We start from the raw sequence: 55,424 nt of genomic DNA, 5'->3' as shown, positions 1-55,424 counted from the left end.
TCGCCAAGGCGAGCGAAGCCGATCTGCAGGCGCTCTATGCCTTCCTCATGTCGCAGCCGGCGGTACGGCAGGAGAACGAGCCGAGCAAGCTCACCTTCCCGTTCAATCTGCGCCCGCTGCTGGCCGGCTGGAACCTGCTGTTCAACCGTGGCGGTGAGCTGAAGCCCGATACCGCCCGCTCGGCCGAGTGGAATCGCGGACGCTATCTCGTCGACGGGCTCGGCCATTGCGGCGCCTGCCACACGCCGCGCAACGCACTCGGCGCCGAGAAGGGCGGCAGCGCCTATCTCGCCGGCGGCGAGGCGGAAGGCTGGGAGGCGCCGGCGTTGACCAAGCTCTCGGCCGGACCGATCCCGTGGAGCGAGGCCGAGCTTTATGCCTATCTCAAGACCGGTACCTCCCGGCATCACGGGGCAGCTGCGGGACCGATGGCGCCAGTGATCGCCGAGCTCAGGGAGCTGCCCGACACCGATATCCGGGCGATGGCGACCTATCTGGCTTCCCTCAGCGAGCCTCTTCCCGCAGCCGAGGCCGAAGCGGTGGCGGCGCGTATCGAACAGCAGACGGCGCGGGCCACCAATCCCGCGACCTCGCCGGTCGCGCGGCTCTATGAGGGCGCCTGCGCCGCCTGCCACGAGACCGGCCGCGCCGCGCCGCTGCTCAATGCAGGCCCGATGCTAGGCCTCTCGTCCAAGCTCCATGCCGCGACCCCGGCCAACCTCGTCAACATGCTGCTCGAAGGCGGCCAGCACGGCATCGGCTCGATGCCGTCCTTCGCGACCGCGTTCGACGATCGCCAGCTCGCCGAGCTCGCCGCCTATCTGCGTGGCCGCTTCGCACCGGATAAACCGGCCTGGGGCGGCATCGAGAATGCGATCGCGCGGGCACGCAAGGCGGGCCACTGAGCGCCGAACCGTCATGAAAAACCCCTCTCCTGCGAGGAGAGGGGTCGGGATTGTCGGCGCAATTCGGCCCAGGCTCGCCGCTCACTTGGCCGCGAGCAGTTCCTTGACCGAGAGCAGCACCAGCTCGTTGTCATCCGCCTTCTTCGGATCGCGCGACGATGAGAACGGCAGGTTGTTGTCGTTGCCGACGACGATGATGCCGCCCGCGAGATCGACCACATCGACGTTCTCGATGGTGAAGAACGGGAAGGGCAGCACGCCGTCGATCGCGCCCTGCTTGGCCTTCTTGTCGGGATCGGCAATCTTCATCAGGTCGATATAGCCGACCTTGTGCACGCTCTTGCCGACATTGGCGTCGGTCATCTCGATCTTGACGATGCGCTTGAACTTGGCGAGGTCGTGGAAGCAGTCTGGGCCCTTCTGGCCGGCGGCGCAGGCCTTGTCGGCGGTGCCTTCGCCGTTGTCCCGCTCGATGATCAGCGCGGTCGTGGCGTCGATCATGTTGAAGTCGCCGATGGCGAGGCCCTTCTGCTCCAGCGGGAAGAACCAGGAGCGGCCGGTCCACTTTTCGGCCTGGACGTCGAATTCGAGGATACGCAGCACTTCCTTGCCGTCGACCTCTTCATTGCCCTTGGTCTCGGCGTTCCAGAGCGGGCCTTCCAGCAGCGGGTAGAGGAAGCGGCCGTCCGGCGACTGCGCCATGCCCTCATAGCCCTTGGAGCGGCGGACATTGAACTCGACCGGCAGGTTCGGCGCGCCCGGCGTGGTCACGGCGTAATGGTCGGGCGAGCGGGCCGGCTTGCCGTCGACGGTGGTCTCGAACACGGCCTCGACCTTGCCGGTGGCGTCGACGCGGATCAGATAGGGGCCGAACTCGTCGCCGATCCAGAACTTGCCGCCGATCGGCTGGATCGATTCCGGGTCGAAGTCGGCGCCGGTCAGGTAGCGCTTCTCGGTGCCCTCGTTGGCGATGCGGAACGGCACCTTCTTGTCGGGATCGTGCAGGAAGGTGGTCGCGGTGCGCTCGATCTTGCCGCCCTCGAAATCAGCCTTGAGGCGGTGGAAGAACAGCATCGCGTCCGGCGAGTTCGCCTTGGCGCCGAAGCCATTGTCGGTCAGCACCAGGAACTCGCCATTGCCGAGCGAACGGATGCCGGAGAAGCCCTGCACCGGCTGGCCGGCGAAGGGGGTGGACAGCCCGGTCGGGCGGCCGCCCGAGGTGCCCATCACCGAGCCGGCCTGCTCGACGCGCTTGCCCGGCGTGGTGAACTTGCCGGAGACCTTGAGGTCGGCCGGCGCATCGGCCGGGGCCGGGATGATGGTGTTGGCCGGCAGCAGGGCATGGCCGAGCAGCTTGGCCGGGAACTCTTTCGGAGCTCCTTGCGGCGCATCCTGCGCGCCGGCGAGCATGGTGGACGACAGAAGCAGGGCGGCGGCGAGGCGCAGACGCATGGGACACTCCGGTTGGGAAGAGCGGGACGGCCCCGCTTCGCGTCCGCAGTTTGCAGTCGCGCGACAGCGCCGTGACGCTTGCGTGACGGCGCTATTTGCCTTCCGCCCTGCGGATCGCCTCGTCGAGATCCTGCCACTCGTGGCAACGGCCGCAGAGCTTGGCGAGTTTTTCCAGATTGGCCTTGGCCGAGGCCATGTCGCCGGTCTCGATGAACCATTCGCCCTATTCCAGCGCCGGCAGATAGGTCGGGTCGCGCAGCAGCGCTGCGTCGTAGAACTGCTTGGAGGCCGGATAGTTCTTCAGCTTGCGCTGCGAGAAGGCGATCCAGTTGAGCAGCACCGGCGAATCCGGCTGGCTCTTCAGCAGGGCCATCAGCTTCTCGATCGCCGGTTCGTAGTTCTTCTCCTCGATCCAGCGCCGTGCCTGGCGATAATCGGGATCCTCGTCGAGATAGGTCCAGTCGGGGCCGACGGCCTGCGCCGCACCGAGCGAGAGAAGCAGCGCGAGCGCGCCGCCGACAAAACCGCTCCGTCGCATCTTGACCTCCCTGCTTCTGGTCGAAACCAAATCATGGCCGCGGCGTTTTCACCAACGGAGCACGGAGCGACGACGTGACGACGACATTGAAGCCCGGCACGAATGTGAGTTGGCGCTGGGGCGCCCATACCGCCAAAGGCCGCGTCGAGCAGGTCTTCACCGAACCGGTCACCCGCACGATCAAGGGCACGGAAGTCCGGCGCAACGCCTCGCCGGACAACCCGGCCTATCTGGTGACGCAGCCGCGCGGCGGCTACGCGCTGAAATCGCACAGCGAGCTCGAGAAGGACGACTGAGCATCTGCCGGCACGGTGGTCGCATCGCTTCGTGGCCTCCACGATGCGAGCGAGAGCGTCAGCCTGTCGCGAGGAAGCGTCGTACGAAGCTTCCACCGCCATCTCTCGTCGAGGCTTCCCCGACGCGGGCGAGCGATATCAGGATCGCACGCACCGCCGACCGCACCTTGAGACCCTGACGGAAGCGCAACGCGACCGCATCGGCGTCGAGCGGCGCATGCGAAGCCGCCAGGATCGCGAGGACGGCTGCCACCCGCTCGACAGGCTGGGCCGGGAAGGCAGGCCTCGTCCTGCCCGCAGCCGGCAGCGACACCAGCTCGGCCGCCTCGATCTGCTCGCCGACCGCAGCGCCCCGCCCGAAGCGTGGGCGCTGATAGTCCGGCCGCAGCCAGCGCATTGTCCCGCGCTCTTCCTCTCGGGCCCGCTCCCGGTTGAGCGCAACCAGCGTCGCCAGGATCGTCTCGTCCTCCGCATCGGCCGGCAGCCCGTAGGCGGCCGCGACGGCCGCGTCGATCGCCTCATGATGCTCGCTCAGGATCAGCACCAGTCCGCGATCGCGGATGTCGGCCTCGGCACCGGACAGCGGCCTGCCGGCGAGGATCGCCTCGCGGACATTGTAGAGCTTGGTCAGCGTCAGGTCCGGATGTCGCTCAAGCACGTCCTTGCGCAGCGCATCGAGCGCTTCGGCCGCTGCGCGGATCGCCTGCTTCTGCGCTTCCTCGATCTCAGGGAAGGGGAAGGGATCGAAGCAGCGCGACTTGGAATAGCGTGGATCGTTTCCGATGCCGAGCCAGCCGCCGGCCTGCAACGCCCAGACGCAATGGACGCGGGAAGACAGTACCCCGAGATGGAAGGCGTCCGACAAGGCGACGGCGACCAGCGTGTTGTCCGGCAGGATGCCGGCGTCGAGAAACTGGAAGACGCGGTGCTTGGCCGTTTCGACGGTCGCGATGTAGCGCTGCAGGCCTGCGAGGGCAGGGCGCAGTTCCTGTCGCGGCTTTCCGAACAGCCACCAATTGGCGAGATAGGAGCGGGCATCGCTTGTCGGTGAGCGTTCGAACTGGGCTTGGCGATCTTTTTCGACGGTCAGGCGCAGGTGCTGGTATACCTCCGGGAAGCGCTCGCGCACTTCGGCGGCGGAGAACCCGAACAGGTCGATCGCCATGACGTCGCGCGAATGCGCCGTCAGGTCGCGGCCATTGCGATAGCGGCGGATATGCTCGTCGAGCCCCGGCCGCTTGCCGAGTCCGAGCGCTTCGGCCTCGGGGGGCGTGACGACGAAGCCGGCGCCGTGCAGCGAGACACCACGAGAGCTCAAGCCTCCGTTCGCACGTAAAGCGATCGTTCGCGTCATGTCAGGGCCGATCGAGAGATCGGGAGCTATCATCCCCTGCCGTTCGCCCACCTCCACACGCGGCTGGTCGGTATCGAGCCCGGATTCCGCGATCACCTCAAGCAGGCGTCCCTGCTGCCGGCCGGCCTCTGCGACCGTCATCGCGATCCGCACGGCTGCCGTATCCTTGCCCGCCTTGGTCCAGGGATGATCGGCGATCGCGAGCAGCAGCGAGATAGGCTTCTTCGCGTTCAGATGCCGCTCGACCACGCGGCGCTGGAACAGTTGCGTGATCGAGTTGGTGGTGACGAAACCGAAGCGCCGGAGCTTCGATCCCGGGCGTGTCAGCAGGCCCGCCGCCCGGTCCCACCAATACATCACATAGTCGGCGCTCTCGTTCATGTGGGGATGCGCGACCCATAGCGACCCGGCATAAAGACCGCCGAGCCGGGCGCGGATGTCCTTGCCGCCGATGAAGGGCGGGTTGCCGACGATGAACTCGGCCTCGGGCCAGGCCGGGCGGCGCGGATTGGGCAGTATCTCTTTGCTGTCACGCCACTGAGGCACCGGCCAGCCATCCCATTCGAGCACGGCGTCGCGTCGATAGATGTGGTCGAGCCGCTGCAGGATCGGCTCGCGTGGGGCATAACCACGTGTACGGAAATGCCATTGCAGATGGCCGATCCAGAGCACGAGATCGGCAATCGCGACGGCGCGCCGGTTCATATCCATGCCGAGGAACTGATGCGGGCCGACATGGCGATCGGCGATACCGCCGAGACGTTCGTGGCTGCCGAGCTCACTGGCCGCATCGAGCACCTCGCCTTCGAGCTTCTTCATCAGCTCCTGCGCGACATGCAGGAAATTGCCGGTGCCGCAGCCCGGGTCGAGCACGCGGGTCTCGCATAGCGTGCGGTGGAAGTCCTCGATCAGCGCCAGCGCCTTGCGCGGACCGCTGGTGTCGCGTGCCTGCTGGGCGGCGGCGAGCACATGGCGCCAGTCCTCGCGCAGGGGCGCGATCACGGTCTCGACCACCAGTCGCTCGACATAGGCGCGCGGCGTGTAGTGCGCACCCAGCCTGGCCCGCTCCACGGGGTCGAGCGCCTGCTCCAGCATGGTGCCGAAGATCGAGGGCTCGACTCCCTTCCAGTCATGCTCGGCGGCGGCCAGCAATTCGCCGATCTCGGCCTTCTCCAGTGCGAAGACGCGGGCATCCTCGAAAAGCTTGCCGTTGAAGCGCCGCATCGTGGTGCGCAGCGTGATCGAGTAGCCGCCCTTGTCCATCACGCGCCACAATTCCTCGACCAGCGGCCGGAAGGCGGGCGGGTTGTCGCGACAATCGCGCAGCAGTGCTTTGAACGAATCTTTCGGGATCAGCTCGGCATCTTCGGCGAACATGGTGAAAACGCAGCGCATCAGGAACAGCGCGACTTCCTCCGGGTCGTGCTCGCGTTCCAGCGCCTTGGAGACGGCTGCGAGACGCTCTGCGATCTCGCGCGTCACCCTGGCCGCATGGCGGGTCGGGTCGAGCGCGAGCGGCTGTTGCCAGATCGCCGCCATGCGCCGGCGCACCTCCGGCTCGCGCAGGTCGTCGAGATAGACCCGGTAGCGCTGTCGGTCCGGGAACTGGACGTAGTTCTTCCCCTGGCCGGTGAAGTCGGCATAGAGCTCGAAGCAGTGCCCGACATCGCAAATGATCAGGAAGGGTGGCCAGCCATGCGCCGCGGGCAGCGCCTTGGCGTAGTCCTCCGCCTGGCGGCGGGCGTTCAGCATCAGCACGTCCCAGCTGCGGTCGGCGCCGCGCCGCCCGCGCGGGCCGGCGGGCTCGATCAGGGCGAGAGAGCCCTGCGCCGGCAGGATCTCCTTGGTCTGGCCCTTCAGCCGGCTCTGCTTGGCCTCGAGCACGAAGCAGGATTTCTTGTAGAGGTCGATCCGGCCAGTGCTGGTCGCTCCTGACGGGTCTCGGAACTTCACCGGATATTCGAAGCGGTAGGTCACCGCCTCGGCGTCGCTGGTCGGCGGCAGCGGCGTCTCGACACCGATCAGCCGGCAGAATTCGGTCAGGAACTGCGCATAAGCGGCGCGTTCCGCCCCTTCCGAAGCGCGCCAGCGCGCAATGAATCCCTCGACCTCGCCGTCCCCCGGCTCGGCCCCGCCCCCCGACATGGCCGCCCCTTCTATGGTTGATTGTTGTTTATGAATGCAACTAGGGCGAGTAGTTTGGTTCCTGTCAACTCCTGTCACCAACGCGGTGCCACCTGCGCCGCGCCCTCTCGCATCCCAGGCAAATCGCGCCCATATTGCGGCCATGCCAAAGAGCACCGATACGACCGCCGCCAAGCCCAAAGCTGCGAAGAAGTCCGCCGCGACCCGCACGCCGAACTCGAAGGCGAGCAAGCCCGAGCTCAAGCCGCTCGACGGCTATCTCGCCGACCTGCTCAACCCGGCGATCAATCGCGGCAAGGCGGTGCCGGGCGGCGCGGCCGGCTTCAGCGATGCGCCGCAGGCCGGCTATGAGCCGCGGCCGGGCGATACCCGCGAGGCGAAGCCGCGCAAGCTTTCGAAGAAGGCCGACTCCGCCTTCGACCCCGACAGCGACAGCGCTGCATCGCTGACGGCGAAGTCGCTGCAGGCGCTGCTGGAGACCGGCAGCCCGTTCATCTCGCCCGGCAAGCCCTGGACGCCGCACCGGCCGGAGCGCCCCGAGAAGTCGGAAGGCGGCATCCGCTTCAAGATGAAGAGCGATTTCTCCCCATCGGGCGACCAGCCGACCGCGATCGCCGATCTCGTCGACGGCGTCCGGCGGCAGGAGCGCGACCAGGTGCTGCTCGGCGTCACCGGCTCCGGAAAAACCTTCACCATGGCCAAGGTGATCGAGGAAACGCAGCGCCCGGCGCTGATCCTCGCGCCGAACAAGACGCTGGCGGCCCAGCTCTACGGCGAGTTCAAGAGCTTCTTCCCCGACAACGCGGTCGAGTACTTCGTCTCCTATTACGACTATTACCAGCCGGAGGCCTACGTCCCGCGCTCGGACACCTATATCGAGAAGGAATCCTCGATCAACGAGCAGATCGACCGCATGCGCCATTCGGCGACGCGCTCGCTGCTGGAGCGCGACGACGTCATCATCGTCGCCTCCGTCTCCTGCATTTACGGTATCGGCTCGGTCGAGACCTATACGGCGATGACCTTCTCGCTGAAGCTCGGCGAGCGCATCGAGCAGCGCCAGCTCATCGCCGATCTCGTCGCGCTGCAATACAAGCGCACCCAGCACGATTTTTCGCGCGGTTCGTTCCGGGTCCGCGGCGACACGGTCGAGCTTTTCCCGGCGCACTATGAGGACCGCGCCTGGCGCATAGGGCTGTTCGGCGACGAAGTTGAAAGTATCAGCGAGTTCGATCCGCTCACCGGCCAGAAGACCGGCGAGCTCGAATTCATCAAGGTCTACGGCAATTCGCACTACACCACGCCGCGGCCGACGCTGAACCAAGCGGTCAAGTCGATCAAGGAAGAGCTGAAAGCCCGCCTCGACGAGCTCAACCGCATGGGCCGCTATTTGGAAGCGCAGCGGCTCGACCAGCGCTGCACCTTCGACATCGAGATGATCGAGGCGACCGGTTCCTGCAACGGCATCGAGAACTATTCGCGCTATCTCACCGGCCGCAAGCCGGGCGAGCCGCCGCCGACCCTGTTCGAGTACCTGCCGGACAACGCCCTCGTCTTCACCGATGAGAGCCATGTCACCGTGCCGCAGATCGGCGCCATGTACAAAGGCGACTTCCGCCGCAAGGCGACCTTGGCCGAATACGGCTTCCGCCTGCCCTCCTGCATGGACAACCGGCCGCTGCGCTTCGAGGAATGGGACGCGATGCGCCCGTCCTCGATCCATGTCTCGGCCACGCCCGGCGGCTGGGAGATGGAGCAGACCGGCGGCGTCTTCACCGAGCAGGTCATCCGCCCGACCGGGCTGATCGACCCGCCGGTCGAGATCCGGCCGGCCAAGCACCAGGTCGCTGACCTCCTGGACGAGGTCAAGGAGGTCACGGAGAAGGGCTACCGCACCCTCGTCACCGTGCTGACCAAGCGCATGGCCGAAGACCTGACCGAATACCTGCACGAGAACGGCGTGCGCGTGCGCTACATGCACTCCGACATCGACACGATCGAGCGCATCGAGATTCTGCGCGATCTCAGGCTGGGCGCCTTCGACGTGCTGGTCGGCATCAACCTGCTGCGCGAGGGCCTCGACATCCCCGAATGCGGCTTCGTCGCGATCCTCGACGCCGACAAGGAGGGCTTCCTGCGCTCCGAGACCTCGCTGATCCAGACCATCGGCCGCGCCGCCCGCAATGTCGACGGCAAGGTCGTGCTCTATGCCGACCACGTCACCGGCTCGATGGAGCGGGCGATGGCCGAGACCAATCGCCGCCGCGAGAAGCAGCTCGCCTATAACGAGGAACACGGCATCACGCCGCAGACGATCAAGCGCGCCATCGGCGACATTTTGGGCTCGGTCTATGAGCGCGACCATGTCACCGTCGACAAGGGCCTGGTCGAGGGGCCGGTCGCCGGCCACAACCTCAAGGCCGCGATCGCCGATCTCGAGAAGCGCATGCGCGAGGCCGCCGCCGACCTCGAATTCGAGACCGCCGCCCGCCTGCGCGACGAGATCAAGCGCCTGCAGGCGACCGAGCTCGCCATCGCCGACGACCCGCTTGCCCGCCAGAGTGATGTCGAGTCCTCCGCCGGCAAATACCGGGGCGAGCGTTCTTATGGAGCCAGCGCCAACCTGCCGACCCGCGCCCGCAAACCGACCGACGCCGACATGGGCCCGCACAACTGGGGCGGCGGCGAGGGGCGGCCGAAGGCGAGCGTGGCGCGGCCACGGAAGCCGACGCTGGACGAGATGGGCCCGGTGCCGGAAGCGCGGCCGAAGGGGGCGCGGGAGAGACGGGGGCGGCGGAGGTAGAATCTTTTGACGACGGATTTGGCTGGCTTCATATTCGCCCAACGTCAATTTTTTGGGCAGCGGCAGCGTATCTGGAGCTTGAGGGTTGATCATCTCGAAAGCAAAAATTGATAAATCGGGCAAGGCTTTAGCGTATTCTTCCGAGTTAACGGAAGAGATTTTGGAACTAGAAGAAATATTTGATTTATATAGAGCAGACCACCTTGAGCCGCTATCCAATACAACTCTCGAATTACAGCAGTGGCTTCATGGCTATGGAAGTACGTATTACATTGCTCAGCGCCTGAAAAGGAAACCGCAGATAATACGAAAGCTCAAAAGATTGAGCGTTCGTCTAACGCAGTTGCAGGATATTGGTGGGTGTAGAATTATAGTTAATTCGAATAGGGATGTTAATGATTTAATCGGCTTTATAAAACAGAAAGTTTCTACCGGCTCTTCCTTTAAATTGCTAAAAATTACGGACTACAGAGAGAGGGGTAGGGACATTACTGGATACCGCTCTGTCCATATGATACTGAGCATGGCGGGCAAGAGCCTTGAGTTGCAGATTCGTAGCCGAATTCAACATTACTGGGCAGAATCGATTGAGAGAACGTCTGTTATTTATGGCCACCATCTTAAAGAGCAAGAAGGAGATAAAGCTGTAATTGAGTATTTTAAAGAACTTTCTGACGTTTTCTACGAAATCGAAAGCGGCAGAGAGCCAAGCATTCAATCTAAGATATCGTTAGATAAACTTCGCATTCAAGCACAAAAACTTATAGAAACGTCTGATAAGAATCGCGTGTTTGATAGCTTTGTTAACGACGACATCGTGAAAACGTTGACTTCTACTCAAGGCGTTTCGGAATCCCTAAATAATTGGATTATTGTATTCAACTGGAATACTGGAATATTTACAACTTGGGAAGAAGTCGGTCGAGAGCCGTCGGAAGCTGTTAGAAAGTATATTTATTATGAAAACCAATTTACTTCGGCAGAAAACTACGAAGTTGTAATGATCGGGTCGTCAGACATCGCGACGGTGAGGCAAACGCACAGTCATTATTTCGGAATTGAAAAATTTGACAATATACTGGAAAATCTTGATAGTACAATAGTTGGATTTCAGACGAGAATGGACATAGATGTTGGAGCTAGACAGATATTAGGAGTATTACAGAGAAGAAAATATTGGGGAAAGAAAGGTATATCTATTGATACGCTTCGAAATCACTTTCTCAAGGATTTGATTACAATCGAATCATCACTGCGATCACTGCGTGACAAAGGCCTTATTAACATGGCCGATTCCCAATCCCCTGTGTCGTTAAACATCAAGAAAAAATCGGAAATCGAATCCTATTTGTGACTCCTGACCCCGCGAAAAGTCCCCATCATGCTCCGCCTTGTGCAAAGCATCCACGTCTGGCGGCACTGACGGCATGCTGCCCGGCGCGGTGCCGGTCGCTCGGGTGCAAAGGCGTGGATGGTCGGGACAAGCCCGACCAAGACGGGGAGGTGAACGCGGGGACAGACCGCCAACTTATCCCCGCTCTCCGAACCTCCCGTATAATGCGGCGCATCCCATCCCCGAGGGGCGGCCGACCGGAGGCATGTCGATTGGCGGGATGGGTGCGGCGCCTGCGGGCGAGGGTTGCGCCTCGCTCCCGGGAGGCTTCGGGAACCGACCTGGGGACACTACGATCCCTGCGCGAGGAGCTCGCTAGACCGCGCCGGCTCAGGCCGGCGCGACAGAAGCGCGGCCCGGAGCTTTCAAATCGCCGCTGGCGGAGCGCCACGGGGCGTGCGGATGGTGGCTCAACCCATCCGCGCCGCTTCCTGGCTCAATGGAAGCGGATCACAATCCAGCGCCTCGCGGCGCTCCGCTGCCCCTCACATCCGACAACGCCCGCAGGATCAGCCTGCGGGCGGGGAAAAGCTTGGCTTTCTGCCTTCTCCCCTCGGGGGAGAAGGTGGCAGCGCGAAGCGCTGACGGATGAGGGAAGTCCAGCACGACGCTGGGCGTCTCACCCAGTCGTCCCGCCCTCATCCCCTGCCGGACCTTCTCCCCCGAGGGGAGAAGGGGGCTGGCTGGAAAGGACAGCAACCCGACGGATGTCGACCGCCTCAGCCCTTCCCGAGCCGGACACCGCTTTCCGCGTCGAAGACATGGACCTTGTCGGGGTCGACGCTGATCCACAGCCTGCCCGCCTGGGCCGCGACCTCGCCGGTCGCCGCCTGCATGACGAAGGGTTTTCCGGCGAGCTGGCCGTGGAAAAGCTGGGTCGCCCCGAGTTCCTCGATGAACTCGACGTCGAAGGGCAGCGATCCCGCCGCGCCTTCCGAGGCGACCTCGATGTCCTCGGGCCGCAGGCCGACCTCGACGGCGGTGCCGGCGGGCAGGTCATCGCGCAAATCGCGCGCCTGCAGCAGGGCGTCGCCGAGCGCGATGATGCCGTGGCCGTCGAGCTTGGCCGGCAGGAGGTTCATCGGCGGCGAGCCGATGAAGGTGGCGACGAAACGGCTCGCCGGCTTGCGATAGACCTCGGCCGGCACGCCGATCTGCTCGACCTGGCCGCCATTCATCACCACCAGCTTGTCGGAGAGCGTCATCGCCTCGACCTGGTCGTGGGTGACGTAGATCGCGGTGACGCCGAGAGCGCGCTGCAATTTCTTGATCTCGACGCGCATCTGCACGCGCAGCTTGGCATCGAGATTGGAGAGCGGCTCGTCGAACAGGAAGACCTGCGGCTTGCGCACGATGGCGCGACCCATGGCGACGCGCTGGCGCTGGCCGCCGGAGAGCTGGCGCGGGCGGCGCTGCAGGAAGGGCTCGATGGCGAGGATGCGCGCGGCCTCGGCGACGCGCTTCTCGATCTCGTCCTTGGGCGTGCCGCGATTGCGCAGGCCATAGGCCATGTTGTCGTAGACGCTCATATGCGGATAGAGCGCGTAGTTCTGGAAGACCATGGCGATGTCGCGGTCGGCCGGCTCGACCTGGTTGACGACGCGGCTGCCGATCGCGACCTCGCCGGCCGAGATCGTCTCGAGCCCGGCGACCATGCGCAGGAGGGTCGACTTGCCGCAGCCGGAGGGGCCGACGAGGACGCAGAAGCCGCCATCGGGGATGTCGAAGGAGACGCCCTTCACCGCCTCGACGCCGCCGGCATAGATCTTCTTGACGTTGTTGAGCGTGACCTGAGCCATTGGCGGGCTACTTCTCTGTCTCGACAAGGCCCTTCACGAAGAGCCTCTGCATGGCGATGACGACGAAGACCGGGGGCAGCATGGCGAGCATGGCGGTGGCCATGGCGAGCTGCCATTCGGTCAGGGCGTCGGAGGTGGTGATCATCTTGCGGATGCCGATCACGATGGTCTGCATCGAGTCCTTGGTCGTGATCAGGAGCGGCCAGAGATACTGGTTCCAGCCATAGATGAACTGGATGACGAACAGCGCCGCGATCGTCGTCAGCGAGAGCGGCAGCACCGTGTCCTTGAAGAACTTGAACGGGCCGGCGCCGTCGATCTTCGAGGCTTCCAGCAGCTCGTCCGGAATGGTCATGAAGAACTGCCGAAACAGCAAAGTGCCGGTGGCCGAGGCGATCAAGGGCACGGCGAGGCCCTGATAGCTGTCGAGCATGCCGAGATCGGAAACGATCTTGAAGGTCGGGAAGATGCGGACCTCGACCGGCAGCATCAGCGTGACGAAGATGATCCAGAACGCCGCCATCCGGAACGGGAAGCGGTAGTAGACGATGGCATAGGCCGAGAGCACCGAGATGAAGATCTTGCCGATCGCGATGGTCATCGCCATCACGAAGGAGTTCAGCATCATGCTCGCCACCGGCTCGCGGGTGGAGCCCGACGTGCCGACGAAGAGGATGCGGTAGTAATTGTCCAGGAAGTGCGGCCCGGGATAGAGCGGCAATTGCCCGTTGATGATGGTGGCATTGTCCCAGGTCGAGGCGACGAAGGTCAGCCAGACCGGAAAGGCGCAGATGAGCACCCCGATCGTCAGGATGATATAGGCGATCGCATCGCCCAGGCGGCGGTCCTCGACCATCAGCCCTGCCCTCCGCGGTCACTCAGGAGCTTCGCCAGCGCATCCGCCGCCGCATCGAGGAAGGCCTGGCCCTTCTCCGCCGTCGCATTGCGAGCGTCGCCGATCACGCCGGTCTGCGTCATCTCGCGGAAGGGCTTGTACTGGCCGACGGTCGGGCGGGTCAGCGCGGTGAGGTCCGCACCCAGCATGCCGAACGCTTCCGGCAAGCGGTCCTGCCTGATTGTCTCCGGCGCCAGCACCATCATCATAGAGGTCTCGACCTCGCAGGCATGCAGCACACTGACCTGGTCGTCCATGAAGGGCGCCATCGCCTCCTGCGCCAGCAGGAAATAGGTGGTGGCGCGGACCTGGAGCGAGGTCTCCCTGGCGAAATCCGGCAGGAAGGCGGCGAGCGCGGCGATGTTGCCGCCATGGCCGTTGACGATGACGACGCGATGGAAGCCGTGGCGCTCCAGGCTCTTCAGCAGCGCCAGCAGCACGGCGCGATAGGTCGGGATGTCGAAGGTGAAGGTGCCGCCGAAGGCCATGTGATGCTCGGCCATGCCGCACCACAGCGTCGGTGCGACGACGACTTCGACACCTTCGGCACGCTCGGCCGCGAGCTTGCAGACGCCGCCGCACAAGATGGTGTCGACCCCGACGGGCAGATGCGGGCCATGTTGCTCCATCGAGGCGACCGGCAGCACGACGACGGCATCGCGGGCCGCCTTCTCGCGCAACTCCTCGGCGGTGAGGTCCTGCCAGAGCACCGAGGTCATTGCCGCGCCTTCAGCATCGGGAGAAAGAAGAGTTCGGCAAGCGTCTGCGCCACCCAAGGCGCCCGCGCGGCGGCCTCGCCTTCGTTGATCGAGATCATCGGCGTATAGCTCAGCACCTTGTAGGGCCCGTCCTTGCGCATCTCGAACAGCGAGCCGGCGTTCAGGGAGCGCAGAACGAGGGTCAGGTCGCGGTTCTTCAGGCTGCCCGTCGGCTGCGAGATGCCGAAGCGGACATGGATGATGCTGAAGATGTCGAGCCCCTCCTCGGAGGCCCGGCGGTCGAGCGTCACATCGTCGGCTGGGGTCGGCACAGCGACGAAGGCGATCTTCGCGGCCTCGGCCTGCTTGCGCATCTCGCCGATCAACAGCTTGCAGATGCGGTCGGCCCAGGCCAGCTCCGTACCCGGGCCGCAATTCAGCAACACGCCCTTCCATGCATCGATCACCCGGCCCTGCGCCGACGCCAGGGTTGGCACGAGGCAGAAGCCCGCGAGCGCCGCGAAGCCAAGGCGACGGCCCCACCGCATCAGTAGTTCACCTTCCGCTCGATGAAGCGGAACTGGAAAGCGGTCATGGCGATGACCATGGCGAGCAGGATCACCGACTGCGCCGCCGAGCCGCCGAGATTGGTGCCGCCCTTGCCGTCCGAATAGACCTTGTAGACCAGCGTCTCGGTCGCGCCCGAGGGGCCGCCGCCGCTGACCGTGTCGATGATGCCGAAGGTGTCGAAGAAGACGTAGACGAGGTTGACGACGAGCAGGAAGAAGGTGGTCGGCGAGAGCAGCGGGAAGACGATGGTCCAGAAGCGCCGCATCGGCCGGGCGCCGTCGATCACCGCCGCCTCGATCACGCTCCTGGGGATCGACTGCAGGCCGGCGAGGAAGAACAGGAAGTTGTAGGAGATCTGCTTCCATGTCGCCGCCAGGATGACGAGGGTCATCGCGTCATTGCCGTTGAGGCGCGGATTCCAGGCGACGCCCAGCGATTGCAGACCGCGGGCGAGCATGCCGAGGGAAGGATCGAACATGAAGATCCAGAGCACGCCGGCAATGGCGGGCGCGACGGCATAGGGCCAGATCAGCAGGGTCTTGTAGATCTCGGCGCCGCGGATGGCCCGATCCGCCATGACCGCGAAGAGCAGCGCCAGCGAGAGCGATAGCAGCGCGACGAAGACCGAGAAGATGCCGGTGTTGATCAGCGCCTTGTAATATTCGGGCTTGGCGAACAGGTCGCGATAATTCTCGAACCAGACGAACTCGGTGGAGATGCCGAAAGCGTCCTGCAGCAGGAAGCTCTGCCAGACCGCCTGGCTCGCCGGCCAGTAGAAGAACACGACCGTGATCGTGAGCTGCGGCAGGAGCAGCAGCAGCGGGATCGTCAGCCCCTTGAAGTGAGCGTATTTCTGCATCGGCCAGCCCGGCGGCAAGGAAGGCCGGGACAAACGCCCCGGCCTTCGATCAGTCTTGTCTTACTTGGCGGTGCGCTCGAACTGGCGCAGCGCCTGGTTGCCGCGCTCATTGGCCGCGTCGAGTGCCGCCTTCGGCGTCTTCTGGCCGTTCAGGGCCGCCTCGATCTCCTCCGACCAGATGTCGCGGATCTGGACCAGGCCGCCGAAGCGGACGCCGCGGGAGTTCTCGGTCGGCTCCTTGTTGTTGAGCTCGAGCAGCGGGGTCTCGAGATAGGGGTTCTGCTTGTAGAAGCCCGACGCCTTGACCTTCTCATAGGCCGCCTTGGTGATCGGCAGATAGCCCGACTCGGTGTGCAGCTTCACCTGCCGGTCGACGTCGGAGAGGAACGTGAAGAACTTGGCGACGCCCTTGTACTCTTCGGCCTTCTTGCCGCCCATGACCCAGAGCGAGGCGCCGCCGATGATCGAGTTCTGCGGCGCGCCGGCGACGTCCGGGTAATACGGCATCGGCGCGTTCGACCAGTCGAACTTGGCATTCGCCTTGACGTTGCCGAAGAAGGCCGAGGAGGTCAGGAACAGCGGGCATTCGCCCGAGGTGAAGCGGCCCTCGCCGGTGTTGGTGCGGCCGGAATAGGAGAACACGCCTTCCTTCTGCAGGTTGGCGAGATTGGTCAGGTGCTTGACGAAGAGATCGCTGTTGATGCGGAACTCGGTGTCGAAGCCGTCGAAGCCGTTGGCCTTGGTGCCGACCGGCACGTTGTGCCAGGCGCCGAGCTGCTCGATATTGGCCCAGGTCGTCCAGGCGGTCGAGAAACCGCACTTGTCGAAGCCGGCGGCCTTCAGTTTCTTGGCGGCTTCGAACACTTCGGGCCAGGTCTTCGGCGGGGTTTCCGGCAGGCCGGCCTTCTTCAGCGCGTCCTTGTTGTACCACATCACCATCGAGGACGAGTTGAACGGGAAGGAGAGCATCTCGCCCTTCGTCGTCGAATAGTAGCCGGTGATCGCCGGCAGATAGCTCTTCGGATCGAACTTCTCGCCCGCGTCCTTCATCACGTCGGCGACCGGTTTGATCGCTCCCTTGGCCGACATCATGGTCGCGGTGCCGACCTCGAAGACCTGCATGATGTGCGGGGCGTTGCCAGCGCGGAAGGCGGCGATGCCAGCGTTCAGCGTGTCGGGATAGGACCCCTTATAGGCGACGACGACCTTGTAGTCCTTCTGCGAGGCGTTGAACTCCTCGGCCAGCTTGACAACGACGTCGTTGTTGGCGCCGGTCATGGCGTGCCACCACTGGATTTCGGTCTGCGCCAGAGCCGGCGAAGCAACGGCGAGTGCGAGCACGCCGGCCGCGGTCAGTGTCTTGAATTTGAAGGTCATGATCAGCTCCCTCTCAGCCCCCGATGCACGCGGGCGTTCTTGTCGTTGGTGCGCAAGCTAGCATGAAGCCGGGGCGACAGTTCAATGACAAAACGATGACATTTCCGCCCCGCTGTGGACGCGCATCCGCGCACTTGCGATTTCCCGCGGAAGCGGCTGTTCTTCGTGACCCTTCCTGTACACTGCACACAAGCTGGATCAGCCATGGCCTCGCTCTCGCTCACGCCCGCCAACACCCTGCCGGCCGATGCCGACCGCGCCGCGCTGGCCGGCCGCGTCTGGCGCCCGGACCTAGCCGGGCCGTCGGTGGTCAAGCTTGCCGGAAACGAGGTGATCGACGTCACCGCAACCTTCCCGACCATGCGCGACCTCTGCGAGACCGCCGATCCGGCGACGGCACTACGTGCCGCTGACGGTGAGAATCTGGACTCGCTTGCCGATCTCCTCGCCAACAGCTCGGCCGCCACGCGCAATGACGGCAAGCCCTGGCTGCTCGCCCCGGTCGACCTGCAGGCGGTCAAGGCTGCCGGCGTCACCTTCGCCGTCTCGATGCTGGAGCGCGTCATCGAGGAGAAGGCGCGGGGCAATCCGGCAGCCGCCGCCGAAATCCGCACCGAGATCGGCAAGCTCATCGGCGACGACCTCTCCAAGCTCAAGCCCGGCTCGCCCGAGGCGATGAAGCTGAAGGAGGTGCTGATCGCCCAGAACAGCTGGAGCCAGTATCTCGAGGTCGGCATCGGGCCGGACGCCGAGATCTTCACCAAGGCACCGCCGATGTCAGCGGTCGGCACCGGCGCCGATGCCGGCCTGCATCCGGGCTCGAGCTGGAACAATCCCGAGCCGGAGATCGTGATCATCGTCGCCTCGGATGGCCGGATCGTCGGCGCCAGCCTCGGCAACGACGTCAACCTGCGCGACTTCGAGGGCCGCTCGGCCCTGCTGCTCGGCAAGGCCAAGGACAACAATGCGGCGGCGGCGATCGGCCCGTTCATCCGCTTCTTCGACGGCGACTTCTCGCTCGACCATGTCCGCAAGACGACGGTGAGCCTGACCGTCGTGGGCGAGGACGGCTTCACGCTGGAAGGCTCGTCCTCGATCGCCATGATCAGCCGCGACCCGGCCGATCTCGCCGCGCAGATGCTGGGCCCGAACCATCAGTATCCGGACGGGGCGGCGCTCTATCTCGGCACCATGTTCGCGCCGATCAAGGATCGCGACGCGCCGGGCGGCGGCTTCACCCATAAATACGGCGACGTCGTCACCATCTCGGCGCCCGAGCTCGGCGCGCTGGTCAATCGCATGCGCCGCACCGACGAATGCGAGCCCTGGCGCTTCGGCGCCTCGCATCTGATGCGCAACCTGGCCAAGCGCGGCCTGTTGTGACGGGCAAGGGCGTCCTCGTCTATGGCGAGGCGTTGGTCGATTGCGTGCCCGGCGCTGCCGGGCACGAGCGCCAGGTCGTGCTCGGCGGTTCCGGCTTCAACACGGCACTGGCGCTGGCTCGCTGCGGCGCGCCGGTGACCTATAATGTCAGCCTCTCGCGAGACACACTCGGCCGGTCTTTCCTGCAGCGCCTGGCAGAGGAGGGCATCGACCAACGCTTCGTCGGAGTCGGCGATGCACCGACGCCCTCCGCCACGGCCTCGCTCGACGCAGACGGTGTCGCGACCTATCGTTTCTCATTGAACGGCACGGCGTTCGATACCACGCCACCCGCGCCGGAACATCTCGACGACTTCGCGCATCTGCACGTCACCTCCTTCGGCGCGACGCTCGGCACGTCCGGCGAAGCGGCTCTGGCGCTGATGGGACGTGCGCGCGAGGCCGGGCTCAGCGTCAGCTATGATCTCAATGTCAGGCCGGCCGTGCTGCCGGCGCTCGATGAGGCGCGTCGCGCCATCGACGAGCGGGCAACGCTGTGCGATCTGCTGAAATGCAGCACGGATGATGCGCGAACACTTCACGGCGCCGAGTACGGCTATCCCCTGGCGCGCTGGCTTGCCCATGGGGACCGGCTGCTGCTGGTTACCGATGGCGACAAGGGCGGTTATCTCCTGCCGTTCCGCCGCGAGCCCATGGTGTTCCCTGCCCTCGCGCGGGAGGTCGTCGATACGATCGGTGCAGGGGACAGCTTCATGGGCGCCTTCCTCGCTTCGCTCTGGCGAAATGGCGGCCTCGGCCCGGTGCTGAAGGACCTGCCGAACGAACTTTGTGCAGCGGCTCTCGGCTTCGCCGTCGTGGTGGCGGCCGAAACCTGCGCCCAACAGGGCTGCAATCCGCCGCGGCTCGACCCGCCTTCCGCCGATGACTAATGGACGAGGACCCATGCGCCTGAGCTATATCGACTATCACACCTGCGGCGAGCCGGTGCGCATCGTCACGTCAGGCTATCCGCAGCTCACCGGCGCCGGCATCCTCGACAAGCGCCGGCAGGCCCGCGAGAGCTACGACCATCTGCGCCGCGCGATGATGCTGGAGCCGCGCGGGCATGACGGCATGTACGGCGTCATCCCGGTCGCGGCGAGCCATCCCGAGGCCGCCTTCGGCGTGCTGTTCACGCATAACGAGGGTTATTCGACCATGTGCGGCCACGCGACGATCGCGCTCGGCCGCTATGCTGTCGAGCAGGGGCTGGTCGAGGCGACCGCGCCGGTCACGCGCTTTTCCATCGAGGCGCCCTGCGGGCTGGTGCGGCTCGCCTGCGAGGTCGAAGGCGGCCAAGGCAACTGGAAAGTCGGCGATGTCAGCTTCGCGAGCGTGCCGGCCTTCGTCGAGGCGCGCGATCTCGTGGTTTCCGTGCCCGGCCATGGCGATATCGTCACCGACATCGCCTATGGCGGCGCCTATTACTGCATCCTGCCGGCCTCGCGCTTCGGTCTCGACCTGATGCAGACGCCGGTCGAGGAGGTCGTCGCGGCGGCGGGCGCGCTGACCGACCAGGTCCGGGCGAGCCACAGCATCACCCATCCGACCGAGCCCGATCTCGGCTTCCTCTATGGCACGATCGTCACCGACGAGGCTGAAGCGAGCGAGGACAGCTTCAATCTCTGCGTCTTCGCCGAGCGCCAGATCGATCGCTCGCCGACCGGCTCGGGCGTCACCGCCCGGATGGCGCTCGACCATGCCAAGGGACTGATCCCGCTCGGCCGGAGCCGGAAGATCCGCAGCATCACCGGCGGCACCTTCACCGGAAAGGTGGTCGGCCCGGTCGATTTTCCGGCAGCGGGTGCCGTCACGGTCGAAGTCGGCGGGCGCGGGCATCTCGCCGGCGAGGGCAGCTTCGTCATCGAGGCGGACGACCCGCTCGGGCACGGCTTTGCCCTGCCGAAGCGCTTCGCCGAGATCGCCGGCTAGAGCAATTCCGCAATTCTTCGAATCGCGAAAATGTTCTAGGTCCTTGTTTTATCGCATTTTCTTCACGCGAACCGGTGTCCACTTCGCTCGAAAACGCTCTAGATCAGGCGCTCGCGGCGACCCGCTCGGACAGGGCAGTCTCGATCGCGAGCCGCAGGTCGCGCGCCGCCTCGCTTATATCGTCGCCGCCGAAGAGCGCACCGATCACCGCGACGCCATCAGCGCCGGCAGCGATCACCGAGCCGGCATTGGCGGCGGTGATACCGGCAATGGCGCCGACCGGGAGGGCACCGAGCACGCGCGCTGCCGCCTGACGCAAGCAGGCGAGCCCGTCAACGCCGAGCGCGATACCGGCATTGTCCTTGTGCGTGGTCGGGAAGACGCCGCCGATGCAGGCATAGTCGATCTTCGCGGAGGCCAGCTCGGGCAATTCGCTTTCATGCTTCAGCGTCGCCCCGATGATGGCGCGCGGGCCGAGCAGGCGGCGGGCATCGACGAGTTTCATGTCGTCGGCGCCGAGATGGACACCATCGGCGCCGGCGGCGAGCGCGACGTCGACGCGGTCATTGATCAGAAGGGGCACATTGGTGCCATGCAGGGCCGAGCGGATGGCGCGGGCCTCGCGTATCATCTCGCGCGTCGTCTCGGTCTTGGCGCGGAGCTGGATCAGCGTCGCACCGCCCTCGACCGCGGCGCGCGCCATGTCGGCCATGGAGCGGCCATTGGCGATCTGCGGATCGACGATGCCGTAAAGGGTGATGTCGACGGTCACGGGCGCGCTTCCATTCTGGCGGCGAGCGTCGCCGCATCCATCACCGCGACCGCGTCGATCAATTCGACCTCGAAGCTGCCGGGGCCGCGGCATCGCTCGGCCGCGATTTCGCCGGCAATGCCATAGGCGGTCAAGGCCGCCGCCGCCCCGACCGCCTTGTCGGCCTCGACGGCGCAGCAGGCCGCGATCAGCGCACCGGCAGCGCAGCCGATGCCGGTGACCTTCGTCATCAGCGGATGGCCATGCGCGACCGAGAAGCTCGCCGAGCCGCTCTCGATCCGGTCGACCTTGCCGGTGGTGACGCGCGTGACGCCTTGCGCGGCGGCGAGATCGAAGGAGAGCGCCGCCATCTCGGTGGCGTTGCCGCGCACCAGGATATCGGGCAGCCGCAGCACCTGCCCGGCGATGTGCCGGCGCAGGGGCGACAGTTCGACGAAAACCGGGTCGAAGACAACCGGCTTGCCGCGATCACGCGCCACCTCCAGCAGCTTGGGGATGGCGAGCTCGCTCTCGGCGTTGATCGTGCCGATATTGATCAGGATCGCGCCGGCGCCCTCCGCCATCGCCGCGACCTCGTCGACATGGATCGCCATGGACGGGATCGCGCCGAAGGCGAGGAGCATGTTGGCGGTGATGTTCTGCGCCACAGTGTTGGTCAGGCACTGCACGCGCGGGCGGACCTCCGCCACACGCGCGAGGACGGCGGCGACCTCCTGCGGCTGCAGGGTCCGCGCCAGCGTGATCTCGGTGGTGTCGCTCGTCATCTTGTCTCCATCGGACTCGCCAAGGGATATGGGGAAGATTTTAGCCCAGCGCCATCAGGGCCAGATCGCCGGCGCCCCGCGTCGCAAGCCTGCCGGCGGCGCGCGCCGCCCGGATGCCGGTTCGGCAGCAAAGCACCACACGCCGACCCTCAGCGTCATCCAGCGACAGCCGGTCGATCTCCTCGACCGCGAGCCTGATCGCGTCCGGAGCGGCCGCAACCGGTGCCTCTTCGACCCCGCGTAGCTCGACCACGATATCGCTGACCAACAGCTGTGAGGGCGCGATGAAGGGAAAAGAACCCGAAAGCGGCTCCGGCGCCCCGGCGAAGGAGAAACCGCCGAAGCCGAGGCGGCGGGCATCGAAGCTGATCACCCGGCCGAGCGGCGATGGCGCGAGGCCTAGCGCCAGCAGCAGCGCCATATGTGCCTGCAGCAGGCCGAGAGTGGCGACGGCCGGGCCGAGCACGCCGGCCGTGGCGCAATCGGCGGCGCGCGCCGGCATTTCCGGGAAGACGGCGCGACAGCTCGGCCCACCGCCGCAGAAGGCGCCGACATAGCCGGAAAGGCCGACGATCGAAGCGCTGACCAGCGGCTTGCCGGTCTCGTAGCAGGCATCACTCAGAACATAGGTCGCGGCGAAACTGTCGGCGGCATCGACGACGACGTCGGCCCGCGCCACCAGCCCCGCCACATTGTCGGGGGCGAGCCTGAACGCCAGCGCCTCGATCTCGACGCCGGGGTTATAGGCGGCGAGCGCGTCCGCCGCCGCCTCGACCTTCAACCGCCCTAGATCCCTCATCCGGTAGAGCGGCTGACGGTGCAGATTGCTCTCCTCGACCCGGTCGGGATCGACCAGCAGCAAGCGGCCGATGCCGGCGCCGACGAGATAGGAGGATACGGGGCAGCCGAGCCCGCCGGCGCCGACGACGAGGATACGCGTCCGAGCAAGCTGCGCCTGCCCTTCGGGGCCGATCTCCGGCATCACGATCTGGCGGGCGTAACGATCGGTCATGGCTGCCTCCCGCATCATCCCAGCAGGGCCCGGCCGAGCACCGGGGTCGAGGGCGCGGCCATGTCGCGCGGCTCCATCGGCCCCGCTTCGAAGGCGAGGCGCCCGGCCTCGATCGCGCGGGCGAAGGCTGCCGCCATCGCAGCGGGATCGTCGGCCTTGGCCACGGCGGTGTTGAGCAGCACCGCGTCATAGCCGAGCTCCATTGCCGCGGCCGCATGCGAGGGCAGGCCGATGCCGGCGTCCACGACGAGCGGGATGTCGGGGAAATGCGCCCGCAGCGCCCGCAGGCCGTAAGGGTTGTTCAGGCCCTTGCCGGTGCCGATCGGCGCGCCCCAGGGCATCAGCACCCGGCAGCCGGCTTCGACCAGCCGCTCGGCCACGACGAGGTCCTCGGTCATGTAGGGAAAGACCTCGAAGCCCTCGGCGCAGAGGATGCGTGCCGCCTCGACCAGCCCGAAGACATCCGGCTGCAGCGTGTCGGCTTCCCCGATCACCTCCAGCTTGATCCAGGGCGTGCCGAAGACCTCGCGCGCCATCTGCGCCGTCGTTACCGCTTCCTTGACCGAGTGGCAGCCGGCCGTGTTCGGCAGAACCCTGACGCCGAGGCCGCGGATCAGCGCCCAGAAATCCTGGCCGCCGCCGAGGCGGCCGGCCTCGCGCCGCAACGAGACCGTGACGACATCGACGCCGGCCGCCTCGACCGACTTCTGCAGCACGGCCGGCGAGGGATATTGCGCCGTGCCCAAGAAGAGGCGGGAGCGTGGGGTGAAACCATAGAAATCCATCGCTCAGCCTCCCTGCATCGGCGCGAGGACCTCGAGCCGATCGCCATCCGCGAGGACCGTCTGCGCCCGCGCGCCGGCGGGCACGAAGGCTTCGTTCACGGCGGTGGCGACGACTGCGCCGGCATAGCCCAGCTCGGCCAATGCCTCGGCCAGAATGGGGGCGGCGACCTCACGTGTGTCGCCGTTGACGATGATGCGCATCGGACAACTCCCTTGGTGCGAGGAGACGATCGGCCACCTGCCGGGCCAAGGCCGGCGAGAGCAGGAAGCCGTGGCGGAACAGGCCGTTGAAACGTAAGGTCCGGCCATCCTCGACGATATCAGGCAGGTTGTCGGGAAAGGCCGGGCGGACATCGGCGCGCAATTCGACGATCTCTGCCTCACTGAGCGCCGGATGCAGCGCATAGGCGGCGCTGAGCAGTTCGATCGCCGAGCGGGCGCTGACCTGACGGCGATCATCGCTCTCGATCATCGTCGCGCCGATCACGAGATGCCCGTCGGAGCGCGGCACGACATAGAGCGGGATGCGCGGATGCAGCAGCCGGACCGGGCGGCTCAGCCTGATCTCGTCCGTGCGCAGCACCAGCATCTCGCCGCGGACCCCACGCAATGCGCTCAGACGGTCGCGCGCCGTGAGGCCACGGCAATCGATGATGCGGTCGGCATCGAGCGCCGTCTCGTCTGCCTCGACGCCGTAGTGGATCGGCACGCCGGCCGCCTGCAGCGCCTCGACTAGAGCCGCCATGGCGCGGCGCGGATCGAGATGAGCCTCCTGCGCGAAGAACAGGCCCTGTCGGAACCGGCCGGCGAGATCGGGCTCCAGCGCGGCGACCGCATCGGCATCGAGCCGCTCGAAACCGCTCGTCCGCGCGGAAAAACGCGTCAGCTCGCCGGCATCGCGCGCCGAAGCGAGCACGAGCGTACCATGGGCCAGCGTGCCGGGATAATGGCGCGGCCACCAGTCGAGCGCCTGCCGACCCAAGGTGACGACCGCCTCCTCGGCGCTCTCGCGCTCGCACCAGGGCGCCAACATGCCGCCGGCCGCCCAGGAGCAGGCCCGCTCGCCGAGCGCGGCACTGCGTTCGAACACGTCGACCGCGATACCCCGCCCGGCCAGCTCGAGCGCCGTCACGAGGCCGGCCACGCCGGCCCCGATCACAGCGACGCGCATGGTTTCTACTCCGCCGCCGGCAGATAGAGATTGCCGCCCTGCTTCAGGAACTCCTGCGACTTTTCCGCCATGCCCTGGGAAGCCATCGCTTCGAGCGCCGCGCGCTCATTGTCGCCCATGGCCTGCACCTCGGCGCGCAGATCCTGAGTGATCTTCATCGAGCAGAATTTCGGCCCGCACATCGAGCAGAAGTGCGCGACCTTATGGGCGTCCTTCGGCAGCGTCTCGTCATGGAAGGCGCGGGCCGTGTCGGGATCGAGCGCCAGGTTGAACTGGTCCTCCCAGCGGAAGTCGAAGCGGGCGCGGGAGAGCGCGTCGTCACGCAGCTTGGCTGCCGGATGGCCCTTGGCGAGGTCGGCGGCATGGGCAGCGATCCGGTAAGTGATGACGCCGGTCTTGACGTCGTCGCGATCCGGCAGGCCGAGATGCTCCTTCGGCGTGACATAGCAGAGCATGGCGCAACCGAACCAGCCGATCATCGCCGCGCCGATGCCCGAGGTGATGTGGTCGTAGCCCGGCGCGATGTCGGTGGTCAGCGGTCCCAATGTGTAGAACGGGGCTTCGCCGCATTCGCGCAGCTGCTTGTCCATGTTCTCCTTGATCTTGTGCATCGGCACATGGCCGGGGCCCTCGATCATGACCTGGCAGCCCTTGTCCCAGGCGACCTTGGTGAGCTCGCCCAGCGTCTCCAGCTCGGCGAACTGGGCGCGGTCATTGGCATCGGCGATCGAGCCCGGACGCAGGCCGTCGCCGAGCGAGAAGGAGACGTCATAGCGCCGCATGATCTCGCAGATCTCGTCGAAGCGCTCGTAGAGGAAGCTTTCCTTGTGATGCGCCAGGCACCAGCGCGCCATGATCGAGCCACCGCGCGAGACGATGCCGGTGACGCGATTGGCGGTCAGCGGGACATAGGGCAGCCTGACGCCAGCATGGATGGTGAAATAGTCGACGCCCTGCTCGGCCTGCTCGATCAGCGTATCCTTGAACACCTCCCAATCGAGCTTGATCGGGTCGCCGCCGACCTTCTCCAGCGCCTGGTAGATCGGCACCGTGCCGATCGGCACCGGCGAGTTTCTGAGTATCCAGGAGCGGATGTTGTGGATGTTGCGGCCGGTCGAGAGGTCCATGACCGTGTCAGCACCCCAGCGGATCGCCCAGACCAGCTTCTCGACCTCCTCGGCAGCGCCGGAGGTCACGGCCGAATTGCCGATATTGGCGTTGATCTTGACCAGGAAGTTGCGGCCGATCGCCATCGGCTCGAGCTCGGGGTGGTTGATGTTGGCGGGGATGATGGCGCGCCCGCGCGCGATCTCGTCGCGGACGAATTCCGGCGTGACGAACTCGGGCACAGCCGCGCCGAAGCTCTCGCCATCGGCATGGCGCTCCCTTGCCCCCTCCAGCATTGCGGCGCGGCCGAGATTCTCGCGATGGGCAACGTAGGTCATCTCGGGCGTGACGATGCCGGCTCTGGCGAACTCGTACTGGGTCGTCATCTGGCCGGGCTTCGCCTGCAGGATCGGGCGCTCGGCAGGGCAGGCCGGCACCAGTTGCTCGGCCGAGATGTTGCCGTTGTCGGCGGCGGTGACGGCGCGGCCCGCAACCACCTCGAAGCCGCGCGCGTCGAGCCAGGCGCGGCGCGGCTGCACCAGGCCGGCATTGAGGTCGATCTTCGCGTCGGTCTCGGTATAGGGGCCGGACGGGTCATAGATGCGCACCGGCGGCTCGGCCTCGGTGGTCAGCGCGACCTCGCGGAAAGGCACGCGCATGTCGGGATGCTCGGGCGCCGCGACATAGATCTTGCGCGAGCCGATGATCGGGCCGGTCGTCACCGTCTGCGGCGCGGCCTTGACGCTGTTCTTCTGGGGCTTGGTATGGGCGTTCATGTCAGGATCTCCTCCCTCTCAGGTTCAGGAGATCCGGGGCGTCTGACGGTCCAGTCGCTGTCTGCGGATGCATGTGTGGCGCAGCCGCGTTCCAGTCCCTCCGCCGGTATGACCCGGATCAGGTTCGATGGGTTCGGCCGTCAGGCCATCTCAGCTCTTGTCGAGCACCCCTCGGAACGAGGCGGAGGTTAGAACCGTCGTGATCTCAGCGCAACCGGCAAAGGACCACGATCTGGCGCGGCGCTGGCATGCGCCGGCAGCATTTCACACGCAGAAGGTGAAATCAGGCGGTTATATCGAGATTGCCGCCCTGGCCGGCGGGGAGCGTGGCCTGCTGCTGCTCGGTCGCCTGCTGGAGCATGGCGACCAGTGCCTGGTCGGAATCGGCGTTCTGCTTGACCATCTCGAGCTGAAGCGCCTGCTGCGTCGCAGCCGACTTCATGCTGATCAGGCTTTGGGCGATCGCGACCGACATCTCACTCATGGGCGTAGCTCCTCGCCGCCACCATAGGTGGCGAGCCTTACCTGACTCTAAACTGGAAGCGGTGGCCTCTAACGAGTCGGCGCGATGATCGATGGCACCGGCTTCGGCATCGGGATCTCGCGATTGGGCTCGGGCGGTGCCGATCGGTTGCGCGCCAGTTGCTCCCGCTCACGCCAGTCCTCGACGCGATCGGAGCGCGGCTCGAGCTTCTGCACTTCACCCGCATTCGGCGCCATTGGCACGCCAGGCGCGCGTTGCTGGCGTTGCATCTGCGGTTGAGAAGACTGCGCAGCGGCAGCTTCCGCAACGATCAGCGCAGCGACAATCACTCCGAGAAGGACCCAAGGGTTCTTGCGCATGACACCCTCCAGAGGCCGGCGGAACGGATTCCGGCCTTAGTGGGCAACTGCAATGTCCGGCAATGGTTCCAATCGCCGTCAACGAAAAGTGCGGGGCAGCCCGGACGCTGCCCCGCATGGCATCACTGCTGGTTCTGGCCGGTGAGCAGCGGCGTGATCCGGCGCAGGGTCACCCGCCGGTTCTCGCGCGAATCGCCCTGCGTCTGGACCTTGGGATACTGCTCGCCATAGCCCTGCGTCGTCAGGTTCTCGGCCGGGATGCCGAAATCGCGGGTCAGTATCTCGGCGACCGATTGCGCTCGCCGGTCCGACAGCGAGAGATTGTCGACATCGGAGCCGACCGCGTCGGTATGGCCCTCGACCATGAAGACCTCGTTCGGTGCCCGCTCGACCGCCTGGCGCACCGCGTCAGCGATGACCCGCAGGCGACCGGCCTGATCTGATGTGACCGTCCAGGAGCCGGAATCGAAGTTGATCGTGTCGATGTCGACGCTGCGCATATGGGCGCGCAGGTCGGGCGAGTAGCGGACCTCGTCGAGCGTGTAGCGGCGCGGCACCGGCGCGACCGGCGGCGCGGTGATCGTCTCGTAGATCAAGCGCTCGTCGGCACGCTCGGCATCGACGATGTAGCGCTCGCGCGGAATGCGCAGCTGCGGCGGCGGCAGGACCACCACCTCCTCTGCGAAGCGCGCCTGCGGCCCGTCACGGCGGACATTGTCGATGATGACGAATTCGCCGCCGTCGCGCTCGCGCCGCGAGCGGCGGATCAGGCGACCTTCGGCGTCGGTCACCGTGACGATCTGCGTGCCGTCGGGACGGTCATAGACTGTCACCGTCTCCTCGCCACGGCGCTCGCTGCGGGTGTCGAGGCCGAGATCGCGGAAGCGCTGGGTCTCGTCCCGGCGGATGATGACGCGATCGTCGTCGCCGCGGATGATGGTGCGCCCGGGCTCGCGGATGATGGTGACGTCGCCCTCGCGGCGCTCCTCGCGCCGGCTGCGGATGTCGTCGAGCCGGCTCGCGCCCTGCGTCGCCATGATGCCACCGATCGCGGCGGCGCCGAGACCGATCGCAGCCGCGCCGCCGAGGCCGATGCCGCCGCGGCGTCCCTGGCGATCAGGCGCGGGCTGGCCGGCCGGCGGCAGGGTTTGCGGCTGCTGTGCCTGTCCGGGAGCAACGCCAGGTCGCAACGCGCCGGGCTGCTGACCGGCTCCGGGCACGGGTTGCGCGGGCGCGGCTCCCGGCTGGGCCGGAGCTCCCGGTGGTCGACCGGCATTCGGGGCCACCGGCGGCTGGCCAGGAGCCGCCTGGCCAGGCGTGGGCTGAGGCGGAGCCGCCGGCACGGGTGCGGCAGTACCGGGTTGCGCAGGCGCGATGCCAGGCTGCGCTGGAGCTGCCGGCGCGCGGCCGGCCGGCGGAACGGCCGAAGGCTGTTCCGGCTGCGGCTGTCCGGCCCTCGGAGCGGGAGCCGTCTGTCCGGGCGCGGGTGGAGTGGGCGCCGCCTGACCAGGCTGGCGGTTCAAGCCTGGGGGCGGTCTCGACGGAGCCGACTGCGACGGCGCTGTGCCGGGTTGCAACGGGGCACCCGGCGTACGGCCGGCCGGCGGGACAGCCGAGGGCTGGCCGCGACCGCTCGGGGCAACTTGGCCCGGTGCAGGTGCCGAGGGTGCAGCTGCGGGCGGCCGGGCCGGGGCCGCCTGCGGGGGGGCTGGACGGCGCGGAGCGCTGTCGCCGGACGGAGCGCCTGAGGCATTGGGCTGGGCCGGCGGCGTTACTGGCCGGGCGGGCGAAGGCTGCGGCGCAATCTGCCCCGGAGCCGCCGAGGGAGCTCGCGGCGCCCCCTGTGGAACAGGCGGAGCAATCTGGCCGGGCGCCGTGCCTGCGGGCGGGACCGGGCGGCGCGGCTGTTGAGGCTCGGCCGGGCCCCCGGGAGGCGCGACCTGCGGCGCAGGGGGACGAGCGATCGGCGCGGGAACCGGCGGCGCTGACCGGGGGCCGGGACGTTCCTGCCCGCCCTGGGTCGGACGCTCCTGTCCACCTTGAGGCCGCTGGCGGCGCGGGTCCTGCCGGTCGTCATCGCCGGGCTGCGCCTGGGCGAGCTGGAGCGATGGAGCGGCGAAACTGCCCTGCGACAACAGGATGGCGGGGATGAGGGTGCCGAGCAGGAGCAGGTTTTTCGTGCGCGTCATGACATCCGTTTCCAGTTGTTCTTCCGGAGATGAACGCCCCCGCGCCCTGAATTCCGAATGAACCGAAAACGGCCGAAATCGGGCACGGTTCCGCTGCCCCAGCGGCAACCGGCCCGAAATCACGCCCGCGTCAGAGCCCCGCCTGCGCCTTCACATAGGCCGCGATCTCGGCATGCGTCGCGAACCAGACATCGCCCTTGGCCTTGGCATGGCGCACCAGCTCCTCGAGGATCCAGAAGCGCGAGCGATAGGTGATGACATGCGGGTGCATGGTCAAAAGGAAGAGCCCGCCTTCGGCATAGGCGCCGTCGAATTCGCGCTTGAAGATGTCGAACACCGCCTCGGGCGCCGTATAGGGCCGCAGCGCCTGGAAGCGGTTCATGTTGAAATAGACCGCGTCGTCACGGATCCACTCGACCGGCAATTCGACCAGGCCGGTCGGCTCGCCCTTCTCGACCAGCTCGTAAGGATCGTCATCGGCGAAGAGCGATGAATCGTAGATCAGGCCGAGCTCGCGCTCGACGGCGAGCGTCACCTCGGAAAAATCCCAGGACGGGGTACGCATGCCGACCGGCCTGACGCCGGTGATTGTCTCCAGCGTATCGGCCGAGCGCAGGTGCAGTTCACGCTCCTGGTCGGGCGGAACCGCCGTATTGACCTCATGGATCCAGCCATGAAGGCCGACCTCATGGCCTTCCGCAACCACGCGGCGCTGCTCGTCGGGATAGAGCAGCGCGGTCACCGCCGGCACGAAGAAGCTCGCCTTGATCTCCTCGCGCGCCAGCATGGAGAGGATGCGCGGCATGCCGGCGCGGTTGCCGTACTGGCCCCAGGACAGCCGGCCGACCGATTTGCCGCCATCGCGCAGTTCGTTGGTCTCGTGGTCGACGTCGAAGGAGAGCGCCACGGCGCAGCGCGCCCCACCCGGCCAGCTCTTCGGCTTGAGATTGCGGCCGGCTCTCACCTGCTCGACCTTGCCGCGCCAGGTCTCCTCCGGCCATTGCCAGGGGTTCAGTTCGGTCATGGCGTTCCTCCTGTTCAGGCCGCCGCTTCGGGCAGCACCGGCACGGCCGCGAGCAGCCGCTTGGTGTAGTCGTGCTGCGGGTTGTCGTAGACGTCGCCCGCCGCCCCCTCCTCGACGATGCGGCCGCGATACATCACCGCGACCCGGTCGCAGAGATGCCGGACGACCGAGAGATCGTGCGAGATGAAGATCAGGGTCAGGCCGAGCTCGGCCCGCAGGCGCATCAAGAGGTTGATGATCTGCGCCTGGATCGAGACGTCGAGCGAGGCGACCGGCTCGTCGCAGACGACGAGATCGGGCTGCATGGCGAGCGCGCGGGCGATGGCGACGCGCTGGCGCTGGCCGCCGGAGAACTGGTGCGGATAGCGGTCGGCGAAACCAGGGTCGAGCCCGACCGCGGCGAGCCAGTCGCGGACATAAGCCGCGCTGTCGGCCTTGCTGACCAGCCCGTGGGCGAGCGGCCCTTCGGCGATGCCGGCGCCGATGCGCATGCGCGGATTGAGCGAGGCGAACGGGTCCTGGAAGATCGTCTGGATACGGGTCGTGAGCTTCTTCGGCTCGGCGCCCTCGCTCATCACCGGCCGGCCCTCGAGGCGAACGGTGCCCGAGGTGGGCGCATAGATGCCCGCCGCCATGCGCCCGAGCGTCGACTTGCCCGAGCCGGATTCGCCGACCAGCCCGAGCGCCTCGCCGCGCGGCACGATCAGGCTGACCTCGTCGACCGCCATCACCGCAGGCGGCGGCTGCATGAAGCCGAGCCTCTGGCCGAGTGCGCGCAGGGCACCGGGCCGCGACTCGAAGCGCTTGCTGACGCGATCGGCGACGAAATACGGAGCGCCAGATACCGGCGCGGCAGCGGCTGCCGCCGGCTTGCGAGGAGGTGGGGCAGCATCGGGCACGCCGCCGCCACGCAGCAGCAACTCGCCGGGCTTGGCGCGCGAGGGCAGCGCGTCGAGCAAGGCACGGGTGTAGGCGTGCTGCGGGCGCGTCAGCACGTCGAGCGTCGGGCCGGACTCGACGATCTTGCCGAGCCGCATCACCGCGACATGCTGGGCGATCGAGGCGACGGTGGCGAGGTCGTGGCTGATCCAGATCAGCGCGGTGCCGAGCTCGGCGACGAGCTCCTTCATCTCGGCCAGGATCTCGGCCTGGATCGACACGTCGAGCGCGGTCGTCGGCTCGTCGCAGATGATCAGCTTCGGCCGGTGCAGCAGCGCGATCGCGATGGCGACGCGCTGGCGCATGCCGCCGGAGAGCTGATGCGGGTAGAAATCGACCGTCGCCTCGGGGCGCGGAATGCGGACCTGGGCGAGACCGGCGATGGCGCGCTGGCGCGCCTCGGCTGCGGAAATGGATTGGTGCGCCTCGATCGCCAGCCTGATCTGCTCGCCGATGGTCAGCACCGGGTTCAGCGTCATCAGCGGGTCCTGGAAGACCATCGAGACGACACGGCCGCGCAGCTTGCGCAACTCGTCCGGCTGCAGGCCGACGAGTTCATGGCCTTCGAGCTTCACCGAGCCGCCGGCGACGCGGCCGGGCGGATCAATCAGGCCGATGATCGAGAAGCCGGTGACGCTCTTGCCGGAGCCGGATTCACCGACGAGCCCCATCACCTCGCCGCGGCGCAACGAGAAGGAGACGCCGTCGACCGCCTTGACCACGCCGGCGCGGGTGAAGAACTGCGTGGTTAGGTCGGTGACCGCGAGGAGAGGGACGTCGGTCATGGGCGCGCCTCCCCTGTCATGCTCGGCCTTGTGCCGAGCATCCACGTCTTGAACACGGTCCTCGATCGACGAAGACGTGGATGGTCGGGACAAGCCCGACCATGACGAAGTGGGTTCACACCCGCCCTCATCGCTTCAGCCTCGGATTGACCTGGTCGCGGATCTGGTCGCCGACCAGGTTGATCGCGACGATCAGCAGGATCAAAGCGAGCCCCGGATAGATCGAGATCCAGTAGCGGCCCGACAGCATGTACTGGAAGCCGTTGGCGATCAGCGAACCCAGCGAAGGCTCGGTCACCGGCAGGCCGACGCCCAGGAAGGAGAGCGTCGCCTCCAGCGCGATGGCGTTGGCCACCTGCACCGTCGCGACCACGATCAGCGGCGGCAGGCAGTTGGGCAGGATGTGCCGCCAGATCACCTGCCGCGCCGGAAGCGGCGTCGACAGCGCCGCCTCGACATAGTCCTTGCCGCGCTCGGCCGAGGCCGCGCCATGGGCGGTGCGGGCGAAATAGGCGTATTGCGCCGCGACCAGCGCGGCGATGAGCTGCGCCTTGCCCTGACCGAGCAGGGCGGAGATCACCAGCGCCAGCAGAATCGCGGGAAAGGCGAGCTGCAGGTCGATGACGCGCATGATGAAGGCCTCGCGCCGCCCGCCGAGATAGGCGGCGGCGATGCCGAGCGCGACGCCGATGGCGAAGGCGAAGGTGCCGGCGACCAGCCCCATCTGCAGGGAGATGCGCAGGCCGTAGAGGATGGCCGACAACAGGTCGCGCCCCTGCGCGTCGGTGCCGAGCCAGTGGGTATAGCCGCTGGACCCGACATAGCCGGGCGGGCGGCGGGCGTCGGAGAGGACGAGATTGGCGAGATCGTAGGGGTTCTGCGGCGCGATCAGCGGTGCCAGCAGGGCGACGCCGATCATTAGCACGACGACGACGAGCGCCGCGACGGCGACGCGGCTCTCCCTGAACTCGCTCCAGAAGCGGGCGATCGGCGCTTCCGTCCGCATCATGCCCGCCCCTTCCGCAAGCGCGGGTCGAGCGCGAAATAAGTGAGGTCGACCAGGAAGTTGATCATGATGAAGACGAAGGCGACCAGCATCAGATAGGCGACCATCACCGGCCGGTCGAGCGACTGGATGGAGTCGATGATCAGCTTGCCGATGCCGGGCCAGGAGAAGATCGTCTCGGTCACCACCGCAAAGGCGAGCGTCGAGGCGAATTCGAGGCCGAAGACGGTGACGAGCGGGATCGAGATCAGGCGCAGGACATGCCGGCGCAGGATGACGCTCTCCGGAATGCCGGCGGCGCGGGCGAATTTCACGGTGTCGGTCAGCATGACTTCGCGCGTGCCGGCCCGCGCCAGCCGGGTCATCAGCGCGAGCTTGAAGAAGGCGAGGTTCAGCGCCGGCAGCAAAAGATGCGACAGGCCATTCGGCGTCAGGAAGCTCCATTCGACGCCGAAGAGCGCGGCGGTCTCGCCGCGCCCGCCGGCCGGCAGCCATTGCAGCTCGACGGCGAAGGTCATGATCAGGACGAGGCCGATCCAGAAGGTCGGCACCGAGAAGCCGAGGATCGAGAGCGCCATGATCAGCTTGGACAGCGGGCTGCCCGGCCGGTAGCCGGCATAGATGCCGGCGGGGATGCCGATCAGCGCCGCCCCTAGAACGGCCGCCAGCGTCAGTTCCAGCGTCGCCGGCAGGCGCGACAGGATCAGTTCCAGCACCGGCATGCCGAAGACGAAGGAGCGGCCGAAATCGCCGTGCAGGACGCGATCGAGAAAAGTGAAATACTGTTCCCAGAGCGGCTTATCCAGGCCGTAGCGGGCGATGGTGTCGAGCCTGATGTCCTGGCTGACATCGGGGCCAATCAACACGTCGATCGGGTTGCCGATCGCGTAGACGCCGACGAAGACAAGCGCCGACATGACCAGCATGACGGCCAGCGCCTGCAGGATACGCTCGATGACATGGGTCAGCATCGGAGGGACATTCGTCGCCGTTGCTTCGCAACCTCCATGCCAAGGAGAGGGGATTCGTTGCCGCTCTCCTGGATAGAGACAGCGGCAGGATAGGTCATCACGGCCAGCTCTCGACCATCACCGCGCGGGTTTCCTCGACGCCCACGGCCCAGAGCGCCAGCATCTCCTCGTCCGGCCGCTGGTAACGGCCATGGAAATTGCCGTCGCCGAGGATCTCGCGCTTCCGCTGCGGACTGGCGGCCTGGTAGAGCGCGGCATCGAAGGGCGGCTTCACCCCATCGGGCAGGGTCACGCCTTCGAGGCGCGTCCAGGGGAAATTCTCCATCCAGGAGGCATGCGAGGCTGCAGGGTCGGTCGCCTTCACCGCCTTCTGGAAGCGCGGCCCGGCCCACCAGTTGTGCATCTTGACGCTGGCGTCGGGCCGCCGGCCCATCCATTCGGTCACCGCCGTCATCACCGGCGCATTGCCGCCATGGCCGTTGACCAGCACAATGCGGCGGAAGCCGGAGCGGTAGACGCCTTCGAGCAGATCCTCGATCAGCGCGATGTAAGTGGTCATGCGCAGCGAGATCGTGCCGGGATAGGCGGTGAAACCCGGCGTCATGCCATAGGCCAGCACCGGGAAGACCGGGATGCCAAGCGGCTCGGCCGCTTCGGCTGCGATGCGTTCGGACAGGATCGCATCGGTGGCGAGGCTCAAATAGGCATGCTGCTCGACGCAGCCGAGCGGCAGCACGCAGCGATCGTCGCGCTTCGCCTGGTCCTCGATCTGCATCCAGTTCATCCGGGCGACGAGCACGGCCTGATCCTTGCGTTTCGGCGAAACCGCGTCATCCTTGACAGTCGCATCAGCGACCGTCAAGTTCCATATGGAACTAAATGGGATGTCCGAGATGGCACGCGCCCCGACCTCCTTGTCCAAACTCGACCGCGACCGCGAGGCTGCGCTGCGCGAGCTCGATCCGCTGACCGTCACCAAGCTCTGGGACAATCCCTGCTGGCTGTCGTTCCGGCTTAACTTCATCGCCTTCCGCTTCAACGACCCGGTCTATCGCTGGATCGAGACGCGCTACGGGCTGGTGCGACCGGAATTCGTCGCGCTTTACGCCGTCGGACTCAAGGGCGGCGTCGCGGCCAAGAATATCGTCTCCTCCTCCGGCCTGCCCAAGAACACGCTCTCGCGCGCGATCCAGAAGCTGCTGCAGCGGCGCCTGCTCAAGCGCGAGACCGATCCGGACGATCTGCGCAGCTATGTGCTGGCGCTGACGCCGGCCGGGCGCGCCATCTTCGACGAAACCATGCCGATGATGGTGGGCCAGCAGACCGCGATGCTCTCGGTGCTGACCGAAGCCGAGCAGAAGCAGCTCTGCGAGCTGATGGACAAGATGGTGATCGCCTCCCCGACCTGGCCTGCCGATCTCGAACCCGAAGGGACCTCCAAATGACCAAGCCCTTGTCGCACCGGTCCCCGCTCTGGCGGACCGCCGCTCTTGCCGCCCTGATCGGATTGCCGCTCTCCGGCGCCGCCATGGCCCAGACGCTGACCATCGGCGTGCGCGCGGGACCTGAATCAATCGATCCGCATTTCACCGCGACTGGCACGCATGCCGAAGCGCTGAAGCATGTCTTCGACACCCTGACCTGGTCGGGCGACAAGCTGCAGATCGAACCGCGCCTCGCCACGAGCTGGAAGGCGATCGAGCCCTCCGTCTGGGAGTTTAAGCTGCGGCCGGGCGTCAAGTTCCATGACGGCTCGGACTTCACCGCAGAGGACGTCAAGTTCTCGATCGAGCGCATCCCGGTGGTCGCTGGCCCGAACCCGACGACGATCTATGTCCGGCGCGTCAAGGAGGTGAAGATCGTCGATCCGCTCACCGTCCACATCGTCACCGATGGTCCGGCGCCGAACCTGCCGAACGATTTCATCCGCCTGTTCATCGTCTCGCACAAGGCGGCGGCCGGGCTGACCAAGGACAATGCCAACGACGCCTTCAATACCGGCAAGGCGGCGATCGGCACCGGCCCCTACAAGTTCGTGTCCTGGACGCCGAAGGACCAGCTCGTGCTCGAGCGCTTCGACGGCTATTGGGGCGAGAAGGAGCCGTGGCAGCGGGTGCTGCGCAAGGAATTGCCGAACGATGCCGCCCGCGTCGCCCAGCTCAAGGCCGGCCAGGTCGACATCATCGTGCGCGCCCCGGCTTCCGACGTGCCGACGCTGAAACGCGATGCCAAGCTCTCGGTCGCCACCATCGACACCGTCTATGTCTTCAACATGGAGCTCGACATGCGGGACAAGGCCCCGCAGGTCAGCGCCAAGGACGGCTCGGCCCTGCCCAAGAACCCGATGCAGGACGCCAAGGTGCGCGAGGCGATCGACCTCGCCATCGACCGTCCGGCACTGGCTGAGATCGCGATGGAAGGGCTCGGCGCTCCGGTCAACCAGCTGGTGACGCCCGACATCGCCGGCTACAACAAGAGCCTGCCGCCGCTGAAGCCGGACCTCGCCAAGGCGAAGAAGCTGATGGAGGAAGCCGGCTACCCCAACGGCTTCAAGGTCTCGTTCTCCTTCACCAATGACCGCCTGCCGGGCGATCGCCAGGTCGGCACCTCGATCGCCCAGATGCTGGCACGGATCGGCATCGAGGTGAACGCCAATGCCCAGCCCGGCGCGGTCTTCTTCCCGGCCCGGACCCGCGGCGAGTTCTCGCTGTCGATGTCGGGCTGGGGCACGCTGACGGGCGAGGCGAACTACACGCTCTCCTCGGTGGTGCACTCGAACGACCCGGCCAAGAAGCTCGGCGCCTTCAACGTGCTTGGCTACAAGAACGCCGAGCTCGACAAGCTGATCGAGGACGCGGCGGTCGAGATGGACGAGGCCAAGCGCAACGACCTGCTCTCGCAGGCCAACGCCATCGTCGCCAAGGACCGGCCGCGCCTGCCGATCGTCGCGGTCGGCTCGGCCTGGGCGATGCAGAAGGCCAAGGTGACGATCCGCCCGCGCGTCGACGAGGACACGCTGGCGATGGACATCAAGCCGGTGAAGTAAGCCGAGCTAAGGCCGTCATGCTCGCCCTTGTGGCGAGCATCCACGTCTTGAACACGGCACTCGAAGAACGAAGACGTGGATGGTCGGGACAAGCCCGACCATGACGGTGCACCGCACGTTCGCGACAGCCTAGTTGAAGTCAGGATAACTCAGCATGACCATCGCCCTCGCCATCCATGGCGGCTGCGGCACCTTGCCCAAGGCCGAGATGACGGACGCCGAATGGGCCGAGGCCAAGGCCCATCTCGCCAAGTCGCTGCGCGCCGGCTGGGCGGTCCTCGCCAAGGGCGGCAGCGCGGTCGACGCGGTCGAGGCCGCCGTGCTGGTGATGGAGGATTCCGTCCATTTCAACGCCGGTTATGGTGCCGCCCTCAATGCCGATGGCGAGCATGAGCTCGACGCCTCGATCATGGACGGCGCGACCCTGGCCGCCGGGGCGCTCTGCGCGGTCAAGCGCATCCGCAATCCGATCAGCGCCGCCAAGGCGCTGATGCATCGCGGCGACCCGCTCTTGCTGACCGGTCCGGCCGGCGACGCCTTTGCCCAGACCGAAGGGCTCGACATCGTCGAGAACGAGTATTTCTCGACCGAAAGGCGGCGCAAGAACCTGGCCTCGATGAAGATCCGCGAGCTCGTCGGCACCGCCGACGAGGCGAGCGAGGCTGAGAAGCACGGCACGGTCGGCGCGGTGGCGCTCGACGCCGACGGTCATCTCGCCGCCGCGACCTCGACCGGCGGCTACACCAACAAGCCCCCGGGCCGCGTCGGCGATTCCCCGATCATCGGCGCCGGCACCTATGCCCGCGACGGGCGCTGCGCGGTGTCGGGCACCGGCAAGGGCGAGTTCTTCATCCGCCATTGCGTCGGCCATGAGATCGCGTCGCTGATTGGCTATGCCGGCCTCTCGCTGAAGGAGGCGGCCGACCGCGCCATCGCAGAACTCACCGCGCACAAGATCGGGGCCGGGCTCGTCGCCGTCGGGGCCGATGGCGCGATCGTCGCGCCCTATAACTCCGAAGGCATGTATCGGGGATGGGTGACGCCGGACGGGCTCGTTCATGTCGGAACCCATGCGGAGGTCGAGGTGATGGGGCAGGCATGAGCGGCGAGCCCATCCTGATCTGGGGCGCCGGCGCGATCGGCGGCACGCTCGGCGCCTATTGGGCGCGGGCCGGCGTGCCGGTGTTGCTGGTCGACATCGTGCCTGAGCATGTCGAGGCCTGTCGGACGTCGGGGCTCTCGATCACCGGGCCGGTCGAGGAGTTCCGGCAGGCGGTACCGGCGGTGACGCCGCAGGAGCTGACCGGCAGCTATTCGCGCATCGTGCTGGCGGTGAAGGCCGGTGCGACGGAGGCTGCGCTCGCCGCTCTGAAGCCGCATCTCGCCGCTGACGGCTTCGTGCTCTCGGCCCAGAACGGGCTCAACGAGATCACCATCGCCAAGACGGTCGGCGAACAGCGGACCATGGGCTGCTTCGTCAATTTCGGCGCCGACTGGCATGGGCCGGGCGAGGTCCTCTACGGCAATCGCGGCGCTGTCGTCGTCGGCGAGCTCGACGGGGCGATGAGCGAGCGCGTGCGCGAGATGCACCGGCTGCTCAAGTTGTTCGAGCCGGACGCGATCCTGACCGACAACATCTACGGCTATCTCTGGGGCAAGCTCGCCTATGGCGCGATGCTGTTCGGCACGGCCCTGACCAACGATTCCATGTCGGCGAACTTCGCCGATCCGGAGCGGCTGCCGGTCTGGCTTGCGCTCGGCCGCGAGGTCGGCGCGGTCGCGGCGGCGCGCGGAGTCGCTTCGCTCGGCTTCGGCGCGTTCGATCCCAGCGTGTTCGCGCCGGATACGCCGGAAGGGCCGCAAATCGAGACGATCGCCTGGCTCGCCGACTACACCTCGAAGACCGCCAAGACCCATTCCGGCATCTGGCGCGATCTCGCCGTGCGCAAGCGCAAGACGGAAGGCCAGCCGCAGATCGGCATCATCTCTGCGCTCGGCCGCGAGGTCGGCGTCGCCACGCCGGCATTGGAACTCCTGGTATCGCTAATCCAGGACATCGAGGATGGCCGCCGCCCGATGTCGTTCGAGACGCTGAAGGTGTTGATCGAGCAATGCAAATCCGCTTCGACAATCGCGTAGCCCTCGTCACCGGCGCCGCGCAAGGCATCGGCCGCGCCATCGCCGCCGCGCTTGTCGACGCCGGAGCGAAGATTCATCTCGCCGATCTCGATGCGGACGGCGTCGCCGCCAGCGCAGAAGCGCTCGGCGCCAATGCCCATGTCGCCGATCTCGGGAGCCCGGAAGCCGCCAAGGCGCTGGTCGATGCGATCCTCGCCGCCGAAGGCCGGCTCGATCTCCTGGTCAATGCCGCAGGCGGCGTGCGCGGCCAGGTCGGCCGGCCGATCGAGGAGATCTCGGAGAGCGACTGGCGCGCCGTCTTCGCCGCCAATGTCGACGCCGCCTTCTTCCTGTCGCAGGCGGCCGCGCCGACGATGAAACAGGCCGGCTACGGCCGTATCGTCAACATCTCTTCGGGCGCAGGGCTTCGCCCGAGCCTGACCGGCATCCAGGCCTATGCCAGCGCCAAGCATGCGCTGGTGGGCCTGACCAGGCAGCTCGCCTGGGAATTCGGCCCGCATGGAATCACCGTGAATTCGGTCGCGCCCGGCTTCGTCCGCTCCAACCCGGCGACCGAGCGGCAATGGGAATCCTATGGTCCGGACGGCCAGAAGCGATTGATCGAGGGCATCCATACCCGCCGGCTCGGCACACCTCAGGATATCGCCCATGCCAGCCTGTTCTTCCTCTCCGAGCAGGCGGGCTGGGTGACCGGCCAGGTGCTCTCGGTCGACGGCGGTCGTTCCTGATCATGCACCATTGCACGCATGGCGTGCGATGAGCCGGCTGCGAACCCCGCTTCGTCACAGTTCTGCATTGCAAGGGCCTTAAGCGGCCCCGATTGGCATGGGCGCGAATCGCAAGAGCGCCGGGAGGACAGTTCGTGGAGCGCAGTTTCGATCTCGCCATCGTCGGCGCCGGCATCGTCGGCCTCGCCCATGCGCTCGCAGCGGCGCGGCGCGGGCTGAAAGTGGTGCTGATCGACCGCGATGCGCAGGCGAACGGCGCCTCCATCCGCAATTTCGGCTTCATCACCGTGACCGGCCAGCAAGCCGGCGAGACCTGGCGGCGGGCACAGCGCTCGCGCGATGTCTGGGCGCAGATCGCGCCCAAGGCCGGCATCGCCATCGCCCATGCCGGGCTCTGCACAACCTCGCGCCGGCCTGAGGCGACCGCGGTACTCGAAGCCTTCCTCAGGACCGAGATGGGCGAGGGCTGCGAGCTGGTGAGCGGCAATGCGCTCGGCGAGCGCTTCCCCTTCCTCGCCGGCCAGCAGGCGGCGCTGTGGAGCCCGCATGATCTGCGCGTCGAATCGCGTGAGGCGATCCCGCTGCTCGCCGCCCATCTCGAACGCGATTGGGGGGTCACCATCCTGCGCAAGACAACAGTGCGCGGCGTGGCCTTGCCGGTGATCGAGACCTCGAACGGGGTCCTGCGAGCGGACGCCGCGATCATCTGCCCGGGCGATGATTTCACCGGTCTTTATGCCGACGCGCTCAAAGCCGCCTATCCCGCGCTGACGCGCTGCAAGCTGCAGATGCTGCGGGTGCGGACCGCTTCCTCCGGTCCCGATCTGCCTTGCGCGGTGATGTCCGACCTCTCGCTGGTGCGCTATCTCGGCTATGCCGAATTGCCGGAGGCCGCCGCCTTGCGCGCCCGGCTCGAGCGCGAGCAGCCCAAGCAGCTCGCCAATGGCATCCATCTGATCACCGTCGCCTCGGCCGACGGCACCCGCGTCGTCGGCGATTCCCATCACTATGCCGCGACGCCCGATCCGTTCGGTGACACCGATGTCGATGAGCTGATCCTCGACGAATACGAGGCGGTGTTCGGCGCCCGGCCGTCCGTCGAGGCGCGCTGGCTCGGCACCTATGCCAGCCTGCCCGACCGGCCGATGCTGCGCGAATGGGTCGCCGAGCGCACCAGCCTGGTCATCGTCACATCGGGGACGGGAGCGTCCACCTCCTTCGCCATCGGCGAAGAGACCATTGCGGAGATGTTCGGATGAGCGTGCTGTCCCTGCTTCCCTTCCAGACCGTCAAGGCGGTGGTGCTCGACTGGGCCGGCACGGTCGTCGATTTCGGCTCGCGCGCGCCGATGGGCGCCTTCGTCGAGGTCTTCGCCCGCTTCGGCGTCGCGATCACGATCGCGCAGGCGCGCGGCCCGATGGGCCTGCCCAAGCGCGCCCATATCGCGGCGCTGATGGCGGAGCCGGCGATCGCTGAGGCCTGGCGTGCCGCCCATGGCGAGATACCGGGCGAGGCGGCGATCGATGCGGTCTACGCTGAGTTCGTGCCGCTCAACGCCGCCGTCGTCACCGACTATGCCGACCTCATCCCCGGCGCAGCCGACAGCATCGCCAATCTGCGCCGGCGCGGGCTCAAGATCGGCTCGACCACCGGCTATACCCGCGAGATCATGGAGCGCTTGCTGCCGGTCGCGGCGGCGCAGGGCTACGAGCCTGACAACCTCGTCTGCGCCGGCGATCTCGTCGAGGGCCGCCCGAGCCCGCTGATGATGTATCGCTGCTTCGCCGATCTCGGCGTCTATCCGCCTTCCGCCGTGATCAAGGTCGACGATACCGAGCCCGGCATCGCCGAAGGCGTCGCCGCCGGCACCTGGACGGTCGGGCTCGCCATCTCCGGCAATTGCGTCGGCCTGTCGCTGGCCGAATGGAACGACTTGCCGCTGCTCGAACAGCAGAAGCTGCGCGGCGAGGCGGCGGCGAAGCTACGCGCGGCCGGGGCCGACTATGTCATCGACAGCATCGCCGAGCTTGTCGGCGTGGTCGAAGCGATCGAGGCGACGCTCACGGCCCGGCAGAGCGCGAAGCAGTCCGCCTGAGGTCCGCTCGGCTGGCCCTGACATGGCGCTGCCCAAGCCGGCGGCAAAGGAACCTGTATTTCGACGATTGACAAACTGCGAAACGCAGTCGAAATTTCATACGCATACAAACGAATTTCCGCCCTGGCTTGTTGCAGCGCACTGCAGTGGCCTAGGGTAGGAAATCGCGCAGCGAGGGGCTGTGGATGCGTAAGACCAGCGATCAACGGGAGAGCCACCAGATGGACCGTCGCCAATTCGTCAGCGGAGCTGCGCTCGGCGCGGTCGCGCTGACCACGCCGTCGCTGCTGCGCGCCCAGAGCGCGCCGATCAAGATCGGCGAGATCAACAGCTACACCTCGCAGCCGGCCTTCCTGAAGCCCTATCGCCAGGGCTGGGAGCTGGCGCTGGAGCAGGTCAACGCCAAGGGCGGCGTGCTCGGCCGCAAGATCGAGACCCTGTTCCGCGACGATGCCGGCAAGCCCGAGGATTCGGTGCGCCTCGCCGGCGAGCTGATCAATGCCGAGAAGGTCGATCTGCTCTCGGGCGGCTTCCTCTCCAATGTCGGCCTCGCCATCGCCGACTACGCCCTGCAGAACAAGCGGCTCTATGTCGCCTCAGAGCCGCTTTCGGACGCGATCGTCTGGGCCAAGGGCAACCGCTACACCTTCCGCCTGCGGCCCTCGACCTACATGCAGGCGGCGATGCTGGTCGAGGAAGCCGCCAAGCTCCCGGCGAAGAAATGGGCGACCGTGGCGCCGAACTACGAATACGGCCAGTCGGCGGTGAAGTGGTTCAAGGAGCTCTTGAAGAAGGCCAAGCCCGACGTCGAGTTCGTCGCCGAGCAGTTCCCGGCGCTCGGCCGCATCGATGCCGGCGCCACCGTGCAGGCGCTCGAGGCGGCCAAGCCCGATGCGATCTTCAATGTCACCTTCGCCGCCGACCTCTCGAACTTCGTGCGCCAGGGCAATACCCGCGGGCTCTTCGAAGGTCGGACGGTGGTCTCGATGCTGACCGGCGAGCCCGAATATCTCGATCCGCTCGGCGCCGAGACGCCGGTCGGCTGGATCGTCACCGGCTATCCGCATGCCGACATCCAGACTCCGGATCACGTCAAGTTCCGCGATGCCTACAAGGCCAAGTACAACGACTACCCCCGGCTCGGCTCGGTGGTCGGCTTCGACACCATGAACGCCATCGCTGCCGGCCTCGCCAAGGCGGGCACGACCGACAACGAGAAGCTTATCGACGCCATGAAGGGGCTGAAGTTCACCTCGGCCTTCGGCCCGGTGGAGTTCCGCGCTTCCGACCACCAGGCGACGCTCGGCGCCTATGTCGGCAAGACCGCGGTCAAGGACGGCAAGGGCGTTATGGTCGACTGGCGCTATGCCGACGGCGCCAAATACCTGCCTTCGGATGCAGAGGTGAAGACGCTTCGTCCGGCGGGCTGAAGCGCCAGGCTTCGACCTGATCTAGACTATGGCTGACCCGGCCGCAGCTCAGCGCTGCGGCCGCAGGAAGACTGCGCCCTTTTTCGGTTGTTTCGACGGGACCTCGCATGATCGATCTGATCTTCGCGCAGACGCTCAACGGCCTGGCCTCGGCCTCGTCGCTCTTCCTCGTCGCCTGCGGGCTGTCGATCATCTTCGGCGTGACGCGGATCGTGAACTTCGCGCATGGCTCCTTCTACATGCTGGGCGCCTATCTCGCCTTCACGCTGGTCACCCGCTTCGGGCCGGCCAATGCGCTCGGCTTCTGGGGCGGAGTGCTGCTGGCGGCTGTCATCGTCGCGGCGCTCGGCGCCCTCGTCGAGATCGTCATCCTGCGCCGGATCTACCAGGCGCCCGAGCTGTTCCAGCTGCTCGCCACCTTCGGCCTCGTGCTGATGGTGCAGGACATCGCGCTCGGCATCTGGGGGCCGGAGGACAAGCTCGGACCGCGCGCGCCCGGCTTCAAGAGCTTCGTCGTGCTGATGGGCAGCCGCTTCCCGAGCTACGAGCTCTTCCTGATCGTGGTCGGGCCGATCATGCTCGGCCTGCTCTGGTTCCTGTTCCAGAAGACGCGCTGGGGCACGCTGGTGCGCGCCGCGACGCAGGACCGCGAGATGGTCGGCGCGCTTGGCGTCAACCAGCGCCTGCTCTTCACCTCGGTTTTCGCCTTCGGCGCCGGCCTTGCGGCGCTGGGAGGAGCCTTACAGCTCCCGCGCGAGGCGGTGAACCTGCACATGGACCTCTCGATGATCTCGGAGGCCTTCGTCGTCGTGGTCGTCGGCGGGCTTGGCAGCGTTACTGGCGCCTATCTCGCCGCGGTGCTGATCGGCATCATCCACGCCTTCGGCATCCTGATCTTTCCGAAGATCACGCTGGTGCTGGTCTTCCTGGTGATGGCCGTCGTGCTCGTGATCAAGCCCTACGGCCTGATGGGCAAGCGCCCGGTCGGAACCGCCCATGCCCATGGCCCGGTCGAGCCGCTGCTGCTGCCGGCCAGCGCCAACGTCAAGCTGATCGGCCTCGCGGCACTGGCCGTGCTGCTGCTCGCCCCCTTCATCGTCGCCGATCACTGGCTGCTGACGCTGACTGAGCTCTCGATCTTCGCGCTGTTCGCGGCGTCGCTGCACTTCATGATGGGCCCCGGCGGCATGGCCTCCTTCGGCCACGCCGCCTATTTCGGGCTCGGCGCCTATGGTGCGGCGCTGGCGGTGAAGTGGCTGGGCATGCCGATGGTTCCGGCGCTCGCCTTCGCGCCTTTCCTCGCCGGCATCGCCGGCGTCGTCTTCGGCTGGTTCTGTGTGCGGCTCTCGGGCGTTTACCTCGCCATGCTGACGCTCGCCTTCGCCCAGATCGCCTGGGCGACCGCCTTCCAGTGGGTCGACGTCACCGGCGGCGACAACGGCATTCTCGGCGTCTGGCCGGCGGCCTGGGCGGCGCCCAAGCTGGTCTACTACTATCTCGCGCTGGCGGTCTGCGTCGCCGCGATCCTTGCCCTGCGCGTCGTCGTCTTCGCGCCCTTCGGCTATGCCTTGCGGGCCGGGCGCGACAACCCGCTCCGGGCCGAGGCGATCGGCCTGCCGGTGATGCGGATCCAGTGGATCGCCTTCATTATCGCTGCCTTCGCGGCCGGCATCGCCGGCGCCCTCTTCGCCTTCTTCAAGGGCTCGGTCTTCCCGACCTATATGGCGATCCCGCGCTCGGTCGATGGGCTCCTGATGGTACTGCTCGGCGGCGTCCAGACCGTGTCCGGCCCGATCGTCGGCGCCTTCGCCTTCATGGGCCTGCAGGAGCAGTTGATGAAGGCGACGATGTACTGGCGCTTCGTCATGGGCGCCTCGATCGTCCTGCTCGTCATCCTGTTCCCGCGCGGCCTCGTCGGCACGGCGCTGGCCTTCGCCGAGCGGCGCCGCGAGGTCGAGCCCGCTCCTCCCGTCGCCGCCACGCCGGAGCCCGCCCGATGAGCCCGGTCCTCGAAGTCCGTAATCTCGGAAAATCCTTCGGCGGCGTGCGCGCCGTCGACGATGTCAGCTTCTCGGTTGAGGCCGGCAAGCTCTTGGCGCTGATCGGCCCGAACGGCGCCGGCAAGACCACCTGCTTCAACATGCTGAACGGCCAGCTCCCCTCCGACCGCGGCGAGGTGATCTTCGACGGCAAGAAGATCACCGGCCTGAAGCCGCGCGAGGTCTGGCGGCTCGGGGTCGGCCGCACCTTCCAGATCACCGCGACCTTCGCTTCGATGAGCGTGCGCGAGAACGTGCAGATGGCGCTGATCTCACATGCCGGCGAAACCTGGACCCTGTTCGGCCGCGCCAAGGACCGCCATGTCGCCGAGGCCGACGCGCTGCTGAAACAGGTCGGCATGCTCGACCAGGCCGAGCGCGCCTGCGGCGTGCTCGCCTATGGCGACCTGAAGCGGGTCGAGCTCGCGGTCGCGATCGCCAACAAGCCAAAACTCCTGCTGATGGACGAGCCGACCGCCGGCATGGCCCCGCGCGAGCGCATCGCGCTGATGGCGCTGACCGCCGAGATCGCTCGGGAACGCGGCATCGCCGTGCTCTTCACCGAGCACGACATGGACGTGGTCTTCGCCCATTCCGATGCGATCCTGGTGCTCGACCGCGGCAAGCTGATCGCCAAGGGCCGGGCCGAGGAGGTCCGCAACGATCCGGCCGTGCGCGCCGTCTATCTCGGCTCCGGCGCGACCTCGGGAGGCCACTGATGCTCGAGATCGAAGGCCTCAACGCCTATTACGGCCGCGCCCATATCCTGCACGGCGTCGGCTTCTCGATGGGGCGCGGCGAGGTGCTGGCCTTGATGGGCCGCAACGGTGCCGGCAAGTCGACGACGATGAAGGCGGTGATGGGGCTGGTGCCGCCGCAGGCCGGCCGCATCACCTTCGAGGGACACACCATCGTCGGGCGCGAGCCCTTCGAGATCGCCCGCCTCGGCATCGGCTATGTGCCGGAGGAGCGCCGCGTCTTCTCCGAGCTCAGCGTGATGGAGAACCTCTCCGTGGCGCAGCGACCGAAGCGCGAGGGCGCGCCGCACTGGACGCCGGAGCGGCTGTTCCAGCTCTTCCCCAATCTCGGGCGCATGCGCGACCGGCCGGGCGGTGCGATGTCCGGCGGCGAGCAGCAGATGCTGACCATCGCCCGCACCCTGATGGGCAATCCCAAGCTCGTCCTGCTCGACGAGCCCTCGGAAGGCCTCGCCCCGGTCATCGTCGAGGAGATGGCCAAGACCATCCTGGCGCTGAAGAGCGAAGGGCTCTCGGTGCTGATCTCCGAGCAGAATCTGCACTTCGCCGGCTCGGTCGCCGACCGCGCCACCATCATCGAGAAGGGGCTGATCCGCTTCACCGGCACGATGGACGAGCTCAAGGCGGATGAGGCCGTGCGGGCGCAGTACCTGTCGGTTTAAGCAACCGCATCGTCATTCCGGGGCGCCGCGTAGCGGCGAACCCGGAACCCATGAACACGACGCTGCTCCAGTCCGTCATGCTCGCCCTTGTGGCGAGCATCCACGTCTTGAACACGGCCTTCGCCCAACGAAGACGTGGATGGTCGGGACAAGCCCGACCATGACGGAAAGCGGGTGTTCATGGGTTCCGGGCTCAGGCCTTCGGCCTGCCCCGGAAAGACGACGGGTTGAAACGAAAAACCCCGGAAGCTTGCGCTTCCGGGGCAGGTGCCCGGCCGTGACCACAGCCCGGGGGGAGGAGCCTTACCAGCCGGCGAGGACCGAGCCCTTGAAACGCTCGGCGACGAAGGCCTTGATCTCGGGGGTGTGATAGGAGGCGAGCAGCGCCTTGACCCAGGGCTTGTCCTTGTCGGCCTCGCGCACGGCGATCAGGTTGACATAGGGGCCCTTCGGGTCTTCGCGCAGGATCGCCGAGGTCGGCTCGATCTTGGCGTCGACGGCGTAGTTGGTGTTGATCGCGGCGGCAGCGACATCGGCGAGCGAGCGCGGCGTCTGGGCGGCCTCGATCTCGATGATTTTCAGCTTCTTCGGGTTGCTGACGATGTCGGCGACGCTCGGCTTGAAGCCGACGCCGTCCTTGAGCTTGATCGCGCCCTTGTCCTGCAAGAGGAGCAGCGAGCGGCCGCCATTGGTCGGGTCATTCTGGATCGCGACGGTGGCGCCATCCGGCACCTCGGCCCAGCTCTTGTACTTCGAGGAGTAGATGCCGAGCGGGAAGTTCACGGTCAGGCCGACGCTGACCAGCTTGAAGCCGCGATCCTTCACCTGGTTGTCGAGATAGGGCTGGTTCTGGAAGGAGTTCGCCTCGAGTTCGCCGGCGGCCAGCGCCTGGTTGGGCACGACATAGTCGGAGAACTCGATGATCTTGAGGTCGAGCCCGTTCTTGGCGGCGATCGGCTTCACCTTCTCCAGGATTTCGGCATGCGGACCGGGCGAGGCGCCGATGCGGACGACCTGGTTCTGCTGGGCAAGCGCCGGGGCGGCGAGGACGAACGAGGCGGCAAGGCCGAGCGCGAGGCGACGGCTGAAGAGAACAGACATGATGGCTCCTTGGTGAACTGAACGGGTTGGAAGCGGAAAGGGATCAGGCGTGGCGCAGGCGCTTGTTGAGGCGGCGCGACAGGCGGTCGCCGACGCTCTGCACCGTCTGGACGAGGACGATCAGCACGGCGACGACGATCGCCATCACATCCGGCATGAAGCGCTGATAGCCGTAGCGGATGCCGAGATCGCCCAAGCCGCCACCGCCGACGGCGCCGACCATGGCCGAGAAGCCGAGGAGGCTGACCAGAGCCAAGGTCAGGCCGAGCACGATCGCCGGCAGCGCCTCGGGCACCAGCACCTTGCGGACGATCTGCAGCGGGGTCGCGCCCATCGAGCGGGCCGCCTCGACGAGGCCCTGGTCGACCTCGCGGATGGCACCTTCGATCAGGCGGGCGATAAAGGGCGTCGCCGCCACGGTCAGCGGCACGGTCGCGGCGAAGGTGCCGATCGAGGTGCCGGCGATCAGCCGGGTGAAGGGGATGATCGCAACGACCAGAATGATGAAGGGCGTCGAGCGCGTCGCGTTGACCAGCGCGCCGAGCACCGCGTTGACCGCAGGCGCGGCGAAGAGCTCGCCCTTCTTGCTGGTGGCGAGGAAGACGCCGAGCGGCAGGCCGAGCGCCGTGCCGAGCCCGGCGGCGATCGCGACCATCAGCAAGGTATCGCCGGTCGCCTCGACGATCAGACGGATGAGTTCAGGAGACATGGCCGACCAGCTCCGCCTTGAGATCGAGGGATTTCAGCGCGCCGAAGACGGCGGAGAGCGCGGGCTCGCTCGCCGGCACCGAGACCAGCAGGCTGCCGAAGGGCTTGTCGCCGATCGCATCGATGCGGCCGGCGAGGATGTTGACGTCGACGCCGATCACGGCGCTGAGGCGGCTGATCACCGGCGTCGTCGCGTTCTCGCCGGTGAAGGCGATGCGCAGCACGGCGCTGTCGCCGGCGAGTGCCTGCTTATGGATGCGGCCGGCGAGGTATTCTGGGACCTCGACGCCGGTCACCGACTCGACGAAGCTCGCCGTGGTCGGGTGGCGCGGCCTTGTCATCACCTCGAAGGTCTCGCCCTCCTCGACGATATGGCCGCCCTCGATCACCGCGACGCGGTCGCAGATCTCCTTGATCACCGGGATCTCGTGGGTGATCAGCAGGATGGTGATGCCGAGCTCGCGATTGACCTGCTTGAGCAGGGCCAGGATCGAGCGGGTGGTCTCGGGATCGAGCGCCGAGGTCGCCTCGTCGCAGAGCAGCACCTTGGGCTCGGTCGCCAGCGCCCGGGCGATGCCGACGCGCTGCTTCTGGCCGCCGGAGAGCTCGGCCGGGTAGCGCTCGCGCTTGTCGGAAAGCCCGACCAGAGCGAGCAGGCGGCTGACCTGCGCCTCGATCTTCGCCCTAGGCACGCCGGCGATCTCCAGCGGCAGCGCGACATTGTCGAAGACCGTGCGCGACGACAGCAGGTTGAAATGCTGGAAGACCATGCCGGTGGCGCGCCGGCGCTCGCGCCAGCCGGCCTCGGTCAGGTTGGTGACGTCCTCGCCCTCGATCAGGATGCGGCCGGAAGTGGCGCGCTCCAGCCCGTTGACCAGGCGGATCAGGGTCGACTTGCCGGCGCCGGAGCGGCCGATCACGCCGACGATGCTGCCGCGCGGCACGGCAAGGTCGATACCGGCGAGCGCCGTCACCGGCTCCTGGCCGTCGCGGCTCGCAAAGGTCTTGCCGACGGCCTCGAAGCGAATGATCGCGTCGGCCGGAGGCGTCGGAAGGAGCGCCTCGACGCGAAAGGCGCCGGGCTTCACGGGGGCGTTCATCATGACCTCAGAAATGCGTGTGGCACGACCAGTGCGCATTGCCCAATTGCTCGAGCGTGACCTCGCGGATCGAGCGGCGGCGCTCCTCGGCGCCGAGTTCGGTGAGAGAGCGCTCCAGCCAGCGCGGCTCGCTCAGTTCGGCGGGCACGGCCCGCTCGAACCAGGCGGCGAAGGCTGCGCGCAAGGCGTCGAGGAGCATCATCGGTCGCTCCTCAGGCGGCCAGCCGCAGGCCGGGACGCGAGCGGACCAGCTGACGCGCTGCCAGTTCGGCCGCGACCGGCGTCGCGAAGCGCTGGCCTTCGAGCCGGTCGAACGCCGCCGAGGCGGAGATGAAGGTGTAGAAGCGCTCATCGGCGCTGCGGGCGACGAGGCCCGCCTGGGTCTCGCCGACCTCGATGACATAAGCCTGGCGGGCCGGCGGACTGGAAACGACCTGGGACTGGAACGACATGACGATCTTCGCCGCGTTGCGGCGCCCTCTATGTGGTGATGTCGGAATTGATGCCGATAAACGGCGTCAGCGCTGGATCAGCGGCGACAACAGCACATCATCGAACGGGCGAGCGGTTCGACAGGGCGGAGAGCGGAGCCGGTCATGTTCATCTCCTCAAGCTGGGGAGCCCACGACCACGTCGTGGCGCTTTAGCGTTTGGTGACGCGGCGCAAGCTGCTCGCTCAAATCTCCGCGGCCATCGGTTACCCGACGACACCCGCAATCTAGGAACCCCCGTTCTGCATGTCAATCCAAACGTTCTTTTAAAGGTACGCGCCGATCGGGAAGAGCCTTTCGCCGAAGGCGCGTAGAAGGAAATTTTCTTTTCCGGCGCAGCCCATTCCTCCCCGGCGTAGAACAACATGCCATTCTGGTTTCGCGAGGCCGACCTGCTATCGTCCGAACCGACTCACGGCGGGGATGGGATGAGCGACAGCGCCAGCATTGTGGACGGGCGGATGACGACGGCGGGCAGCACGTTCGTCCAGGACGCCGGCAAGTCGCTCGCCCTCATCGCCGATGGGCTCGTTGTCGTCGCCGGTCGCGAATGGCGTGACGGCGCGCAGCACGATGCCACCAGGATCGAAGGTCATGCCCGGCCGGATGGCATGAGTCTCGCCCGGATCGGCCAGCCCGAGCCGGCGCAGGATCTGTCCCTGACGATCCGCTCCTTTCCCGGCGAGAGCGCGCCGCTGCTGCGGCTCAGCCTGCCCGCCGGGGCTCAGGGCGATCTCGATGATCGCCTCGCCGCCGAGTTGTTCCTGCCGCAACCGCTATTCGCCGGGCTCCGGCAGGACATCGCCGAAGGTCGCGCCGGCAGCCTCTCATTTGCCACGACCACCAATCTTTGGCTGCGCGAGGGCGCCGGCGACGAGGAGCCGCCGGTGTTCCATCTCGCGCCGGAGGCCGATGGCCGCCCGCGCCAGGCGCATGGACGCGTACAGAGCATCAGTTGGCGCCCACCGGAACCGGCTGCCGACCCGCATTACGGTGCGGCCGGACAGCCGGATCAGGAGGCCGAAGAGCCGGAAGACCCTGTCGCCGAGCAGCTCCGGCGGATCAACTGGAGCCTGAAGCAGGTCCTGATCATCCTGGTCTTCCTGATGCTGATCATCGCATTGAAATAGGCCTCAGTCGCCCGGTGAACGCCGGTTCGCCTGCGTCTCGTAGACCTGCTCGTTCCCGATCCATTTGCCGTCGAGGCCGCGGCCGCGGTTGAGTTGTGTCTTGTCGCGATTGGAGAGCACCTTGTGATCGGGCAGCGAGACCGGTCGCGAGCTCGTCGCGCCGGTGCCGTCTCCCTTGCCGTTGATGCTCGGACCGAGCTTCCCGCCAGCATTGGCCATCATCGTCTCCTTTGCGTGCGTTGAGCCCCCATGCATTGCCAACGCCTCCGCCCGGCGATGGTTCGCCTGCGAACTTCGCCCGCAGGCCTGCGTTGTCTCCGGTGCAGACCAGGAGGCGCCCATGCTCGACATCCTTCCCGCCGCCGACCATGTCGCGGCCTTCCGCATCACCGGCACGCTCGACGAGCCGGATTTCGACAGGCTGATCGCCGAGATCGAGGCCAAGCTCGAACGCCATGAGAAGCTCGGCATCCTCGCCGACCTCAGCGGCTTCGAGGACATGACCTTCCGCGCCGGCCTCAAGGACGCGCGCTACGGCTTCGGTAAGATCCTGCAATGGCACCGCTTTCCGCGCGAGGCTGTCGTCACCGACAAGGGCTGGATCGAGACGCTGGTGGCGATCGCCAGCCCGCTCGTGCCCTTCGTCGAGGTCAGAAGCTTCAAGCCGGATGCCTTCGACGCGGCGCTCGCCTGGGCCAGCGAGATCGAGGGCGGACCGAACGCCTGACCTTCAGGTTTCAGCAGGCAAAGCCCAGAACGCCCGCGCTGCCGGCGGCAAGGTGTCGAGCATGCGCGCGAAGGCGCGGCGATCCACATGCCGCCAGAGCGCGGCGGCGACATCCTCGATCGCGCTCTCCGGCAGAAAGCTGTGCTCGATGCGAAATCCCATCGCCTCGCGCGCCAATTCCGCCCGCGGTGCGAAGGCCAGCGGCTCCTGCGCCGGGTCCCATTCGTAGAGGAACATCGCGCCGAGGAGCGGCGGCAGCGCCTGTGCGAAGGCGACCGCCTGCGGCACCGACAGGCGCGCCCGGAAGGTGACGAAGACGCCGAGCACCGAGTACCAGGTCTGATGGGTGGTCGCGTGGCTCAGGGTCTCGCGGGCATCGAGCAGGAAGCGTTCCAGATCACGCGAGGCGTGGACGAAGTCGGGCGGCAGGGGCATCCCGGCATCATAACCTCGCAGGCCCGCGGCGGAAACCGGGCGAAGATGAACGCCAGCGAACTACACCGTTCACGCGGAGTTCTGGACAGACACGCATTTATCGCGGCAACCAAAAGGAGATGCCCTATGCGACAGCTTCTCATCGCCGCGGCGATCGCGCTCGGCGCCGCCATGACCCCGGCCGCCGCCAGCGAAGCCTTCAGCGGCGCTGCCACGCTCGACAAGGTCGAGGCCAGCTATGCCCGCCACGGCCGCGAGTACCGGATGTGGGAGATTCGGCGCCAGCACCGCTGGGAGCGCCGCCATCGCTATCGCGACGACTACGGCTATCGCCATCACCGCGGCGGCCCGCCGCCCTGGGCCCCGGCCCATGGCGGCCGCCATCACGACCGTTACGACCGCTGGTAGAAGCGGCCGCCGCGCCCTTCGCCTCCCTGTCCCCCAAAGGGCGAAGGGCGCGGGAGTTTTCAAGGCACAAGCCGTGCTCGGCAGGATGAGGCACTGACCGGCGCCTTATCCCGGAATTGCCGGGTCCGCGCTTGAGCATTTCCGTGTTTCTCCGAATCACGGAAATGCTCAAGGCCTTTGTTTTATCGCATTTTCTTCACGCGAACCGGTATCCACTTCGCTCGAAAATGCTCTCGGTTTCGCCGCGAATGACGCGCTCTCAGCCCTCGCGCCGCGCCAGTTCCAGGATCGTCTCGATCAGCACGCGGATGGCGATACCGGCGTCGAGCTCGGTCATGTTCTCCAGCGGCGAATGGCTGATGCCCTTCTCGCAGCGCACGAACAGCATGGCGGACGGGCAAAGTCGCGCCATCGCCATGGCGTCATGGCCAGCCCCGGAGGGCAGACGGCGCGCCGAGAGATTGGATCCGGTCCGGGCGATGCCGGCGGCGAGCGCCTCCTGCAACTCCGCCGCCATCGGCGTCGCATCCTCGCGCGAATAGGGCGTGATCGTCAGCCCGACGCCACGCCGTTTGGCGATCTCGCCGAAGCGCTGCTGGATCTCGCGTTCCATGGCGGCGACGGTGTCGCCCGACGGGGCCCGATAATCGATGGTGAAATCGGCCGCGCCGGGCACGACATTGGTGGCGCCGGGATCGGGCCGGAAGACGCCGACCGTGCCGACCGCCTGGTCATGGCTGCCGGCGATCGCCTCCAGCGCCAGCGCCATCTCGGCGGCGGCGGTCAGCGCATCCTTGCGCAATTTCATCGGGACGGTGCCGGCGTGACCGGCCTCGCCGGTGACGTGCACGGCAGCGCGGCTCTGGGCGTTGATCGCGGTGACGATGCCGACCGCCTCGCCCTCGACCTCGAGCACCGGGCCCTGCTCGATATGGACTTCGAGATAGGCCTTGACCGAGCCCGGCTTGCGGGCGAGGCCCGCGATCCCCGCCGGATCGCCGCCGAAGGCGACGAGCGCATCGCGCAGCACGACGCCGTCGGCGTCGCGCGAGTTGAGCCAGGCCGGGTCGTAATGGCCGATCAGGGCCGAGGAGGTCGAGAGCGAGGTCGGGAAGCGCACCGTCTCCTCGTCGCCGAAAGCGATGACCTCGAGCGCGAAGGGCAAGGCGATGCCGGCATCGCGGATCGCCTGCGTCGCCAGGATGCCGGCGACGACGCCGAGATTGCCGTCGAAGCGACCGCCATCGCGGACAGTGTCGATATGCGAGCCGATCAGCACCGCCGGCAGACCGGGCGACACACCCTCGCGTCGTCCCTGCACCGAGCCGGCGGCGTCGATGAAGGCTGTCAGCCCCGCGACCTCCATCGCACCCTTGACGTATTCGGCGCCCTGCCGGTGCGATGGCGAGAGATAGAGCCGCGTCAGCTTGCCCGGCTCGTCCGTGAACCGGTTGAGGCCGGCGAGAGCGGCGAAAGCGCGGGCGCCGAGGACGGCGGGCGAAGGCAGGGTCGTTGTCATGAAGTCAATCTAGCGGGCCGGCCACAGCCGTGACCAGCCCGCTTTAGCGTGGCACGGGCGATTTGGCTGTCAGTAGGTCGCCCGCCCGCCCGAGAGGTCGAACACCGCGCCGGTGGTGAAGCTGTTCTCGGCCGAGGCCAGGAAGGCGACCATCGCGGCGACCTCCTCCGGCAGCAGGAAGCGCCCGCGCGGAATCTTGGCCAGCATGTAGCCGATATGCTCTTCGCTCATCTGATCGAAGATGCGGGTGCGGGCGGCGGCCGGGGTGATGCAGTTCACCGCGATGTCCTGCTGCGCCAGTTCCTTGCCGAGCGATTTGGTCAGCG

General features: G+C 66.8%; 54 protein-coding genes and 1 riboswitch (2 of these 55 cut by a window edge). Of the genes, 21 read left to right on the top strand and 33 right to left on the bottom strand.

From position 1 onward, the window contains the following. A protein-coding gene (locus BMZ69_RS15780) for a molybdopterin cofactor-binding domain-containing protein (protein WP_092158205.1) crosses the window boundary here: on the top strand, positions 1–905 show its final stretch. The gene continues 2,620 nt to the left of window position 1, outside the view; the window shows 905 of its 3,525 coding nt (coding positions 2,621–3,525); its start codon lies beyond the left edge, outside the window; it ends in the stop codon at positions 903–905. An 81-nt stretch (positions 906–986) separates the two neighbouring features. Here the strand turns inward: BMZ69_RS15780 and BMZ69_RS15775 are convergent, their stop codons facing one another. Together BMZ69_RS15775 and BMZ69_RS15770 are read right to left on the bottom strand one after the other, a co-directional pair. After that, on the bottom strand, positions 987–2,315 hold the full coding sequence (locus BMZ69_RS15775) for an esterase-like activity of phytase family protein (protein WP_244543391.1): 1,329 nt from the start codon (positions 2,313–2,315) through the stop codon (positions 987–989). A gap of 265 nt (positions 2,316–2,580) precedes the next feature. Continuing rightward, the gene (locus BMZ69_RS15770) at positions 2,581–2,895 is read right to left on the bottom strand and encodes a tetratricopeptide repeat protein (RefSeq protein ID WP_092158201.1); all 315 of its coding nucleotides are present in this window, start codon (positions 2,893–2,895) and stop codon (positions 2,581–2,583) included. 74 nt (positions 2,896–2,969) lie between these two features. Between BMZ69_RS15770 and BMZ69_RS15765 the strand changes: the two genes are divergently transcribed. Continuing rightward, complete coding sequence (locus BMZ69_RS15765; RefSeq protein ID WP_244543384.1) at positions 2,970–3,191, top strand: hypervirulence associated TUDOR domain-containing protein; 222 nt, start codon at positions 2,970–2,972, stop codon at positions 3,189–3,191. A 58-nt stretch (positions 3,192–3,249) separates the two neighbouring features. Here the strand turns inward: BMZ69_RS15765 and BMZ69_RS15760 are convergent, their stop codons facing one another. Further along, entirely contained in the window at positions 3,250–6,690 is a 3,441-nt protein-coding gene (locus BMZ69_RS15760) for a class I SAM-dependent DNA methyltransferase (protein ID WP_092158196.1), read from the bottom strand. Positions 6,691–6,832: 142 nt separating this feature from the next. Between BMZ69_RS15760 and uvrB the strand changes: the two genes are divergently transcribed. Both uvrB and BMZ69_RS15750 read left to right on the top strand, forming a co-directional pair. Further along, positions 6,833–9,493: an excinuclease ABC subunit UvrB gene (uvrB, locus tag BMZ69_RS15755; RefSeq protein WP_092158194.1), complete on the top strand. Its 2,661-nt coding sequence runs from the start codon at positions 6,833–6,835 to the stop codon at positions 9,491–9,493. Positions 9,494–9,578: 85 nt separating this feature from the next. Further along, positions 9,579–10,847 carry a RelA/SpoT domain-containing protein gene (locus BMZ69_RS15750; RefSeq protein ID WP_210188032.1) on the top strand — a complete coding sequence of 423 codons (1,269 nt, stop codon included), beginning with the start codon at positions 9,579–9,581 and terminating at the stop codon, positions 10,845–10,847. Between the two features lie 758 nt (positions 10,848–11,605). On the opposite strand, the gene BMZ69_RS15745 is transcribed toward BMZ69_RS15750, so the two are convergent. Genes BMZ69_RS15745 through ugpB form a run of 6 tightly spaced genes read right to left on the bottom strand, consistent with a single transcriptional unit; the run spans position 11,606 to position 17,084 of the window. Then, positions 11,606–12,685: a sn-glycerol-3-phosphate import ATP-binding protein UgpC gene (locus tag BMZ69_RS15745; RefSeq protein ID WP_092158192.1), complete on the bottom strand. Its 1,080-nt coding sequence runs from the start codon at positions 12,683–12,685 to the stop codon at positions 11,606–11,608. A gap of 7 nt (positions 12,686–12,692) precedes the next feature. Beyond that, complete coding sequence (ugpE, locus tag BMZ69_RS15740) at positions 12,693–13,541, bottom strand: sn-glycerol-3-phosphate ABC transporter permease UgpE (RefSeq protein WP_092158190.1); 849 nt, start codon at positions 13,539–13,541, stop codon at positions 12,693–12,695. Then, a complete protein-coding gene (locus BMZ69_RS15735; protein ID WP_092158188.1) occupies positions 13,541–14,299 on the bottom strand; it encodes a creatininase family protein in 759 nt (252 codons plus the stop codon). Before BMZ69_RS15735 ends, ugpE begins: the two co-directional genes overlap by 1 nt. Next, positions 14,296–14,826, bottom strand: a complete 531-nt coding sequence (locus BMZ69_RS15730; RefSeq protein ID WP_092158186.1) for a hypothetical protein — start codon at positions 14,824–14,826, stop codon at positions 14,296–14,298. Before BMZ69_RS15730 ends, BMZ69_RS15735 begins: the two co-directional genes overlap by 4 nt. Continuing rightward, on the bottom strand, positions 14,826–15,707 hold the full coding sequence (gene ugpA, locus BMZ69_RS15725) for a sn-glycerol-3-phosphate ABC transporter permease UgpA (protein ID WP_092158238.1): 882 nt from the start codon (positions 15,705–15,707) through the stop codon (positions 14,826–14,828). The genes BMZ69_RS15730 and ugpA overlap by 1 nt, the downstream gene beginning before the upstream one ends. Before the next feature lie 60 nt (positions 15,708–15,767). Beyond that, entirely contained in the window at positions 15,768–17,084 is a 1,317-nt protein-coding gene (gene ugpB / locus BMZ69_RS15720) for a sn-glycerol-3-phosphate ABC transporter substrate-binding protein UgpB (protein ID WP_092158184.1), read from the bottom strand. 204 nt (positions 17,085–17,288) lie between these two features. Between ugpB and BMZ69_RS15715 the strand changes: the two genes are divergently transcribed. Genes BMZ69_RS15715 through BMZ69_RS15705 form a run of 3 tightly spaced genes read left to right on the top strand, consistent with a single transcriptional unit; the run spans position 17,289 to position 20,438 of the window. Continuing rightward, positions 17,289–18,467, top strand: a complete 1,179-nt coding sequence (locus BMZ69_RS15715) for a fumarylacetoacetate hydrolase family protein (RefSeq protein WP_092158182.1) — start codon at positions 17,289–17,291, stop codon at positions 18,465–18,467. Then, complete coding sequence (locus BMZ69_RS15710) at positions 18,464–19,396, top strand: PfkB family carbohydrate kinase (protein ID WP_175506822.1); 933 nt, start codon at positions 18,464–18,466, stop codon at positions 19,394–19,396. Before BMZ69_RS15715 ends, BMZ69_RS15710 begins: the two co-directional genes overlap by 4 nt. A gap of 13 nt (positions 19,397–19,409) precedes the next feature. Next, complete coding sequence (locus tag BMZ69_RS15705; RefSeq protein WP_092158178.1) at positions 19,410–20,438, top strand: proline racemase family protein; 1,029 nt, start codon at positions 19,410–19,412, stop codon at positions 20,436–20,438. Between the two features lie 103 nt (positions 20,439–20,541). Here the strand turns inward: BMZ69_RS15705 and thiE are convergent, their stop codons facing one another. The 15 genes from thiE to BMZ69_RS15635 all read right to left on the bottom strand — a co-directional run bounded on the left by thiE (position 20,542) and on the right by BMZ69_RS15635 (position 35,381). Continuing rightward, positions 20,542–21,210, bottom strand: coding sequence for a thiamine phosphate synthase (thiE, locus tag BMZ69_RS15700; protein ID WP_280142104.1), 669 nt, complete (start codon positions 21,208–21,210; stop codon positions 20,542–20,544). Next, a complete protein-coding gene (locus tag BMZ69_RS15695) occupies positions 21,207–21,974 on the bottom strand; it encodes a hydroxyethylthiazole kinase (protein WP_092158174.1) in 768 nt (255 codons plus the stop codon). The genes thiE and BMZ69_RS15695 overlap by 4 nt, the downstream gene beginning before the upstream one ends. A 40-nt stretch (positions 21,975–22,014) precedes the next feature. Then, positions 22,015–22,986, bottom strand: coding sequence for a HesA/MoeB/ThiF family protein (locus BMZ69_RS15690; RefSeq protein ID WP_092158172.1), 972 nt, complete (start codon positions 22,984–22,986; stop codon positions 22,015–22,017). Between the two features lie 14 nt (positions 22,987–23,000). Continuing rightward, positions 23,001–23,771 carry a thiazole synthase gene (locus BMZ69_RS15685; protein WP_092158170.1) on the bottom strand — a complete coding sequence of 257 codons (771 nt, stop codon included), beginning with the start codon at positions 23,769–23,771 and terminating at the stop codon, positions 23,001–23,003. A gap of 3 nt (positions 23,772–23,774) precedes the next feature. Then, positions 23,775–23,972 carry a sulfur carrier protein ThiS gene (gene thiS, locus BMZ69_RS15680; RefSeq protein ID WP_092158168.1) on the bottom strand — a complete coding sequence of 66 codons (198 nt, stop codon included), beginning with the start codon at positions 23,970–23,972 and terminating at the stop codon, positions 23,775–23,777. Beyond that, the gene (thiO, locus tag BMZ69_RS15675) at positions 23,941–24,942 is read right to left on the bottom strand and encodes a glycine oxidase ThiO (RefSeq protein WP_092158166.1); all 1,002 of its coding nucleotides are present in this window, start codon (positions 24,940–24,942) and stop codon (positions 23,941–23,943) included. The genes thiS and thiO overlap by 32 nt, the downstream gene beginning before the upstream one ends. 5 nt (positions 24,943–24,947) lie before the next feature. Further along, positions 24,948–26,825 (bottom strand): phosphomethylpyrimidine synthase ThiC, encoded by a 1,878-nt coding sequence (gene thiC / locus BMZ69_RS15670; RefSeq protein ID WP_092158164.1) that lies wholly within the window; start codon positions 26,823–26,825, stop codon positions 24,948–24,950. A gap of 77 nt (positions 26,826–26,902) precedes the next feature. Then, positions 26,903–27,007: riboswitch (TPP riboswitch) on the bottom strand. Positions 27,008–27,108: 101 nt separating this feature from the next. Beyond that, entirely contained in the window at positions 27,109–27,309 is a 201-nt protein-coding gene (locus BMZ69_RS15665; protein ID WP_139219063.1) for a hypothetical protein, read from the bottom strand. Positions 27,310–27,377: 68 nt separating this feature from the next. Continuing rightward, the gene (locus tag BMZ69_RS31165) at positions 27,378–27,668 is read right to left on the bottom strand and encodes a hypothetical protein (RefSeq protein ID WP_139219062.1); all 291 of its coding nucleotides are present in this window, start codon (positions 27,666–27,668) and stop codon (positions 27,378–27,380) included. Positions 27,669–27,790: 122 nt separating this feature from the next. Continuing rightward, the gene (locus tag BMZ69_RS32460; protein ID WP_348272474.1) at positions 27,791–28,858 is read right to left on the bottom strand and encodes an OmpA family protein; all 1,068 of its coding nucleotides are present in this window, start codon (positions 28,856–28,858) and stop codon (positions 27,791–27,793) included. Between the two features lie 1,129 nt (positions 28,859–29,987). Next, a complete protein-coding gene (locus BMZ69_RS15655) occupies positions 29,988–30,881 on the bottom strand; it encodes a polysaccharide deacetylase family protein (protein ID WP_092158158.1) in 894 nt (297 codons plus the stop codon). A 14-nt stretch (positions 30,882–30,895) separates the two neighbouring features. Continuing rightward, entirely contained in the window at positions 30,896–32,605 is a 1,710-nt protein-coding gene (locus BMZ69_RS15650; RefSeq protein ID WP_092158156.1) for a dipeptide ABC transporter ATP-binding protein, read from the bottom strand. Between the two features lie 127 nt (positions 32,606–32,732). Next, positions 32,733–33,611: an ABC transporter permease gene (locus tag BMZ69_RS15645; protein WP_092158236.1), complete on the bottom strand. Its 879-nt coding sequence runs from the start codon at positions 33,609–33,611 to the stop codon at positions 32,733–32,735. After that, positions 33,611–34,582: an ABC transporter permease gene (locus BMZ69_RS15640; protein ID WP_092158154.1), complete on the bottom strand. Its 972-nt coding sequence runs from the start codon at positions 34,580–34,582 to the stop codon at positions 33,611–33,613. Before BMZ69_RS15640 ends, BMZ69_RS15645 begins: the two co-directional genes overlap by 1 nt. A gap of 97 nt (positions 34,583–34,679) precedes the next feature. Beyond that, the gene (locus BMZ69_RS15635) at positions 34,680–35,381 is read right to left on the bottom strand and encodes a creatininase family protein (protein ID WP_092158234.1); all 702 of its coding nucleotides are present in this window, start codon (positions 35,379–35,381) and stop codon (positions 34,680–34,682) included. 94 nt (positions 35,382–35,475) lie between these two features. Here BMZ69_RS15635 and BMZ69_RS15630 point away from each other — a divergent pair, with 94 nt between their 5' ends. The 11 genes from BMZ69_RS15630 to BMZ69_RS15580 all read left to right on the top strand — a co-directional run bounded on the left by BMZ69_RS15630 (position 35,476) and on the right by BMZ69_RS15580 (position 47,479). Further along, the gene (locus tag BMZ69_RS15630) at positions 35,476–36,027 is read left to right on the top strand and encodes a MarR family winged helix-turn-helix transcriptional regulator (RefSeq protein WP_175506821.1); all 552 of its coding nucleotides are present in this window, start codon (positions 35,476–35,478) and stop codon (positions 36,025–36,027) included. Next, the gene (locus BMZ69_RS15625) at positions 36,024–37,628 is read left to right on the top strand and encodes an ABC transporter substrate-binding protein (RefSeq protein ID WP_092158150.1); all 1,605 of its coding nucleotides are present in this window, start codon (positions 36,024–36,026) and stop codon (positions 37,626–37,628) included. Before BMZ69_RS15630 ends, BMZ69_RS15625 begins: the two co-directional genes overlap by 4 nt. Positions 37,629–37,782: 154 nt before the next feature. Beyond that, positions 37,783–38,730, top strand: a complete 948-nt coding sequence (locus BMZ69_RS15620) for an isoaspartyl peptidase/L-asparaginase family protein (protein ID WP_092158148.1) — start codon at positions 37,783–37,785, stop codon at positions 38,728–38,730. Then, entirely contained in the window at positions 38,727–39,767 is a 1,041-nt protein-coding gene (locus tag BMZ69_RS15615) for a ketopantoate reductase family protein (protein WP_092158146.1), read from the top strand. Before BMZ69_RS15620 ends, BMZ69_RS15615 begins: the two co-directional genes overlap by 4 nt. Beyond that, a complete protein-coding gene (locus BMZ69_RS15610; RefSeq protein ID WP_092158144.1) occupies positions 39,740–40,495 on the top strand; it encodes an SDR family NAD(P)-dependent oxidoreductase in 756 nt (251 codons plus the stop codon). Before BMZ69_RS15615 ends, BMZ69_RS15610 begins: the two co-directional genes overlap by 28 nt. Positions 40,496–40,629: 134 nt before the next feature. Then, the gene (locus tag BMZ69_RS15605) at positions 40,630–41,754 is read left to right on the top strand and encodes a TIGR03364 family FAD-dependent oxidoreductase (protein ID WP_092158142.1); all 1,125 of its coding nucleotides are present in this window, start codon (positions 40,630–40,632) and stop codon (positions 41,752–41,754) included. Next, a complete protein-coding gene (gene phnX / locus BMZ69_RS15600; protein ID WP_092158140.1) occupies positions 41,751–42,590 on the top strand; it encodes a phosphonoacetaldehyde hydrolase in 840 nt (279 codons plus the stop codon). Before BMZ69_RS15605 ends, phnX begins: the two co-directional genes overlap by 4 nt. Positions 42,591–42,811: 221 nt before the next feature. Beyond that, a complete protein-coding gene (locus BMZ69_RS15595) occupies positions 42,812–44,020 on the top strand; it encodes an ABC transporter substrate-binding protein (protein ID WP_092158138.1) in 1,209 nt (402 codons plus the stop codon). 107 nt (positions 44,021–44,127) lie between these two features. Beyond that, a complete protein-coding gene (locus tag BMZ69_RS15590) occupies positions 44,128–46,020 on the top strand; it encodes an ABC transporter permease (protein WP_092158136.1) in 1,893 nt (630 codons plus the stop codon). Next, on the top strand, positions 46,017–46,778 hold the full coding sequence (locus BMZ69_RS15585) for an ABC transporter ATP-binding protein (protein WP_092158134.1): 762 nt from the start codon (positions 46,017–46,019) through the stop codon (positions 46,776–46,778). Before BMZ69_RS15590 ends, BMZ69_RS15585 begins: the two co-directional genes overlap by 4 nt. Further along, positions 46,775–47,479, top strand: coding sequence for an ABC transporter ATP-binding protein (locus BMZ69_RS15580; RefSeq protein ID WP_210188035.1), 705 nt, complete (start codon positions 46,775–46,777; stop codon positions 47,477–47,479). Before BMZ69_RS15585 ends, BMZ69_RS15580 begins: the two co-directional genes overlap by 4 nt. Positions 47,480–47,782: 303 nt before the next feature. On the opposite strand, the gene BMZ69_RS15575 is transcribed toward BMZ69_RS15580, so the two are convergent. The 5 genes from BMZ69_RS15575 to BMZ69_RS15555 all read right to left on the bottom strand — a co-directional run bounded on the left by BMZ69_RS15575 (position 47,783) and on the right by BMZ69_RS15555 (position 50,840). Continuing rightward, complete coding sequence (locus BMZ69_RS15575) at positions 47,783–48,580, bottom strand: MetQ/NlpA family ABC transporter substrate-binding protein (protein ID WP_092158130.1); 798 nt, start codon at positions 48,578–48,580, stop codon at positions 47,783–47,785. Between the two features lie 43 nt (positions 48,581–48,623). Then, positions 48,624–49,289 (bottom strand): methionine ABC transporter permease, encoded by a 666-nt coding sequence (locus tag BMZ69_RS15570; protein ID WP_092158128.1) that lies wholly within the window; start codon positions 49,287–49,289, stop codon positions 48,624–48,626. Then, complete coding sequence (locus BMZ69_RS15565; RefSeq protein WP_348272475.1) at positions 49,279–50,319, bottom strand: methionine ABC transporter ATP-binding protein; 1,041 nt, start codon at positions 50,317–50,319, stop codon at positions 49,279–49,281. Before BMZ69_RS15565 ends, BMZ69_RS15570 begins: the two co-directional genes overlap by 11 nt. Before the next feature lie 76 nt (positions 50,320–50,395). After that, positions 50,396–50,590: a hypothetical protein gene (locus BMZ69_RS15560; RefSeq protein ID WP_092158126.1), complete on the bottom strand. Its 195-nt coding sequence runs from the start codon at positions 50,588–50,590 to the stop codon at positions 50,396–50,398. A 10-nt stretch (positions 50,591–50,600) separates the two neighbouring features. Beyond that, entirely contained in the window at positions 50,601–50,840 is a 240-nt protein-coding gene (locus tag BMZ69_RS15555; RefSeq protein WP_092158124.1) for a hypothetical protein, read from the bottom strand. Positions 50,841–51,307: 467 nt separating this feature from the next. Between BMZ69_RS15555 and BMZ69_RS15550 the strand changes: the two genes are divergently transcribed. Continuing rightward, the gene (locus tag BMZ69_RS15550) at positions 51,308–52,009 is read left to right on the top strand and encodes a hypothetical protein (RefSeq protein ID WP_139219061.1); all 702 of its coding nucleotides are present in this window, start codon (positions 51,308–51,310) and stop codon (positions 52,007–52,009) included. A gap of 3 nt (positions 52,010–52,012) precedes the next feature. Here the strand turns inward: BMZ69_RS15550 and BMZ69_RS15545 are convergent, their stop codons facing one another. Further along, the gene (locus BMZ69_RS15545; RefSeq protein WP_092158120.1) at positions 52,013–52,228 is read right to left on the bottom strand and encodes a hypothetical protein; all 216 of its coding nucleotides are present in this window, start codon (positions 52,226–52,228) and stop codon (positions 52,013–52,015) included. Positions 52,229–52,349: 121 nt separating this feature from the next. Here BMZ69_RS15545 and BMZ69_RS15540 point away from each other — a divergent pair, with 121 nt between their 5' ends. Next, positions 52,350–52,736: a SpoIIAA family protein gene (locus BMZ69_RS15540; protein ID WP_092158118.1), complete on the top strand. Its 387-nt coding sequence runs from the start codon at positions 52,350–52,352 to the stop codon at positions 52,734–52,736. Positions 52,737–52,739: 3 nt separating this feature from the next. Here BMZ69_RS15540 and BMZ69_RS15535 read toward each other — a convergent pair whose 3' ends face one another. Next, entirely contained in the window at positions 52,740–53,171 is a 432-nt protein-coding gene (locus BMZ69_RS15535; RefSeq protein ID WP_092158116.1) for a DUF2267 domain-containing protein, read from the bottom strand. Between the two features lie 126 nt (positions 53,172–53,297). Here BMZ69_RS15535 and BMZ69_RS15530 point away from each other — a divergent pair, with 126 nt between their 5' ends. After that, positions 53,298–53,579, top strand: coding sequence for a hypothetical protein (locus tag BMZ69_RS15530; RefSeq protein WP_092158114.1), 282 nt, complete (start codon positions 53,298–53,300; stop codon positions 53,577–53,579). Between the two features lie 259 nt (positions 53,580–53,838). Here the strand turns inward: BMZ69_RS15530 and BMZ69_RS15525 are convergent, their stop codons facing one another. Next, on the bottom strand, positions 53,839–55,098 hold the full coding sequence (locus BMZ69_RS15525) for an allantoate amidohydrolase (RefSeq protein ID WP_092158112.1): 1,260 nt from the start codon (positions 55,096–55,098) through the stop codon (positions 53,839–53,841). Positions 55,099–55,167: 69 nt separating this feature from the next. Then, positions 55,168–55,424, bottom strand: the 3' portion of a protein-coding gene (locus tag BMZ69_RS15520) for an SDR family NAD(P)-dependent oxidoreductase (protein WP_092158110.1). It continues 490 nt past the right edge of the window; the window shows 257 of its 747 coding nt (coding positions 491–747); the start codon falls outside the window, past its right edge; its stop codon occupies positions 55,168–55,170.

It is taken from the genome of Allobosea sp. CRIB-10 (assembly GCF_900112185.1).
Lineage (GTDB): Bacteria > Pseudomonadota > Alphaproteobacteria > Rhizobiales > Beijerinckiaceae > Allobosea.
Note: the sequence above shows the minus strand (reverse complement) of the source record. Positions and strands in the feature narration are given on the sequence as shown.

What these genes read in the sequence shown, in the direction of transcription:
- BMZ69_RS15775 (WP_244543391.1), bottom strand. Translation starts at nt 2,315, where the DNA reads ATGCTCGCCGGCGCGCAGGATGCGCCGCAAGGAGCTCCGAAAGAGTTC.
- BMZ69_RS15770 (WP_092158201.1), bottom strand. Translation starts at nt 2,895, where the DNA reads ATGCGACGGAGCGGTTTTGTCGGCGGCGCGCTCGCGCTGCTTCTCTCG.
- BMZ69_RS15760 (WP_092158196.1), bottom strand. Translation starts at nt 6,690, where the DNA reads ATGTCGGGGGGCGGGGCCGAGCCGGGGGACGGCGAGGTCGAGGGATTC.
- uvrB (WP_092158194.1), top strand. Translation starts at nt 6,833, where the DNA reads ATGCCAAAGAGCACCGATACGACCGCCGCCAAGCCCAAAGCTGCGAAG.
- BMZ69_RS15745 (WP_092158192.1), bottom strand. Translation starts at nt 12,685, where the DNA reads ATGGCTCAGGTCACGCTCAACAACGTCAAGAAGATCTATGCCGGCGGC.
- ugpE (WP_092158190.1), bottom strand. Translation starts at nt 13,541, where the DNA reads ATGGTCGAGGACCGCCGCCTGGGCGATGCGATCGCCTATATCATCCTG.
- BMZ69_RS15735 (WP_092158188.1), bottom strand. Translation starts at nt 14,299, where the DNA reads ATGACCTCGGTGCTCTGGCAGGACCTCACCGCCGAGGAGTTGCGCGAG.
- BMZ69_RS15730 (WP_092158186.1), bottom strand. Translation starts at nt 14,826, where the DNA reads ATGCGGTGGGGCCGTCGCCTTGGCTTCGCGGCGCTCGCGGGCTTCTGC.
- ugpA (WP_092158238.1), bottom strand. Translation starts at nt 15,707, where the DNA reads ATGCAGAAATACGCTCACTTCAAGGGGCTGACGATCCCGCTGCTGCTG.
- ugpB (WP_092158184.1), bottom strand. Translation starts at nt 17,084, where the DNA reads ATGACCTTCAAATTCAAGACACTGACCGCGGCCGGCGTGCTCGCACTC.
- BMZ69_RS15715 (WP_092158182.1), top strand. Translation starts at nt 17,289, where the DNA reads ATGGCCTCGCTCTCGCTCACGCCCGCCAACACCCTGCCGGCCGATGCC.
- BMZ69_RS15705 (WP_092158178.1), top strand. Translation starts at nt 19,410, where the DNA reads ATGCGCCTGAGCTATATCGACTATCACACCTGCGGCGAGCCGGTGCGC.
- BMZ69_RS15695 (WP_092158174.1), bottom strand. Translation starts at nt 21,974, where the DNA reads ATGACGAGCGACACCACCGAGATCACGCTGGCGCGGACCCTGCAGCCG.
- BMZ69_RS15690 (WP_092158172.1), bottom strand. Translation starts at nt 22,986, where the DNA reads ATGACCGATCGTTACGCCCGCCAGATCGTGATGCCGGAGATCGGCCCC.
- BMZ69_RS15685 (WP_092158170.1), bottom strand. Translation starts at nt 23,771, where the DNA reads ATGGATTTCTATGGTTTCACCCCACGCTCCCGCCTCTTCTTGGGCACG.
- thiS (WP_092158168.1), bottom strand. Translation starts at nt 23,972, where the DNA reads ATGCGCATCATCGTCAACGGCGACACACGTGAGGTCGCCGCCCCCATT.
- thiO (WP_092158166.1), bottom strand. Translation starts at nt 24,942, where the DNA reads ATGCGCGTCGCTGTGATCGGGGCCGGCGTGGCCGGCCTCGTGACGGCG.
- thiC (WP_092158164.1), bottom strand. Translation starts at nt 26,825, where the DNA reads ATGAACGCCCATACCAAGCCCCAGAAGAACAGCGTCAAGGCCGCGCCG.
- BMZ69_RS15665 (WP_139219063.1), bottom strand. Translation starts at nt 27,309, where the DNA reads ATGAGTGAGATGTCGGTCGCGATCGCCCAAAGCCTGATCAGCATGAAG.
- BMZ69_RS31165 (WP_139219062.1), bottom strand. Translation starts at nt 27,668, where the DNA reads ATGCGCAAGAACCCTTGGGTCCTTCTCGGAGTGATTGTCGCTGCGCTG.
- BMZ69_RS15655 (WP_092158158.1), bottom strand. Translation starts at nt 30,881, where the DNA reads ATGACCGAACTGAACCCCTGGCAATGGCCGGAGGAGACCTGGCGCGGC.
- BMZ69_RS15650 (WP_092158156.1), bottom strand. Translation starts at nt 32,605, where the DNA reads ATGACCGACGTCCCTCTCCTCGCGGTCACCGACCTAACCACGCAGTTC.
- BMZ69_RS15645 (WP_092158236.1), bottom strand. Translation starts at nt 33,611, where the DNA reads ATGCGGACGGAAGCGCCGATCGCCCGCTTCTGGAGCGAGTTCAGGGAG.
- BMZ69_RS15640 (WP_092158154.1), bottom strand. Translation starts at nt 34,582, where the DNA reads ATGCTGACCCATGTCATCGAGCGTATCCTGCAGGCGCTGGCCGTCATG.
- BMZ69_RS15630 (WP_175506821.1), top strand. Translation starts at nt 35,476, where the DNA reads ATGGCACGCGCCCCGACCTCCTTGTCCAAACTCGACCGCGACCGCGAG.
- BMZ69_RS15625 (WP_092158150.1), top strand. Translation starts at nt 36,024, where the DNA reads ATGACCAAGCCCTTGTCGCACCGGTCCCCGCTCTGGCGGACCGCCGCT.
- BMZ69_RS15620 (WP_092158148.1), top strand. Translation starts at nt 37,783, where the DNA reads ATGACCATCGCCCTCGCCATCCATGGCGGCTGCGGCACCTTGCCCAAG.
- BMZ69_RS15615 (WP_092158146.1), top strand. Translation starts at nt 38,727, where the DNA reads ATGAGCGGCGAGCCCATCCTGATCTGGGGCGCCGGCGCGATCGGCGGC.
- BMZ69_RS15610 (WP_092158144.1), top strand. Translation starts at nt 39,740, where the DNA reads ATGCAAATCCGCTTCGACAATCGCGTAGCCCTCGTCACCGGCGCCGCG.
- phnX (WP_092158140.1), top strand. Translation starts at nt 41,751, where the DNA reads ATGAGCGTGCTGTCCCTGCTTCCCTTCCAGACCGTCAAGGCGGTGGTG.
- BMZ69_RS15595 (WP_092158138.1), top strand. Translation starts at nt 42,812, where the DNA reads ATGGACCGTCGCCAATTCGTCAGCGGAGCTGCGCTCGGCGCGGTCGCG.
- BMZ69_RS15590 (WP_092158136.1), top strand. Translation starts at nt 44,128, where the DNA reads ATGATCGATCTGATCTTCGCGCAGACGCTCAACGGCCTGGCCTCGGCC.
- BMZ69_RS15585 (WP_092158134.1), top strand. Translation starts at nt 46,017, where the DNA reads ATGAGCCCGGTCCTCGAAGTCCGTAATCTCGGAAAATCCTTCGGCGGC.
- BMZ69_RS15575 (WP_092158130.1), bottom strand. Translation starts at nt 48,580, where the DNA reads ATGTCTGTTCTCTTCAGCCGTCGCCTCGCGCTCGGCCTTGCCGCCTCG.
- BMZ69_RS15570 (WP_092158128.1), bottom strand. Translation starts at nt 49,289, where the DNA reads ATGTCTCCTGAACTCATCCGTCTGATCGTCGAGGCGACCGGCGATACC.
- BMZ69_RS15560 (WP_092158126.1), bottom strand. Translation starts at nt 50,590, where the DNA reads ATGATGCTCCTCGACGCCTTGCGCGCAGCCTTCGCCGCCTGGTTCGAG.
- BMZ69_RS15555 (WP_092158124.1), bottom strand. Translation starts at nt 50,840, where the DNA reads ATGTCGTTCCAGTCCCAGGTCGTTTCCAGTCCGCCGGCCCGCCAGGCT.
- BMZ69_RS15550 (WP_139219061.1), top strand. Translation starts at nt 51,308, where the DNA reads ATGAGCGACAGCGCCAGCATTGTGGACGGGCGGATGACGACGGCGGGC.
- BMZ69_RS15545 (WP_092158120.1), bottom strand. Translation starts at nt 52,228, where the DNA reads ATGGCCAATGCTGGCGGGAAGCTCGGTCCGAGCATCAACGGCAAGGGA.
- BMZ69_RS15540 (WP_092158118.1), top strand. Translation starts at nt 52,350, where the DNA reads ATGCTCGACATCCTTCCCGCCGCCGACCATGTCGCGGCCTTCCGCATC.
- BMZ69_RS15535 (WP_092158116.1), bottom strand. Translation starts at nt 53,171, where the DNA reads ATGCCCCTGCCGCCCGACTTCGTCCACGCCTCGCGTGATCTGGAACGC.
- BMZ69_RS15530 (WP_092158114.1), top strand. Translation starts at nt 53,298, where the DNA reads ATGCGACAGCTTCTCATCGCCGCGGCGATCGCGCTCGGCGCCGCCATG.
- BMZ69_RS15525 (WP_092158112.1), bottom strand. Translation starts at nt 55,098, where the DNA reads ATGACAACGACCCTGCCTTCGCCCGCCGTCCTCGGCGCCCGCGCTTTC.